The organism is Rhizobium sp. ERR 942, from assembly GCF_007828395.1.
Taxonomy (GTDB): domain Bacteria; phylum Pseudomonadota; class Alphaproteobacteria; order Rhizobiales; family Rhizobiaceae; genus Rhizobium; species Rhizobium dioscoreae.
On sequence record NZ_VIUA01000010.1, the window covers coordinates 1 to 55,763 of the forward strand.

General features: G+C 60.8%; 55 protein-coding genes, 1 tRNA gene and 1 riboswitch (1 of these 57 running past the window's edge). Of the genes, 18 read left to right on the forward strand and 38 right to left on the reverse strand.

From position 1 onward, the window contains the following. Positions 1-17: 17 nt before the first annotated feature. A tRNA-Met gene (locus FBZ97_RS30090) sits at positions 18-94 on the forward strand. Between the two features lie 230 nt (positions 95-324). Here the strand turns inward: FBZ97_RS30090 and FBZ97_RS30095 are convergent. From FBZ97_RS30095 to FBZ97_RS30110, 4 genes are read right to left on the reverse strand one after another with little or no spacing between them, the layout of a single operon-like run. Beyond that, positions 325-1,383: an ABC transporter ATP-binding protein gene (locus tag FBZ97_RS30095; RefSeq protein WP_145323276.1), complete on the reverse strand. Its 1,059-nt coding sequence runs from the start codon at positions 1,381-1,383 to the stop codon at positions 325-327. Positions 1,384-1,389: 6 nt separating this feature from the next. Then, positions 1,390-2,181 carry an ABC transporter permease gene (locus FBZ97_RS30100; protein WP_145323465.1) on the reverse strand — a complete coding sequence of 264 codons (792 nt, stop codon included), beginning with the start codon at positions 2,179-2,181 and terminating at the stop codon, positions 1,390-1,392. Further along, complete coding sequence (locus FBZ97_RS30105) at positions 2,181-3,005, reverse strand: ABC transporter permease (RefSeq protein ID WP_113390774.1); 825 nt, start codon at positions 3,003-3,005, stop codon at positions 2,181-2,183. The genes FBZ97_RS30100 and FBZ97_RS30105 overlap by 1 nt, the downstream gene beginning before the upstream one ends. Positions 3,006-3,050: 45 nt before the next feature. Next, complete coding sequence (locus tag FBZ97_RS30110; RefSeq protein WP_246661911.1) at positions 3,051-4,028, reverse strand: ABC transporter substrate-binding protein; 978 nt, start codon at positions 4,026-4,028, stop codon at positions 3,051-3,053. A gap of 496 nt (positions 4,029-4,524) precedes the next feature. Between FBZ97_RS30110 and FBZ97_RS30115 the strand changes: the two genes are divergently transcribed. From FBZ97_RS30115 to FBZ97_RS30135, 5 genes are all read left to right on the forward strand, one after another. Further along, positions 4,525-6,402 (forward strand): adenine deaminase C-terminal domain-containing protein, encoded by a 1,878-nt coding sequence (locus FBZ97_RS30115; protein ID WP_145323280.1) that lies wholly within the window; start codon positions 4,525-4,527, stop codon positions 6,400-6,402. A 284-nt stretch (positions 6,403-6,686) separates the two neighbouring features. After that, positions 6,687-7,460: a TIM barrel protein gene (locus FBZ97_RS30120; protein ID WP_246661903.1), complete on the forward strand. Its 774-nt coding sequence runs from the start codon at positions 6,687-6,689 to the stop codon at positions 7,458-7,460. Between the two features lie 332 nt (positions 7,461-7,792). Next, complete coding sequence (locus FBZ97_RS30125) at positions 7,793-8,581, forward strand: EAL domain-containing protein (RefSeq protein ID WP_113333559.1); 789 nt, start codon at positions 7,793-7,795, stop codon at positions 8,579-8,581. Between the two features lie 100 nt (positions 8,582-8,681). Continuing rightward, complete coding sequence (locus tag FBZ97_RS30130; protein WP_173004669.1) at positions 8,682-9,269, forward strand: helix-turn-helix domain-containing protein; 588 nt, start codon at positions 8,682-8,684, stop codon at positions 9,267-9,269. A gap of 170 nt (positions 9,270-9,439) precedes the next feature. After that, positions 9,440-9,889 (forward strand): MucR family transcriptional regulator, encoded by a 450-nt coding sequence (locus FBZ97_RS30135; protein WP_113352079.1) that lies wholly within the window; start codon positions 9,440-9,442, stop codon positions 9,887-9,889. Positions 9,890-10,098: 209 nt separating this feature from the next. Here FBZ97_RS30135 and FBZ97_RS30140 read toward each other — a convergent pair whose 3' ends face one another. After that, positions 10,099-11,706, reverse strand: a complete 1,608-nt coding sequence (locus FBZ97_RS30140; protein WP_113352078.1) for an inorganic phosphate transporter — start codon at positions 11,704-11,706, stop codon at positions 10,099-10,101. Between the two features lie 240 nt (positions 11,707-11,946). On the opposite strand from FBZ97_RS30140, the gene FBZ97_RS30145 reads away from it, so the two are divergent. Continuing rightward, a complete protein-coding gene (locus FBZ97_RS30145; RefSeq protein WP_095433542.1) occupies positions 11,947-12,255 on the forward strand; it encodes a hypothetical protein in 309 nt (102 codons plus the stop codon). 72 nt (positions 12,256-12,327) lie between these two features. Here FBZ97_RS30145 and FBZ97_RS30150 read toward each other — a convergent pair whose 3' ends face one another. The 3 genes from FBZ97_RS30150 to FBZ97_RS30160 are packed head-to-tail and all read right to left on the reverse strand — an operon-like array spanning position 12,328 to position 13,951. Beyond that, entirely contained in the window at positions 12,328-12,954 is a 627-nt protein-coding gene (locus FBZ97_RS30150; protein ID WP_113395919.1) for a hypothetical protein, read from the reverse strand. Between the two features lie 34 nt (positions 12,955-12,988). Next, entirely contained in the window at positions 12,989-13,729 is a 741-nt protein-coding gene (locus FBZ97_RS30155; RefSeq protein ID WP_113395918.1) for a CbtA family protein, read from the reverse strand. 12 nt (positions 13,730-13,741) lie between these two features. Then, positions 13,742-13,951, reverse strand: a complete 210-nt coding sequence (locus FBZ97_RS30160; RefSeq protein WP_113352075.1) for a CbtB-domain containing protein — start codon at positions 13,949-13,951, stop codon at positions 13,742-13,744. A 58-nt stretch (positions 13,952-14,009) separates the two neighbouring features. Then, positions 14,010-14,085: riboswitch (cobalamin riboswitch) on the reverse strand. 112 nt (positions 14,086-14,197) lie between these two features. On the opposite strand from FBZ97_RS30160, the gene FBZ97_RS30165 reads away from it, so the two are divergent. Continuing rightward, positions 14,198-14,764 carry a histidine phosphatase family protein gene (locus tag FBZ97_RS30165; RefSeq protein WP_113352074.1) on the forward strand — a complete coding sequence of 189 codons (567 nt, stop codon included), beginning with the start codon at positions 14,198-14,200 and terminating at the stop codon, positions 14,762-14,764. Positions 14,765-14,791: 27 nt separating this feature from the next. Beyond that, the gene (locus FBZ97_RS34630) at positions 14,792-15,070 is read left to right on the forward strand and encodes a hypothetical protein (protein WP_156090774.1); all 279 of its coding nucleotides are present in this window, start codon (positions 14,792-14,794) and stop codon (positions 15,068-15,070) included. A gap of 239 nt (positions 15,071-15,309) precedes the next feature. Here the strand turns inward: FBZ97_RS34630 and FBZ97_RS30170 are convergent, their stop codons facing one another. From FBZ97_RS30170 to cyoA, 5 genes are all read right to left on the reverse strand, one after another. After that, positions 15,310-16,074, reverse strand: a complete 765-nt coding sequence (locus tag FBZ97_RS30170; RefSeq protein ID WP_113352073.1) for an SURF1 family protein — start codon at positions 16,072-16,074, stop codon at positions 15,310-15,312. 185 nt (positions 16,075-16,259) lie between these two features. Continuing rightward, positions 16,260-16,664, reverse strand: a complete 405-nt coding sequence (gene cyoD / locus FBZ97_RS30175; RefSeq protein WP_092714481.1) for a cytochrome o ubiquinol oxidase subunit IV — start codon at positions 16,662-16,664, stop codon at positions 16,260-16,262. Further along, positions 16,661-17,290, reverse strand: coding sequence for a cytochrome o ubiquinol oxidase subunit III (cyoC, locus tag FBZ97_RS30180; RefSeq protein ID WP_095433549.1), 630 nt, complete (start codon positions 17,288-17,290; stop codon positions 16,661-16,663). Before cyoC ends, cyoD begins: the two co-directional genes overlap by 4 nt. Positions 17,291-17,295: 5 nt before the next feature. Further along, complete coding sequence (gene cyoB / locus FBZ97_RS30185; RefSeq protein ID WP_069610896.1) at positions 17,296-19,299, reverse strand: cytochrome o ubiquinol oxidase subunit I; 2,004 nt, start codon at positions 19,297-19,299, stop codon at positions 17,296-17,298. A gap of 47 nt (positions 19,300-19,346) precedes the next feature. After that, positions 19,347-20,465 carry a ubiquinol oxidase subunit II gene (gene cyoA / locus FBZ97_RS30190; protein WP_113395917.1) on the reverse strand — a complete coding sequence of 373 codons (1,119 nt, stop codon included), beginning with the start codon at positions 20,463-20,465 and terminating at the stop codon, positions 19,347-19,349. Between the two features lie 392 nt (positions 20,466-20,857). On the opposite strand from cyoA, the gene FBZ97_RS30195 reads away from it, so the two are divergent. Next, entirely contained in the window at positions 20,858-22,195 is a 1,338-nt protein-coding gene (locus tag FBZ97_RS30195) for an MFS transporter (protein WP_095433551.1), read from the forward strand. Positions 22,196-22,252: 57 nt separating this feature from the next. On the opposite strand, the gene FBZ97_RS30200 is transcribed toward FBZ97_RS30195, so the two are convergent. Both FBZ97_RS30200 and FBZ97_RS30205 read right to left on the reverse strand, forming a co-directional pair. After that, entirely contained in the window at positions 22,253-22,957 is a 705-nt protein-coding gene (locus tag FBZ97_RS30200) for an LrgB family protein (protein ID WP_113395916.1), read from the reverse strand. Then, positions 22,944-23,351, reverse strand: coding sequence for a CidA/LrgA family protein (locus FBZ97_RS30205; protein ID WP_113390784.1), 408 nt, complete (start codon positions 23,349-23,351; stop codon positions 22,944-22,946). Before FBZ97_RS30205 ends, FBZ97_RS30200 begins: the two co-directional genes overlap by 14 nt. Positions 23,352-23,449: 98 nt before the next feature. Between FBZ97_RS30205 and FBZ97_RS30210 the strand changes: the two genes are divergently transcribed. The 5 genes from FBZ97_RS30210 (at position 23,450) to FBZ97_RS30230 (ending at position 29,651) form a co-directional block, all read left to right on the forward strand. Next, the gene (locus tag FBZ97_RS30210; protein ID WP_173002579.1) at positions 23,450-24,334 is read left to right on the forward strand and encodes a LysR family transcriptional regulator; all 885 of its coding nucleotides are present in this window, start codon (positions 23,450-23,452) and stop codon (positions 24,332-24,334) included. A gap of 119 nt (positions 24,335-24,453) precedes the next feature. Further along, the gene (locus FBZ97_RS30215) at positions 24,454-25,470 is read left to right on the forward strand and encodes an iron ABC transporter substrate-binding protein (RefSeq protein ID WP_113333572.1); all 1,017 of its coding nucleotides are present in this window, start codon (positions 24,454-24,456) and stop codon (positions 25,468-25,470) included. A 217-nt stretch (positions 25,471-25,687) separates the two neighbouring features. Continuing rightward, entirely contained in the window at positions 25,688-27,235 is a 1,548-nt protein-coding gene (locus FBZ97_RS30220) for an iron ABC transporter permease (RefSeq protein WP_233790154.1), read from the forward strand. Beyond that, positions 27,232-28,293 (forward strand): ABC transporter ATP-binding protein, encoded by a 1,062-nt coding sequence (locus tag FBZ97_RS30225; RefSeq protein ID WP_113352067.1) that lies wholly within the window; start codon positions 27,232-27,234, stop codon positions 28,291-28,293. The genes FBZ97_RS30220 and FBZ97_RS30225 overlap by 4 nt, the downstream gene beginning before the upstream one ends. A 185-nt stretch (positions 28,294-28,478) precedes the next feature. Further along, a complete protein-coding gene (locus FBZ97_RS30230) occupies positions 28,479-29,651 on the forward strand; it encodes a M20 aminoacylase family protein (RefSeq protein WP_113352066.1) in 1,173 nt (390 codons plus the stop codon). 84 nt (positions 29,652-29,735) lie between these two features. Here FBZ97_RS30230 and FBZ97_RS30235 read toward each other — a convergent pair whose 3' ends face one another. Together FBZ97_RS30235 and FBZ97_RS30240 are read right to left on the reverse strand one after the other, a co-directional pair. Beyond that, on the reverse strand, positions 29,736-30,659 hold the full coding sequence (locus FBZ97_RS30235) for a nucleoside hydrolase (RefSeq protein WP_113390786.1): 924 nt from the start codon (positions 30,657-30,659) through the stop codon (positions 29,736-29,738). 126 nt (positions 30,660-30,785) lie between these two features. Beyond that, positions 30,786-32,174 (reverse strand): M20/M25/M40 family metallo-hydrolase, encoded by a 1,389-nt coding sequence (locus tag FBZ97_RS30240; RefSeq protein ID WP_113395913.1) that lies wholly within the window; start codon positions 32,172-32,174, stop codon positions 30,786-30,788. Between the two features lie 199 nt (positions 32,175-32,373). Between FBZ97_RS30240 and FBZ97_RS30245 the strand changes: the two genes are divergently transcribed. Continuing rightward, positions 32,374-34,716, forward strand: a complete 2,343-nt coding sequence (locus FBZ97_RS30245) for an EAL domain-containing protein (RefSeq protein ID WP_113352063.1) — start codon at positions 32,374-32,376, stop codon at positions 34,714-34,716. 79 nt (positions 34,717-34,795) lie between these two features. Here FBZ97_RS30245 and FBZ97_RS30250 read toward each other — a convergent pair whose 3' ends face one another. Further along, the gene (locus FBZ97_RS30250) at positions 34,796-35,212 is read right to left on the reverse strand and encodes a MarR family transcriptional regulator (protein WP_113333869.1); all 417 of its coding nucleotides are present in this window, start codon (positions 35,210-35,212) and stop codon (positions 34,796-34,798) included. Positions 35,213-35,749: 537 nt separating this feature from the next. On the opposite strand from FBZ97_RS30250, the gene polA reads away from it, so the two are divergent. Continuing rightward, the gene (gene polA, locus FBZ97_RS30255; RefSeq protein ID WP_145323282.1) at positions 35,750-38,752 is read left to right on the forward strand and encodes a DNA polymerase I; all 3,003 of its coding nucleotides are present in this window, start codon (positions 35,750-35,752) and stop codon (positions 38,750-38,752) included. A gap of 322 nt (positions 38,753-39,074) precedes the next feature. Here the strand turns inward: polA and phnN are convergent, their stop codons facing one another. The 15 genes from phnN to phnG form a co-directional block, all read right to left on the reverse strand. Beyond that, positions 39,075-39,680 carry a phosphonate metabolism protein/1,5-bisphosphokinase (PRPP-forming) PhnN gene (gene phnN / locus FBZ97_RS30265; RefSeq protein WP_113351510.1) on the reverse strand — a complete coding sequence of 202 codons (606 nt, stop codon included), beginning with the start codon at positions 39,678-39,680 and terminating at the stop codon, positions 39,075-39,077. Then, positions 39,677-40,816: an alpha-D-ribose 1-methylphosphonate 5-triphosphate diphosphatase gene (locus FBZ97_RS30270; protein WP_113351509.1), complete on the reverse strand. Its 1,140-nt coding sequence runs from the start codon at positions 40,814-40,816 to the stop codon at positions 39,677-39,679. Before FBZ97_RS30270 ends, phnN begins: the two co-directional genes overlap by 4 nt. 15 nt (positions 40,817-40,831) lie before the next feature. Beyond that, the gene (locus FBZ97_RS30275) at positions 40,832-41,518 is read right to left on the reverse strand and encodes a DUF1045 domain-containing protein (protein WP_113351508.1); all 687 of its coding nucleotides are present in this window, start codon (positions 41,516-41,518) and stop codon (positions 40,832-40,834) included. A 189-nt stretch (positions 41,519-41,707) separates the two neighbouring features. Beyond that, on the reverse strand, positions 41,708-43,054 hold the full coding sequence (gene phnE / locus FBZ97_RS30280; RefSeq protein ID WP_113333864.1) for a phosphonate ABC transporter, permease protein PhnE: 1,347 nt from the start codon (positions 43,052-43,054) through the stop codon (positions 41,708-41,710). A gap of 8 nt (positions 43,055-43,062) precedes the next feature. Next, the gene (gene phnE, locus FBZ97_RS30285; RefSeq protein ID WP_113351507.1) at positions 43,063-44,043 is read right to left on the reverse strand and encodes a phosphonate ABC transporter, permease protein PhnE; all 981 of its coding nucleotides are present in this window, start codon (positions 44,041-44,043) and stop codon (positions 43,063-43,065) included. Between the two features lie 82 nt (positions 44,044-44,125). Next, complete coding sequence (gene phnD, locus FBZ97_RS30290; protein ID WP_113333862.1) at positions 44,126-45,037, reverse strand: phosphonate ABC transporter substrate-binding protein; 912 nt, start codon at positions 45,035-45,037, stop codon at positions 44,126-44,128. Between the two features lie 95 nt (positions 45,038-45,132). Further along, complete coding sequence (phnC, locus tag FBZ97_RS30295) at positions 45,133-45,987, reverse strand: phosphonate ABC transporter ATP-binding protein (RefSeq protein ID WP_112722839.1); 855 nt, start codon at positions 45,985-45,987, stop codon at positions 45,133-45,135. A gap of 224 nt (positions 45,988-46,211) precedes the next feature. After that, positions 46,212-46,766, reverse strand: coding sequence for a pyridoxamine 5'-phosphate oxidase family protein (locus FBZ97_RS30300; protein WP_113333861.1), 555 nt, complete (start codon positions 46,764-46,766; stop codon positions 46,212-46,214). A 90-nt stretch (positions 46,767-46,856) separates the two neighbouring features. Continuing rightward, on the reverse strand, positions 46,857-47,474 hold the full coding sequence (locus FBZ97_RS30305) for a DapH/DapD/GlmU-related protein (protein WP_113333860.1): 618 nt from the start codon (positions 47,472-47,474) through the stop codon (positions 46,857-46,859). Beyond that, complete coding sequence (gene phnL, locus FBZ97_RS30310) at positions 47,471-48,178, reverse strand: phosphonate C-P lyase system protein PhnL (protein ID WP_113333859.1); 708 nt, start codon at positions 48,176-48,178, stop codon at positions 47,471-47,473. The genes FBZ97_RS30305 and phnL overlap by 4 nt, the downstream gene beginning before the upstream one ends. A gap of 9 nt (positions 48,179-48,187) precedes the next feature. Next, on the reverse strand, positions 48,188-48,964 hold the full coding sequence (gene phnK, locus FBZ97_RS30315; RefSeq protein WP_015338361.1) for a phosphonate C-P lyase system protein PhnK: 777 nt from the start codon (positions 48,962-48,964) through the stop codon (positions 48,188-48,190). After that, a complete protein-coding gene (locus tag FBZ97_RS30320; protein ID WP_113333858.1) occupies positions 48,961-49,854 on the reverse strand; it encodes an alpha-D-ribose 1-methylphosphonate 5-phosphate C-P-lyase PhnJ in 894 nt (297 codons plus the stop codon). The genes phnK and FBZ97_RS30320 overlap by 4 nt, the downstream gene beginning before the upstream one ends. Next, positions 49,851-50,960 (reverse strand): carbon-phosphorus lyase complex subunit PhnI, encoded by a 1,110-nt coding sequence (locus FBZ97_RS30325; protein ID WP_145323284.1) that lies wholly within the window; start codon positions 50,958-50,960, stop codon positions 49,851-49,853. The genes FBZ97_RS30320 and FBZ97_RS30325 overlap by 4 nt, the downstream gene beginning before the upstream one ends. A 3-nt stretch (positions 50,961-50,963) precedes the next feature. Continuing rightward, positions 50,964-51,590 carry a phosphonate C-P lyase system protein PhnH gene (gene phnH / locus FBZ97_RS30330; RefSeq protein ID WP_113333856.1) on the reverse strand — a complete coding sequence of 209 codons (627 nt, stop codon included), beginning with the start codon at positions 51,588-51,590 and terminating at the stop codon, positions 50,964-50,966. Further along, positions 51,590-52,066, reverse strand: a complete 477-nt coding sequence (gene phnG / locus FBZ97_RS30335; RefSeq protein ID WP_113333855.1) for a phosphonate C-P lyase system protein PhnG — start codon at positions 52,064-52,066, stop codon at positions 51,590-51,592. The genes phnH and phnG overlap by 1 nt, the downstream gene beginning before the upstream one ends. Positions 52,067-52,167: 101 nt before the next feature. Here phnG and phnF point away from each other — a divergent pair, with 101 nt between their 5' ends. Continuing rightward, positions 52,168-52,902 (forward strand): phosphonate metabolism transcriptional regulator PhnF, encoded by a 735-nt coding sequence (gene phnF, locus FBZ97_RS30340; protein ID WP_113333854.1) that lies wholly within the window; start codon positions 52,168-52,170, stop codon positions 52,900-52,902. A gap of 7 nt (positions 52,903-52,909) precedes the next feature. Here the strand turns inward: phnF and FBZ97_RS30345 are convergent, their stop codons facing one another. From FBZ97_RS30345 to FBZ97_RS30365, 5 genes are all read right to left on the reverse strand, one after another. Beyond that, positions 52,910-53,161 carry a type II toxin-antitoxin system RelE/ParE family toxin gene (locus tag FBZ97_RS30345; RefSeq protein WP_113333853.1) on the reverse strand — a complete coding sequence of 84 codons (252 nt, stop codon included), beginning with the start codon at positions 53,159-53,161 and terminating at the stop codon, positions 52,910-52,912. 41 nt (positions 53,162-53,202) lie between these two features. Then, positions 53,203-53,493 (reverse strand): hypothetical protein, encoded by a 291-nt coding sequence (locus tag FBZ97_RS30350; protein WP_113390792.1) that lies wholly within the window; start codon positions 53,491-53,493, stop codon positions 53,203-53,205. 101 nt (positions 53,494-53,594) lie between these two features. Then, a complete protein-coding gene (locus FBZ97_RS30355; RefSeq protein ID WP_113333851.1) occupies positions 53,595-54,230 on the reverse strand; it encodes a 2,3-bisphosphoglycerate-dependent phosphoglycerate mutase in 636 nt (211 codons plus the stop codon). A gap of 121 nt (positions 54,231-54,351) precedes the next feature. After that, on the reverse strand, positions 54,352-55,176 hold the full coding sequence (gene dapB / locus FBZ97_RS30360; RefSeq protein WP_113390793.1) for a 4-hydroxy-tetrahydrodipicolinate reductase: 825 nt from the start codon (positions 55,174-55,176) through the stop codon (positions 54,352-54,354). Positions 55,177-55,190: 14 nt separating this feature from the next. Then, positions 55,191-55,763, reverse strand: the final stretch of a protein-coding gene (locus FBZ97_RS30365) for an ABC transporter ATP-binding protein (protein WP_113390794.1). It continues 1,221 nt past the right edge of the window; 573 of the gene's 1,794 nt are visible here — the last part of the coding sequence; its start codon lies off the right edge, out of view; it ends in the stop codon at positions 55,191-55,193.

Sequence of the window (55,763 nt, forward strand, 5' to 3'; positions counted from 1 at the left end):
GCGGCTTACGCTGGTGACGCGGGGTGGAGCAGCCCGGTAGCTCGTCAGGCTCATAACCTGAAGGCCGCAGGTTCAAATCCTGCCCCCGCAACCAATATTCCCTCTCAAAGGCCCGCCTAACGCCGGCTTTTTGCGTTCTAGCAACGCCTCATGCCTCCAAACCATCAGCAAGCCCTCGCAACAACCCAAACAATGCAAACACGGAACCAAGGCCTGAAGTCCTCGCAGTACCACCTTCCAATGGCCACAATAGCAATGGCGCAGAGGCTACCCGCCGATGGCGATTGCAACCATAGCTCACAAAAAGAGATCGAAGCCTGAATTCTATTGCTCCGGCTGAAGAATGCAGCATTGCTCAGGCACGGGTACAAGCACGACGGCATCTCCGGCCGCCATCGGCTCCGACAAGGCGCCATTGGCGACGATAGCACCGGCCGCTGTTTCGCATTGGTATTGATAGGCGCGGCCGAGATAGGTGCGTGTTCCCAGAATCGCCGGCAGGCCGTTGCCTTCGCGTCGAACCGAAAGCCCGTCCGCGCGGCAGCCGAGGACAAAACTGTCCGGGATCGGCCCGAAATCGTCCTGCGACAGAATGATCCTTGCACCGCCCGCAGCCTCGGCTGTCACCAGTGCACCTGCTCGCTCGACGACCCTCAACGGCAGCAGGTTTTCGAAGCCGACGAAGCGGGCGACAAAGCTGTTGGCGGGCTTGCGGTACAGGGTTTCGGGTGTGCCGAGCTGCATGATGCGGCCGGCATTCATGATGGCGACGCGATCCGAGATCGAGAAGGCTTCTTCCTGATCGTGGGTCACGTAAAGCGAGGTCGTGCCGTTGGCGCGTTGTAACTGGCGTATCTCGACGCGCATATCGACCCTGAGTTTGGCATCGAGATTGGATAGCGGCTCATCGAACATCAGAAGCGGCGGCTCGATGACGAGAGCGCGGGCGAGCGCGACGCGCTGCTTCTGGCCGCCGGAGAGTGCGCCGGGCAGGCGATCGCCGAGGCCGGAAAGGCCGACGCGGTCCAGCATGGCGCCGGCCTTCGTAAGGCGCTCCTTCGTCGGCGTGCGGCGCTGCTTCAAGCCGAAGGCGACGTTTTCGAGTACCGTCAGATGCGGAAACAGCGCGTAGTTCTGGAACACCAAGCCAATATCTCTGGCATGCGCCGGCAGTGTCGTCAGCTCGCGCTCCCCCAGCTTGATCGTGCCGCTGCTCGGCTGCAGGAAGCCGGCGACGAGCCGCAAGGTCGTCGTCTTGCCGCAGCCGCTGGAGCCGAGCAGCGAGACAAGTTCGCCGGCGGCGACGGACAGCGAAAGATCCTGCAGGACGGCCGTCTTGCCGTAATAGGCGCTGATGGAATTAATGGAGAGCGATACGGTCACGGGCGGCTACTTTGTCAGGAAGGTGAGGCCCAGGGTGGCTTCGACGATCGCCATGACGGCGACGGTGACGAGCATCAGCAGCACGGAAACCGAGGCGATGGTCGGATCGAAGAACTGCTCCATATGGGCGAGGATCTGGATCGGAAGGGTGGAGATACCTGGGCCTGTCAGGAAGACCGAGACCGAGACATCGTTGATCGAGGTGATGAAAGCGAGGATGAAGGCGGCAATGACGCCGGCGCGGATATTCGGCAGCACCACGGTCATGAAGGTCTTCAGAGGTGGGCAGCCGAGGCTGATTGCCGCTTCCTCGATCGAGAAATCGAAACTTGCGAGGCTCGCGCTGACGACGCGCACGGAATAGGGCAGCACCAGCAGCGCATGACCGATCAAGAGGCTCGGGAAGATCGGCAGGTCGAGCCCGATCGTGATCGATTTCATCAGCGAGAAGCCGAAGACGATTTCTGGAACGAGGATCGGCAGCACGAAAAGTGTCGAAAGCCAGCGCGGCAGTTCGATCCTGTAGCGACTGATGGCGTAGGCGGCGGGAATGCCGATCAGCAGCGACAGTGCAGTTCCGAGGAAGGCGAGCTCCAGGCTGGTGATCGCCGTCGTGCGGAAGGCCTCAATCTGAAAGATATTCGAGAACCAGTGCAACGTCAGGCCCTGCGGCGGGAAGGTGAGATAGGTTGTGTCGCTGAAGGCGGCACCGATGATGATGACGAGCGGCGCCAGCAGGAAGAGGAAGACGAGGGCGGTGAAAGCGATGAGCGCGGGATGGACCGTTCTTGGCATGATCACACCGCCATCGGGTTCAGCCGTCGCGCGAGCCGGCTCATGATCGCGACAATGCCGATCGTGACCACCACCATGATGGCGGCGATCGTCGAGGCGCCGACCCAGTCGAAGGTGACCATGGCGCGCTGATAGAGGAAGGTGCCCATCATCATCTGCTTTTCGCCGCCAAGCAGCTGCGGCGTCGCGTAGGAGGTGAAGCTGCCGGTGAAGACCAGCACCGCGCCGACGATCAGGCCTGGCGTGGCAAGCGGCAGGATGACCTGTCGGAAGGTTGCGGCCGGCGTGGCACCGAGCGATGTCGCCGCCTGGATGAGATCCTGCGGTATGCCCTCAAGCACGCCGACGAGCGTCAGGATCATCAAGGGCACGAAGAGATAGACCATCGCGACAATGACAGAGCCCTCCGTGTAGAGCATCGAGAGCGGCTCGCTGATGACGCCGATCGACATGAGGATGGTGTTGAGAATGCCGTTCTTGCCGAGAATGATCAGCCAGGCGAAGGAGCGCACCACCACGCCGGTCAGCAGCGGAAAGACAGCGGCGATGATCATCACGCTTTTGGCGCGGCCTGGCATCTGCGCGATTACATAGGCGGCGATGAAGCCGATAAACAGCGAGATCGCCGTCGTGATCAGCGCCACTTCGATCGTCCTGAAGAGTACCGTGCGGCGAAAGCCGCTGGAAAAGAAAGTGACATAGGGGGAGAAAATCCCCTTGAGGTCGCCGAAGGTCGCCGCAATCGTAATGACGACGGGAACGAGCAGGAAGAGCGCTACGGCCAGAATGGCCGGCGTCGCCAATCCCCATTTCATCAAATGCTTCATCAACTACATTCCGTGAGAACGCCGCAGACTATGCGGCATGCCCTGTTACATGCCGAAGATCTCGTTCCAGCGATCGAACCAGTCCGGTTGCGCCTCGATCAGCTTCTGATAGTCGATGCGGCTGAGCTTGGCGATCATTTCGGCGCCGTAGGTCCAGAGCTTGGCCTTTTCCGGCGGCAGCACCACCTTGGTCGAGACCGGCGCATCGACGCCCTGTTCGGCTTCCGCTTGCTGCACGTCCTTCGACAGGATGAAGTTGATGAACTGGTGCGCGAGCTCGACGTTTTCCGAGCCCTTTGGAATATTGACAGTGTTGAGGACAGCGATATCGCCCTCCTTCAGATCGGCCCAGGCCATCGTCGGAACGGCCGATCGTAGGGATGACAGAACAAAATCCTGCGTGATCGCCACCTTGGCCTCACCCGTCGAGATCAGGTTCACCAGTTCGGAGCCGGTATTGTAGTTCTTGACGACGTTCGGCTTCAGCGCCTCGATGGCCTCAAACGCCTTGTCGGCATCGGCATAGGGATCGGCGCCGGCATGCTTGCCGGCTTGGAGCACCGTCAGCGGCCCGCCCGTTGTGGTGATGCCGGGAAGCGAAACGGCGCCCTTCAGGTCGTCGCGCCACAGATCGTTCCAGGAGGAAACCGGTGGGTTCACCTTCGCCGTATCATAGACGATACCGATGCGGCCGATCGTGTAGGCGGGGCCGTAATTGCCTTGCGGTGCCTTGGCGATATCGTAGAGATCGGCAAGGTTGGGGAGCTTGCTGCGGTCGACTTCCTGGAAGAGACCCTGCTGGATGCCGAGCTGCGAATAGCTGTCCGTGAGATAGATGACGTCGACGCCCTTACCCCCTCGCAGCTTCAGCTTGTTGAGGCGGTCGGCATTGTTGCCGGTTTCGAAAACGACATCGCAGCCGCAGATCTTCTTGAAGGGCTCGATGATGTTGGCCTGCATCTTCTCGCCATTATAGCCCCACCAGGAGATAGTCAGCGTTTTTGCCTGGGCGAAGCCCGGCATCGCAGTTACCGCGGCAAGGAGAACAAATCCCGCGACACGGGCAAGGGTGAGGCCGTTCATTCTCTAAATCCTTTTGGTCAATGAAATCGGGCATATGTTTCAAGCTTGCAGGATACTATTTTTCGAGCACCGGCTTTACAAGCCCAACAAATGGGCAGGGTGGCGGTTTTTGCCTTTGATGGGATGAATATGTCGCGTCACGCTAGGACGTCCGGCCATTGCACATCGTTGAGATCCGCGAACTCCTTTCCCTTCTTGGCGAAGGGCTATCGCATATGAGCTGAAGTCGTTGCCACCTCCCCTTCTCCCCGAGGGGAGAAGGAGCTTCCGGTGCTCATCCGCTCCATATGCGATAGCCCTGCTCCTTGGGGGAAGGAGTAGCGCAGCAATACCTTCATTTCACATCCGATTATTCTGCCGGTGGGCCGGGCAGCTTTACATGCGGATTGGTCATCTCTACCCTCAATTGACCGAATATCCTGCAGGCATGCTTCTCATGACATCCCCGAACACAAATCTTCCGGACGATCTGCTCATCAATGCGGCGGACGAAGTGCTGATCCGTCAAGATCTGACGCTGACCGCGCTCGGCCGCCGTCCGGCGGATCGCCTGCTGCGTGTCGGCAGGCTTTTGGATGTGCATAGCCGCAGCTGGCTGGACGACCAGGAAATCGTCATCAAAGGCCGGCGGATCGCCTATGTCGGTCCGGCCGGCAGTTATCAGGGTGAGGTGAGCGAGCGTGTGCACGAGCCGCATCTCGCAGCCGTTCCCGGTTTCGGCGAAGCGCATAAGCATATCGAAAGTTCGCATCTGACGCCGGAATGGGAAGCGGCTCTGGTCATGCCGCATGGTGTCACCTGGACTTGCGAGGCAAGCCACGAGTTTTCCAATGTGAATGGTGCCCGCAATCTGGAATTCTGGCTGGAAGCGCGTCGCCGCGGTTCGCCGATGAAGATATTTCCTCTGCCGGGATCGGCCGTGCCGCCGACGGCTTACGAATGGGGTGGCGGTCACTTCGGCTATGACGAGCAGCAGTCGTTTCTGCGTGAAAGCCTGATGGTGGCCGGCCTTGACGAAGTCATGGACTGGCCGTCGGTGAGCAACCCGGAGAATCCGGCTTACGATCGCCTTTGGGGCATGATCCGGGCCACCTTCGAACAGCGCGGCGTCGTCGAAGGCCATGGTGCGGGCTTGCGTGATCTCGCTTCGATCAATGCCTTTGCCGGCGCAGGTCTTGCCTCCGATCACGAGGGCTGGTTTCTTGACGAGATCTGGGAAAAGCTGACGCATGGCCTGTTCATCGAACTCCGTCCGCATTCCCTGCCCGAGGTCATCAAGGGGTTGATCGATAAAGGCCTGTCCGACTGGTCCCAGATCGCCTTCGTTACCGATGATCGCAGCGCCAGCGATACGCTGAAGATCGGCGCGACAGACTATAATGTCCGGCTGGCAATTGAGAATGGGCTGTCGCCGGAAATTGCCATTCAATGCGTGACGATCAATCCTGCCCGGCATATGCGGCTGACGCCATGGGTCGGCTCGATCGCGCCCGGCCGTTTTGCCGATATCGTGCTGCTGGACGATGTGAAGACGCTGTCGATCGCCAGGGTCTGGGCCGATGGCAAGCCGGTATCCGAAGGCAAGGCCTCCATCGGCGTTCGTCCGGAGATCGACTGGCCGGCATGGGCAACGCAGACGGTTCGCATCGATCGGACCGTCACGGCGGAAGATTTTCGCATTGCCGCTCCATCAGCGTCCGACACGGCCAAGGCCGCACTGCTGCGGCCGTTTCACTGGGCCGATGATTTCATCACGATGGATCTGCCGGTTCGCGATGGCGCCGTTCAGCGCGATCATGATCGTAACGTCACGAAATTCGCGATCGTCGACCGCTTTTCCGGCGAGGCTAAGGTCGCGCGCATGTTCTGGCTGGGCACTGGCCCGCGCACGCCGGATACCGCCCTTGGCGCAACGCTCGGGCACGATAAGCACAATATCTGGGTGGTCGGCTCCTCCGATGAAGCCATGGCCATGGTCGCCAATGCGCTGAAGGATCAGCAGGGCGGCTGGGTGCTGGTTTCGGGCGGAAAGGTCGTCGCCCGCGTCCGCTACGAAGTCGGCGGCCTGATGACGGCGCGCTCGGCCGAGGAGCTGGATGCGGAGATGCAGGCGCTGTATAAGGCCGGGGCCGAGATCGATTGGATGTATGAGCCGACCTTCTCACCGCGCTGGTGGCGGGGCTTTCCCGAGCGGCTTTCCTTCGCGACGCTCACCTGCGCGCCCTGGCGCTGGGTTCTGGTTGCCCCCTCCGAAAGGGCGCCGGAAGGCTTCGTCAATGTCGCGACCGGGGAAACGCATCCGATCGTCTGGTGATGGATACCCGGCTTGCTTATTGTGAATATCCCTCGCCGTGCCGTTGATCGCTAATGAGCTGCCCCACGGGGCGGATTGCGATCGGAGCTTGACGGCCGAAGCCAGCTCCTTAATTATCCGTTTGGTTACTTATGTCGAGCCGCAGACCGCGGATGGGTGGAGCGTATCCATCCGCGCGTTGAGCGGGTGCCAACCGGGCGGAGGAGGCTCTGGTGATCACAGTTGATAGTGACAGGTCGCGGACAATGTTGGCATTTTCCACACTGGGATGTGCGGAATTCGAATTGAGCGAAGCCCTCGGATTGGCAGCGAAGCATGGCATCGGCGCCATCGAAATCCGCGCCCTTGCCGGCACTGTCGATCTGGTTGCCTATTTCACCGAACGGTTCGGTTCTCCGGCCGGCTTGGCCAAAGTGCTGCAGGCCTCTCCCGTTAGCGTCTGTGCCTTCAATACTTCGCTGCGTCTTGTCGGCGCGACAGCGCAGGCGAAGGAGGAGTTCCTGCGCTATCTTCCATGGGCGGAGGCCGTCGGCGTTCGTTCGCTCCGGGTTTTCGACGGCGGCGAAACCGCCGACAAGGGCGAGTTGGCCGAGGCGCTGGCGACGCTGCAATGGTGGCGTGAGACTGCGGAGCGTGAAGGCTTTCATGCCGCTATGGTCGTCGAGACACATGATTTTCTTGCATTGCCGGACGCTATTCCTCGCTTCCTTGAAATAGCGCCCGATTGCGCTCTTATCTGGGATACGCATCATACTTGGCGCAAGGGCGGACAAGATCCCGTCGAAACCTGGAAGCAGGTTCGGCGCAACACGCACCATCTCCACATCAAGGACAGCGTTTCCGTGCCGGGGCCGAGACTGCCCTATAGGTACGTGCTCCCCGGTACCGGCGAGTTCCCGATGGCGGCACTGCGGTCAGCGCTCGATGCCGATGGTTATGCCGGCATCATGAGTCTGGAGTGGGAAAGATTGTGGCACCAGGATCTGCCGCCTCTGGATTTAGCCCTGCAGGCGGCGCGGCAAAGTGGCTGGTGGTCCCAGACGGCAAGTGCTGAATAATTGTTGAAGAGCATTAATATTTTGGTTTAGTTGTGCGGGAGAAGCTGCGCGGAGATTGACTTTTGCAGCGCTAGTTAATTAGTGTATTAGCATTTATTAAATAACTATCTCGTAGGCATATCCGTGCTGGGTTGACTATGGTCTTCGGCGCAATATTTCCAGCTCGATGAAGGGGCCTCAATGATTGAGGTTTGAGGGTGTCTGGAAGATGGAAGAGGCGGATTATAGACACCGGAATCCGATGTTTCGGAGCGAGACGCGCCGTTCATCATCCGCTGTTTCCTGTTCCTGGATGTTCCTCGATCGCCGCGTCGCCCCGAAAGGGAAATCCGATGAACGGTAGTGCAAGCCGTGAGGAGGAGGGGCATGGAGCCCTGATCTTGAAGGCGATCGCTGAAGGTGGCCTGGGTTTTGCGGCGCAATGGATTCATGATGCCGGAAATGTCGGCAAGGTATTCTACGCGGAAAGCCTGGCGCGCGTAACGGACTCGGACGGCACCGTGCACACGGCCGGCACCTTCGTCTCGCTGCTCGAGCGGCAGGATCGCTGGTTCGATCTCGATCTGCGCATTCTGGATATGGTGCTGTCCGATCTGACTGCGGATGAGGCGCTGGTTCTCGGTTTCAATCTTTCCGCCACCAGCCTGTCGCGCCGCGATCGGTTCGCCGATGTATTCGGCCGAATCAGCCGCCGCCCGGAGCTTGCTTCGCGCCTCATCATCGAGGTCACCGAAAGCTATCCAGTGGTTGGCGCATCCATCGAGCGCATGAAGATGATCCGTGACCTCGGCTGTCGTATCGCCATTGACGATTTCGGGTCGGGTTTCGCCACGCCGGCATCGCTGTTGCAGGTGCCCGCCGATATCGTCAAGATCGATGCAGCCTTCGTGTGGGATAACAGGCAAGGGCGCGACGGAAGCGACAGCCTCTCCCATCTCGTCGGTTTTGCCGCCTGCTTTGCTCCCTTTGTCGTCGTCGAGGGTATCGAAACCAGCTCCCAACTCGATGTGGCGCGGGAAGCGGGCGCAACGCATGTACAGGGCTTCCTGCTGTCGAAGCCGGTTTCCTTGGCCCAGCTCCGGCGCTACAAGCGGAAAGCCGTCTTGCGGGGGGTGGAATGATTTTCCCGCCGAATATGACCGCAATCTCCAAACCTTATGCATGGCGTATGTCCGCCGGTCTTTCGCCGAAGCCTGCCATCAGGGCCTTGCAGGTGAGGTCATGATGAAGCAGCCGGCTTTCATATCCGCCTATCAGATCTCGGCGGCCCGGGCTGCGAGCGAGCTCAAGACGAAGACATTGCTGCGCGCTTTTGTGAGCCGGCTTCGCATCGTCTTTTCCGGGAGAGGCGAGCTGGTCGCCACATTCGTCGGCGGAACCGAGCCGCATGTCCTTATCTGCGATCAGGCGGCAGAAGCGATTGGCCGCGTCAGCATAGATGCCGAGACCGGGCTCTACGTCCTGTGCGAGCTCGGCGGTCATGCTGATGATGTCGTTATCGTGACCGCAAGCGAAAATCGATTGATCGAGGAGATCACCCTCCATCTTGGCGATGGCCGTTTGCTGCAGGGAGCGGTCGATACCGCCGTCAGCAGCCTCGTTGGCCAGACGATGGAGGATGTCGAGCGCAAGCTTATTCTCCAGACGCTGCAGCATTGCGGCGGAGATCCCACTCATACGGCGTTCATGCTCGGCATGCCGCTCGTCACTCTTTGCAACAAGCTGGCGGTCTACTTCTCGGACTCCGCCGGCGAACTGCCGCAGACCGCTGCGGATATGGGATACGGAGCGAAAAGCTACCGGCTGTGATTGCGCACGCATTTCATGCGGTCGCATTGTACCCCGGTTACCAAACCGGGATCGCGCTCCTGGAACAGGGCGCAAATCGAAACGGCGCGCTGCCCGGCTGCGGGTATCGCGCATGATGCAATTCGAGCGGGGCGGCGCACGAGGAACCAAATGAGATCCGGGAAAAGATCATGGATTCTTTCAGCGAGAGAAAAGACCCCGTACCCCAGAAGACGCCTGCTTTGTTCGATGGCTGCGTGAAGATCGTTTCAGCCTATGTCAGCCATAATGCCATCCCTGTTCACAGCCTCCCCAGGCTTATCAAGGATATTCACGAGGCGCTGCAAACGTTGGATGGGTCGGCTTCGATCGTCGATCGAAGCAACTTGGTGCCGGCGGTGGATTTGAAGAAATCGGTGACAAACGACTACATCGTCTGCCTCGAAGACGGCAAACGCTTCAAGACCCTGAAGCGCCATTTGCGCGTGCATTATGGCATGACGCCCGAGGAATACAGACAGAAATGGGGACTTGCTCCCAACTATCCGATGGTTGCGCAGAATTACGCCAACCGTCGCTCGGAACTTGCCAAGATTTCCGGCCTCGGTGCGAACGGCAACAAGAGGGAAGGCGTCGGCTGAAGCAATCCGCAAACAGGCGCCTCATGCGCTCCTGACGGCTCGGCTTCGATGCTCCGTGGGAATGCAGGCGGATCTCGCGAACGCTTTCGATGCGTTTTGCGATGCCGGCCGCAGTGCCGCGTCTGCCGGCGGAATGCTGCAAATGAAATGACGCCCCGTCAGGGGCGCCATAGTCTTATCGAAAATGTTCGACGCCTTTATCGCGACGATTAGAAGACCTGGCGCAGCACGACGAACAGCACGAAGGCAAGCGCGATCGAAGCTGGCAGCGTCAGGATCCAGGCCATCAGCATGTTGCGAACGGTCGACCATTGCAGGCCGGAACCGTTGGCGGCCATGGTGCCGGCGACGCCGGAGGACAGGACGTGCGTGGTCGAGACCGGCAGGCCGAGATGGTCGGCAGCACCGATCGTCAGCATGGCGACGACTTCGGCGGCAGCACCCTGGCCGTAAGTCAGATGCGTCTTGCCGATCTTTTCGCCGACGGTGACGACGATGCGCTTCCAGCCAACCATCGTGCCGAGGCCGAGTGCCAGTGCCACGGCGACCTTCACCCAGAGCGGAATGAACTTGGTCGCGTGATCGACGGCGGCGTGATAGTTCGTAACGGCCTTCAGGTCGTCGGCGCTCATCGGCAGCAGCTTTTGCTTGTCGATCAGCTTCAGCGATTCACCGATCAGGTAGATGTCGTTACGAACGTTGCTGACGAGGCCGTTCGGCAGCTTCTCGACGCTCGGATAAGCGGCGATCTCGGCGCTGGTGGCGTGAATGTAGGCCTGAAGTGCCGGCGTGGTCGCATCCGACCAGATCTTGCTCTTGACAGCATCGCTGACCGCAGCCTTCGGATCGGCCGGAGCGGCAACGCCGGGCTTCACATACTTGCCAAGCACGGTCTCGACCTGCGTTGAGGCAGCCTTGTAAGCCTCGAGATAGTTGACATCGGGTGTGCGGTTCAGCGCAAAAGCCGTCGGCACCAGGCCGATGAGGATAAGCATGATGAGGCCCATGCCCTTCTGCCCGTCGTTCGAGCCGTGAGCGAAGCTGACGCCGGTGCAGGTGAAGATCAGCAGGCCGCGGATCCAGATAGGCGGCGGCGTATTGCCCTTCGGCGCTTCATAAAGCTCCTTATTGCGGATCAGCACCTTGGCGACCAGCAGCAATATTGCAGCTGCGGCAAAGCCGATGATCGGCGACAGGAGCAGCGACATGCCGACGCTGCTTGCCTGCGACCAGTCGACACCGCTGGTGGCGGAGCCGGCGGGTGCCAGGAACTGGTTGGCGAGGCCGACCCCGATGATCGAGCCGACGAGCGTATGCGAGCTCGAGGCCGGCAGGCCGAGATACCAGGTGCCGAGGTTCCAGATGATGGCGGCGGTCAATAGGGCGAAGACCATGGCGAGACCGGAGCCGGAGCCGACTTGCAGGATGAGTTCGACCGGCAGCAGCGCCAGGATGCCGAAGGCGACGGCGCCCGACGAAGTGAGAACACCGAGGAAGTTGAAGAAGCCCGACCAGATGACGGCGAATTCCGCCGGCAGCGAGCGCGTATAGATGACAGTGGCGACGGCGTTGGCAGTATCGTGGAAGCCGTTGACGAATTCGAAGCCGAGCGCGATCAGCAGCGCCAGGCCGAGTAGGATCCACGGAACGGCGGCAGCTTCGGCGAGGTCGCTGCCAAGGGCATAGCCGACATAGGCAAGGCCGGCCAGCACGACGACACCGAAGATCGGCAGAAACCATTTTGCCGAACTACCGGCGCCGTGAATTGGATGGTTGGCATTGCCACCCTCCGAAGTGTTTGAAGCGAGGTCGACCATCCCAAACTCCTTTATGGCAATTGATATCGTTGGTGTAAGCCTCCTTCATGAAACTCTCGTGACGCGCGAGTAGGTTGCGGCTGGCCGCAAATACCGGCAACAGGACGCTTTTTGGGCTGCGGTCAGGCGTTTGGTCTGATCTTGATTTCGCCGTCAAATGGCCTTTTTCGGTTCAGCCGGCGTTCATACCTCAAGGGGTTAAATCCCGCATGTAAGGGACTTGGATAGAGGGCCATCAAAATGAGATCGTCCGTGATTGCCATCGCTGCCTTGTTTGGCAGCCTGGTTGTATCTTCGGCAGAGGCAATGCCTATCCCAGCCGTTGGGACAGCGGCCTCAGCGCCGATCGTGAAAGTTGACTATGCCTGCGGTCGTGGCTGGCACCTGACGCGCTGGGGCGAATGCCGCCCCAATCGCTGGGGTCCGCCGCCCCGGCGCTGGGGTTACTACAGGCCGCCACCGCCGCCGCCATGGGGTTGGCACGGCCATCGCCATCATCGCGATGGCTGGCGCGATGACCGTTGGCGCGATCGCCCGCGTTACTGGTAAGATCAGAAACACCGCCGCACTTCGCGGCGGTGTTTTGTTAAGGCCAGCTCGAGGAACAGTGCGCAGCGGTTCCTAAGATTGAGCTTGCGGCCGTAATGCGCGCGCGCCTAGCCATAGCCCTGCAAGTACGAACAGGCTGGCCGATAAGATCGCAGCAAGGCTTTTCGCATGAAGCGCGATATCGGCAAGCTTCGGCCGGATGAGATCGGCCGTATTGAAATTCTCGCCGCTGAATTTGCACAGGATGAGCGAGAGGTTGTTGCGCACGAGTGCCAGATCGATATCGGAGACGAGGTCGTCGACCGGTTCCTTTTCCACTTTCATGGCACGCATCTGCAGCAGCACTGCTTTTGCAGCCGCAAGATAGGCGTGCGAACATTCGTTGAAAGGGCTTTCCTCGTCGCTGACGCTGCCTGGCATCACGCCCCATAGGCAATAGGCACGCTGGATCTGCGCGAAGTTCAGGAGACGGCGGAAGGTTTCGTCGGTATCCGATATGCTCTCGGCAAGCGAAATGATCCGCCCGTAATAGGGAGAGATCACAGCCATCTCGCCATGGGTGAGACTGGGAATCGGAATGCCGGCCTGGCTGCCGGAGGAGCCGCTGCCATGTGCGGCAACCGAAACTGGCCAACCTGCAACGATGAGACAGAAGATTGCAAACAGGACGCCACCTGGATACAGGCGTCTCCCGCGCATGTTGCCATGCGCGGGATGCGATCTATTTACCACACTAAACCCGGCGTAGGGCCGCATTGCCGTAACGTGTCTGCGGCAACTGACGTTCCGCCCAGGCTCCGAAGGCAAGGCCGAGCGTCGTCCAGAGAATGGCGTGCATGCCGAGCGAGGTGACGCGGAAGCGCCAGAGCACGACGGCGGAAAATTGCTCGGGCACTTCGTTGATGGGGGGAAGCAGATATTGGATCAGCGCGATGAAGACGATGTAGCCAATGCCGGCAATGATCGCACCGTTCCAGGAACCATATCGCGCTGCCAGCCTGCGACCGAAGCCCACCGCGACGATCATGCCGACGACGGAGGCAACGATCATGATGAAGAACAGTTCCGTTCTCGCGCCGATCGTATCGGGATTGCCGACGGCCGGTGGGTTTGCCGGATACTTGAGATCGGGCACGAGCGAAATCGTCACGAAAGCGGCGAGCGCGAGCAGCGCTGCCGTGCCGCGCGCACCCAAGGGGCTGATGCGGCCGTAGATGAAGGAGAAAACCAGCGCGAACAATCCGCCGATTGCGGTGGAAAAGATCACGCTGCCGGTGAAGAGGCCGATGCCCGCCTGCGTAGCGCGGCTGACAATCTCTGGTTCAGGAGCTTCGCCGGCCGCCTGCGCGGCCTTTTCTTCAAACCCGATGGCCCAGTCGACCAGCGGTTCGCCGAAGATGTGGGCAAAAGCAAAAACGAAAATACCGGTCAAGGCCCCGACGATCATGCCGCGGAGCAAAAGACGTCCAACCATGTGCTTGACCCCTTAGTGGCAGGGGAAGCCGAGCAGGTGGCGGGCATCATGCACGAATTCGTGCACATACATGCCCGAGAAGAGCGAGGTCGCGCCTTCTTCTGCGCCGATGAAATAGATCGCAAGCAGCATCAGCAGGCCGGCAAAAATAGCCCAGGGCAGGATTTGGCCGAGCGGAATCGGCTGTGGAACTGCGGTTGGGGCGAAAGTGGTGTCGGACATTGTATTTCCCTCTTTAAGAAAAGCGCGTTCCATTTGCGGAAGGGTTCTTGCGGGAAGGGTCTGGCTCTCGGAGGGCGGAACTCGTCCGTCTTCGATTACAGTGGCGCGACCGCGCCGGGATTCCACCGGCTTCCACACCCGCAAGTGCAAGTTTATAGCTATCTGCAAATATAATTGTCAATCAAGCGCCACTGCGATGCTAAATCGCGACAAGAGCGCACCGGGGGATGGAATAGAGGAAGTTTCATGAAAACGCGTTTGAGCTGGATTTGCCATGGGGCAACGCAAGCCAATCGGAATGGCTGCTTTCCGGATGACGAACCCTTGGAGGCGAAGGCGGCTCAGCAGGCTCAATCCTTATCCTTCAGGCTGGGGGCGATCGATCGGGTCTGGGCGAGCCCGGCTCTGCGCGCGCGCCAGACCGCCGCGGTCCTCGGTCTCGACGCTATCCCGGATGTCGCCTTGCGCGAATGCGATTATGGCGACTGGCGGGGGCAATCACTAGCCGAACTGCATGAAAGGGATGCGGAGTCCCTCGCGCTCTGGATGACGGACACGTCGGTCGCGCCGCATGGCGGCGAAGCCCTCTTGTCGGTCATGAAACGTGTCAGCGAATGGATGGGAAATCATATCGAGGATGCCGGCCATATCGTCATCATCACCCATGCGAGCGTCATTCGCTCTGCCGTTCTGCAGGCCTTGCAGGCGCCGCCTGCGGCATTCTGGGCTGTTGATGTCGAGCCGTTCGGGATTGTCGAAATGACGAGCGACGGCCGGCGCTGGCAGCTTCGCTTCCCGAAGATATCGATCTAAGGTCTGTGGGATTCACATTGGCTTGATGTGATTCAAGCCTTTGATGGACCGCTTATTCTGACTGACACCCAATGGGCGAAGATGGCGTCGTATTGTCTGCAACCAACCGATCCGGTACGTAGCGGCAGTGACAAGCTGTGTTCGGCAGGCGCTTACGATTCGCTGGTTTCGTTATTTCTTCTTTCCTTGATCATGATGCCATTTGATGGCGAAGAACATGCCCGTGCCCAACACGAGAACTTTGAACGTAATGAAGACTATAGGGAACCAATCCATTATTTTGAATATTTCCAGGCTATTACTTGACACTATCTATCGTGAGGAGCGCTAACTCAAGACTGCTGCTTCAGCACCTTCATCTTTTGTTCAAACCATCGCCGAATCCAACTTCGATCATAACATTCCCATCCACACGGCATTAATGGTGCTATCACCCATCTCGCCGCAGCCGCCCTTAATTCACGATGAATCTCCACAGACCTTAGAGTAGTTTCAGCAAAAGCGCGGTTTCGCGTCGGAAATTACGTGAAAGCAAAGGGTGGCGATCAACGAGCCACTTTTGCCCGCTGCCGCTCGAAATAGACGAGATAGACTGCCAGCCCTAATGTCATGGCGGCCAGTCCGTACCAGGTGATGGCATAGACGAGATGGCTGTTGTGGAAGGTGATCTGCGTCAGCCCGCCCACGGGCAATCCGCCGGGATTTTTCGCATCGTCGGCATCGATGAAGTAGGGCGCCACGTTCTGCAGCCCCCGGGCCTCGGCGATGGCTGCCACGTCGCGCGAATACCAGCGCTCCTCCGCCGGCACGTTTGAACGCAGCAGCGTGCCTTTGGGCTCGCTGATACGCAATAGGCCGGTAACGGTGGTCTCACCGGAAATCTCGCCTTCGGCGCGCGTCGCCGGATTGCGCTTCTCGGTTGGCACGAAGCCACGGTTGACGATGATGATCGTGCCATCTGCAAGCTTTAGCGGCGTCAGCACCCAATAGCCTGCGCCGAGAGCGGTCGAGGCATAGACCTGCACTTGCTTGTCATTGAGGAAAGTGCCGCTTGCCTGGACATGCTTGTATTCGGAGTTTTCGGCCGTGACGTCCGCCCACTCTGCGGTGCTGGGAGCCGGAACCGCCGGAGCATGCACGCGTGCATCGACCCGGGCGATCAGATCCAGCTTCCAATGCAGCCGCTTCACTTGCCAGGTGCCGAGACCGATGAGGAGGGCCGTCAGAAGCAGAAGCAGCGACACCCAGATGACCAGGGTCAGCGTCGTGCGCGGCTTGCCCTGAGAGGTGTTCGAGGAAATATCGGTCATGGCGCTGATCTCCGGGGAGGCGCTGCCGCATGATTTCGGGAGGTTCAATTCTCTTCGCTGAAGATCATGCGCGGTCGGGAAGATTTGGCTGCGGCTTTCGGCATTTCAAGCATGCAACGCGCAGCACCCGGCGGATTTCACGCCGGAAGAGGGCGGGCCTTCGCCTGAAGGCCCGCCGTTCGAATTTACGGCATGTTGCGCATCATCTCGGGCGACATGGGCATCATGTTCGCGTTGAGGTGATGCATGACCCAGAGCGAGCCGGACAGCGCGATGATGACGATCACGATCGTAAAGATCAGCGCCATCATGTTCCAGCCGCCTTCTGAGCGGGTGTTCATGTGCAGGAAGTAGATCATGTGCACGACGATCTGGATCGCACCGAGGATCATGACGATCGCTCCGGTGACGGCCGGATCGGGGATGACCTTGGCCATGACCAGCCAGAAGGGAATGGCGGTCAGGATGACGGAGAGGATAAACCCCGTCATGTAGCTCTTGAAGGTGCCGTGCGCCGCCTCGTGGCCGCCATGGTGATCGTGGCCGTGGGCGTCGCCGGAATGATGCGAATGGTTAGCGTTCGAGCTCATCCGAGAACTCCCATGAGGTAGACGAGAGAAAACACGCCGATCCAGACGACGTCCAGGAAGTGCCAGAACATCGAAAGGCACATCAGGCGGCGCTTGTTTTCCGGGATCAATCCATAGCGGCCGACCTGCACCATCAGCGTGATCAGCCAGACGATACCGGTGGTGACGTGCAGACCGTGCGTGCCGACCAGCGTGAAGAAGGCGGACAGGAAGGCACTGCGCTGCGGGCCGGCACCGTCGAGGATCAGGTGATAGAACTCATAGAGTTCGAAGAAGATGAAGAGGGCGCCGAAGATGCCCGTAATCGTCAGCCACATCAGCGTGCCCGACTTGTTATCCTTCTCCATTGCCAGCATGGCGAAGCCATAGGTGATGGAGGAGAAGAGCAGCATCGCCGTGTTGAGGGCGACGAGCGGCAGCTCGAAGAGGTCGGCCGGCGACGGGCCGGCCGCATAGCTGTGGCCGAGCACGGCGAAGGTGGCGAAGAGGACTGCGAAGATCAGGCAGTCGCTCATGATGTAGATCCAGAAGCCCAGCATGGTGCTGCCTTCCGGATGATGCTCTTCCGTCATGTAGAAGGCGGGTGTTTCGCCATCCTTGGGAGCGTGTGCGGTTGGGGTCGTCATAAGTCTTACACCTGTCCTGCGAGCTGTTTCGTACGCTCGTTCTCGGTCTTAACGACCTCGTCGGCGGGGATGTGGTAGTCGCGCTTGTAGTTGAAGGTATGGCCGATCGTGATGACGATCATCGCGACGAAGGTGATGGCGGCAAGCCACCACATGTACCAGATCATCCCGAATGCGAAGCCGATGGAGAGAACGCCGAGGATGATGCCCGTGCCGGTGTTCTTCGGCATGTGGATCGGAATGAAGCCTTCGGTCGGCCTGACATAGCCGCGGTTCTTCATGTCCCACCACGCGTCGTGATCGTAGACGATCGGCGTGAAGGCGAAGTTGTAGGCCGGCGGCGGCGACGAGGTGGACCATTCCAGCGTGCGGCCGCCCCAGGGATCGCCGGTATGATCGCGAAGCTCTTCGCGCTTCATGAAGCTGACGGCCAGCTGGATGAGGAAGCAGGCGATGCCGATGGCAATGAGACCGGCGCCGAAAGCGGCGATGATGAACCAGATCTGCAGCGACGGATCGTCGAACTGGCTGACACGGCGGGTGACGCCCATCAGGCCGAGGATATAGAGCGGCATGAAGGCGAACCAGAAGCCGATCTGCCAGAACCAGAAGCTCATCTTGCCCCAGAACGGATCCAGCTTGAAGCCGAAGGCCTTCGGGAACCAGTAGTTGACGCCCGCGAACATGCCGAAGAGCACGCCGCCGATGATCACATTATGGAAGTGGGCGATCAGGAACAGCGAGTTGTGCAGCACGAAGTCGGCCGGCGGAACGGCGAGCATGACGCCGGTCATGCCGCCGATGGTGAAGGTCACCATGAACCCGACGGTCCACAGCATCGGCGGCTCGTAGCGGATGCGGCCGTGATACATCGTGAACAGCCAGTTGAAGAGCTTCGCACCCGTCGGGATCGAGATGATCATCGTCGTGATGCCGAAGAAGGAGTTGACGCTGGCGCCCGAGCCCATCGTGAAGAAGTGGTGCAGCCAGACGAGGTAGGAGAGGATCATGATCACGCAGGTGGCGTAAACCATCGAGGCGTAGCCGAAGAGGCGCTTGCCGCAGAAGGTGGCGACGACTTCCGAGAAGACGCCGAAGGCCGGCAGGATCAGGATGTAGACTTCCGGGTGGCCCCAGATCCAGATGAGGTTGACATACATCATCGGATTGCCGCCGAGGTCGTTCGTGAAGAAGTTCGTGCCGGCGTAGCGGTCGAGGGTCAGCAGAGCGAGCGTGGCGGTCAGGATCGGGAAGGACGCAACGATCAGGATGTTGGTGCAGAGCGACGTCCAGGTGAAGACGGGCATTTTCATGAAGGTCATGCCCGGCGCGCGCATCTTGACGATGGTGGCGATCAGGTTGATGCCCGAAAGCGTCGTTCCGATACCCGCGACCTGCAGGCCCCAGATGTAATAATCGACGCCGACGTCGGGACTATAGGCGATGCCGGAAAGCGGCGGATAAGCCAGCCAGCCGGTTTTCGCGAATTCGCCGATGAAGAGCGAAATCATGATGACAATCGCGCCCGCCGTCGTCATCCAGAACGAGAAGTTGTTGAGGAACGGGAAGGAAACGTCGCGGGCGCCGATCTGCAGCGGCACCACGAGGTTCATCAGGCCGGTGACGAAGGGCATCGCCACGAAGAAGATCATGATGACGCCATGCGCCGTGAAGATCTGGTCGTAGTGATGCGGCGGCAGATAACCTTCGGATCCGTTGAAGGCGATCGCCTGCTGCAGGCGCATCAGCAGCGCGTCGGAGAAACCGCGCAGCAGCATGATCAGCGCCAGCACGACATACATGATGCCGATCTTCTTGTGGTCGATGCTGGTGAACCATTCCTTCCAGAGGTAGCCCCAGAGGCGGAAATAGGTCAGCAGGCCGAGGACGGCGATGCCGCCGATGGCGACGCCGATGAAGGTCACGACGAGGATCGGCTCGTGATACGGGATCGAGTCGAGCGTCAGCCGACCGAAGATGAATTTATAGAGGTCCGGGTTGGAAAACATGGATTGCCTCTGTCCCTTATGAATGTCTTGTTATTGAGCGCACCGGATCAATGACCCTGATGCTGCGCCGAACCGGTCGACGAATCGGAAGAAGAGCCGTTGCCCATATCCATGCCCTGCATGGAGTTGTCGCCATGCTGCATGGTGTGGCTGGCGCTGCCGTCGGCCTTGACCGGCGTAACTTCGGCCGAGGCACCGCCGCGATTGTCATAGATCAGGCGCTCGCGATTTTCGTGGCTTTCCTTGCCGCCGCCGCCCTTGGCGTCGATATGCATCATCTCGCTCATGCACATCTTGCTCGGATCGGCGCACATGTTGAGGATGGCGTTGTAGAGACCATCGTCGACGGCGTTGAAGTAGCGCACCGGCTCGCGTTCGCTGGGCTTGGCAAGCGCCAGGTACTCCTGGCGGCCGAGCGCCGTGCCCTGGCTCTTTGCCTTCTGGACCCACTGGTCGAAACCGGCCTGATCCAAACCGTGGAACTTGAAGCGCATGTTCGAGAAGCCGGCGCCGCTATAGTTGGCCGACAGGCCCTGGAATTCGCCGGGATGATTGATGACGGCGTGGAGCTTCGTCTCCATGCCCGGCATGGCGTAGATCTGGCCTGCCAGCGCCGGGATGAAGAAGGAGTTCATCACCGAGGAGGCTGTGATCTTGAAGTTGATCGGGCGGTCGACGGGAGCCGCCATCTCGTTGACGGTGGCGATGCCGTATTCCGGATAGAAGAAGAGCCATTTCCAGTCGAGCGCGACCACTTCCACCGTCAGCGGCTTGACGTCGGCGCTAAGCGGCTTGTCGGCGGCGATGCGATCGAGCGGGCGGTAGGGGTCGAGCTGATGGGTGCTGATCCAGGTCACCGCGCCGAGCGCGATGATGATGGCAAGCGGAGCGGACCAGATGACCAGCTCCAGACGTGTCGAATGATGCCACTCCGGCTCGTAGGTCGCCTCGTTGTTCGACTGGCGGTATCTCCAAGCGAAGAGCAGCGTCAGGAAGATCACCGGGATGATGATGATCAGCATCAGCACGACCGAGACGATGATGAGGTCTCGCTGCTGCATAGCGATATCGCCGGAGGGAGCCATCACCACCAGATTGCAACCTGAGAGCAGCAAAAACAAAGGGATGACGGATAAACGGCTGAAAATCTTCGATAGTCTTGGCACGTCTTAAAGCTCTTTTTGTTTCGACCCTACCGCGACTAAAGGACGGCGGTCATGAACGATATGAGGTGTTTCGTCGCACCGCAGCAAGCTTGAGTGCATTGCGGTATGGAATGCTGTCCCACGTATCGGGAAAACCCTCAGAAATCCAGAAGGTTTTCTATCAGGCAGTTCGCTTTTGCCGGCGCTAATATACCTGGATCGGAACAAATGGCCATCACCGGCGGTTTTTCTTCGTCCGGAACGCGGCGCCAAAGGCAGATAATGGCTCGACCGATTGCTAATTTGCGAATTATTTCATGCTGGATACTTGATATGTTCGCACGTTTGATCGACATTTTCATTACGCGCGAATTCGTGGAGGAATTCGTGCTCGGAGAGGGAGGCTCCCGCGCATGGTCAGCGTAACGCATGAATCACTGAACCCCACATCTTCAACTCTGGAGAGCGATGCCCGCAGCATGCATGCGGGGGGCTCGGTCGCACCCGGCAATATCGCCATCGGCGTGATCATTGGTCGCACGTCGGAATTCTTCGATTTCTTCGTCTATGCCATTGCATCCGTACTGGTCTTCCCGAAGCTCATCTTCCCCTTCGCCGACCCGCTGCATGGCACGATGCTTTCCTTCCTGGTCTTCGCGCTGGCCTTCATCGCCCGCCCGATCGGTTCGTTCATCTTCATGGCGATCGACCGGCGCTACGGGCGCGGGGTAAAACTCACGATCGCGCTGTTCCTGCTTGGCGGCTCGACGGCTGCGATGAGCTTCCTCCCCGGCTATTCGGAAGTCGGTGTCTACGCAATCATCCTGCTTGCCATTTTCCGCATCGGTCAGGGCCTTGCACTTGGTGGTGCATGGGACGGCTTGGCTTCGCTCCTGGCGCTTAACGCACCGACAAACCATCGTGGCTGGTATGCGATGATCCCTCAGCTCGGCGCCCCGATCGGTTTCATGCTGGCAAGCGCTCTGTTTGCCTATTTCGTCACGAGTCTCACGACGGCGGACTTCCTGGATTGGGGCTGGCGCTATCCCTTCTTCTGCGCCTTCGCCGTCAACGTCGTCGCGCTCTTTGCCCGTCTGCGCCTGGTCGCCACCGAGGAGTTCGGCACGCTCTTGGAGCGTCATGAGCTTGAGCCCGTGAAGATGACGGAGCTGCTGCGCGTGCATGGCCGCGATGTCCTGATCGGCGCCTTCGTGCCGCTGGCAAGCTTTGCGACCTTCCACCTCGTGACCGTCTTCCCGCTCGGCTGGGTGACGCTTTACAGCGAGCAGACTCCCGGTTCGTTCCTGCTGGTAGAGTTCCTCGGCGCGATCTGCGGCATTCTCGCCATCATCTGTTCCGGTATGCTCGCCGACCGGATTGGCCGCCGCAATCAGCTCGCCATCGGCGCGGTGCTGATCGCCTGCTTCGCCTTCGTGGCACCCTGGCTGCTCGATGGCGGCGCGACTGGCCGCCACATCTACGTGGTTCTCGGCTTCACGCTGCTCGGCCTCTCCTTCGGTCAGGCGGCGGGCGCCAGCGCTTCCCGCTTCAGCCAGAACTATCGTTACAGCGGCTCGGCCCTGGTGTCGGATCTCTCCTGGCTGATCGGTGCCGGCTTCGCGCCATTCGTGGCGCTTGCCCTCTCCAGCCAGTTCGGCCTCGTCTACACCAGCCTCTATCTGCTCTCCGGCGTCGTCTGCACGCTGGTCGCCATCTTCTTCAGCAAAACGCTAGAGACGCGCGACAACTAAGTCAGATTCGCGAAATGAAACAAGGCTGCGGCATGAAAGTGCCGCAGCCTTTTTCGTTCAGGCTGAATGCAGGAGCCACGCGATCAGCGGCGCCGCTAGCACGTTCGTCAATCCCACCAGCACCATGACGAGACCGGCGATCGATCCTTCCTCGCGGCCGATCTCATGCGCCTTGGCGACGCCGATGCCATGGGCCCCCATGCCGTAAAGCGCACCACGGGCCATGCCCGACGTCAGTGGCAGCAGCCGTAGCAGTGCCTGGCCGACCATGGCGCCGAACAGGCCGGTGATGACGACGAAGACGGCTGTCAGATTGGGGACGCCGCCGATATCGCCTGAAACCACCATGGCGAACGGCGTGCTGACCGAGCGTGGCATCAGGCTGAGCCGCAGGCTCTCGTCGAGGCCGAGAAGGCTTGCAAGCTCCCAGGCCGAAACCATGGCCGTGGCGCTGCCGACGATTACGCCGAACAGCAGGACCGGCCAATACCGCTTGATGAGGCCCCGCTGCTCGTAGATCGGCACTGCAAAAGCCACTGTCGCCGGTCCGAGCAGCGCGAGCAGCCAGCGGCTGTCATGCATATAATCCTGGTAATTTGCGTGCAGTGCCAGTGCGAGCACGATCAAGATAGCAGGTGCAGCCACCAGCGGTGACAGCCAGAGCGAAGGCCGATGCCGATAGAGCGTCTTGGAAAGATAATAAAGTCCGATCGTCGCCAACGGCCAGAACAGGCCGGCTGCGAGACTTTCAATGCTGGACATGGCTTGAGGCCCCCTGGCGCATCATCAGCCGGTAGCCGAAATCGATCGCTATCGCGGTGACACCCATGACGATGATGGTGCCGGCGAAGATCACCGTAAGCACTTTCAACCCGATGATGCCGATGAATTCGCCATGATCGAGCAAAGCCAGCACCGCCGGCACGAAGAACAAGAGCATTTCGGCGAGAAACCACTCCGCGCCACGCTTCATGCTCGCCAGCTTCACTTTACCGCTCGTAAACAGTACCAGCACCAGCAGCATGCCGGCGATGGCGCCGGGTATTGGCAGATGTGCCAGGCGCACAATGGCTTCGCCCGCTTGCCAGAAGGCAAGCAGCAGCAGGATCTGAGCGAGGCAGCTCAATTTCGGATGATTCTTTGGATTGATACGCATGGAAGGCTCGGGAAACTCTCTTGACCTGACAATAGGCGCTTCCTCTCCATGAAGAAAATGAATTGATTTCATAAAATCAAGTCCTGTAAGGAATACTTATGGAGCTTCGGACACTGAAAGCCTTCGTCGAAGTGGTGCGCCAGGGCGGCTTTTCGGAAGCCGCTAAGATGGTGTTCACCACGCAATCGGCCGTCAGCAAAGCCGTGCGCCAGCTGGAGGACGAGCTTGGCCTGCCGCTGCTCAACCGCATTGGCCATCGCGTGACCCTGACCGATGCTGGTGAGGTGGTCTATCGTCGGGCAATTGCGATCCTTGCCGGGCGCGACGATCTGCTGGCTGAATTGTCGGAGCTTCGTGGGCTCGCGCGCGGCGCCCTGCGGCTTGGCTTGCCGCCGATCGGCAATGATGCCCTCTTCGCTCCGGTGTTCGCCGTCTTCCGCAATCGTTATCCGGGCATAGAGATCAGACTGGTGGAGCAGGGCGCCAAGCGGCTCGAGGAAATGGTACTGGCCGATGAGGTCGATCTCGGCGCCTCGCTGTTGCCGATGCCCGATGTCTTCGAGTGGCAGACCGTGCGCTGCGAGCCGATGCATGTCCTCCTACCGTCGGCGCATCCTCTCGCCGGGCAGCAAACGGTGCCGCTGGCGGCACTCAAGGACAATCCCTTTCTCCTCTTCGAAACCGGCTTCGCGCTGAACGGCATCATTCTCGACGCCTGCCGCGCGGCTGGCTTTGCGCCTGACATTGCCGCGCGCTCGAGCCAGATCAATTTCATTGTCGAACTGGTCGCTGCGGGCCTCGGTGTAGGTTTCCTGCCGCGGCTGATCGCCGAACAGCGCCAGCGTTCGGGCATCGCCCATGCGCTTGTCGTCGAACCGGGCATGGAGTGGAACATGGCCTGGATCTGGCGGCGCGGCGGATATCTGTCACATGCCGGTCGCGCCTGGCTCGACCTCGCTGCTGAGATAGCGGCGAAATCTTGACTCTATTCTCAAACTTTTGTGATAAGCGGGAACGACCGTAAACTTGAAATAAACGGTCAGGAAAAATATAGGCTATTCCATTGCCGCTGCAGGCGGTGGTTTCCAAGCGAGAGGACTTAATGACTTTTTCCTTTTCACATCTCACCAGTGCGCTGGCGCTCGCCGCGGGCCTTGCGGTTGCTCCGATGATGGCGAATGCCGCCGATTCCGAAGGCATCGTCGTCTACAACGCTCAACATGAAGCGCTGACGCAGGCCTGGGCGGATGGCTTCACCAAGGAAACCGGCATCAAGGTCACGATCCGCAACGGTAGCGATATGCAGTTTGCCAACCAGATCGTCCAGGAAGGTGCTGCCTCTCCCGCTGACGTCTATCTGACGGAAAATTCCCCTGGCATGACGCTGGTCGATGCCAACAAGCTCTTCGCTCCCGTCGATGCCGCCACGCTCGCCCAGGTGCCGGAAACCTTCAAGGCTGCCGATGGCAACTGGGTCGGTGTCGCCGCGCGTTCCACCGTTTTCGCCTATGACAAGACCAAGCTGAAGGAAGCCGATCTGCCGAAATCTCTACTCGATCTCGCAGATCCCAAGTGGAAGGGCCGCTGGGGCGCTTCGCCGGCCGGCGCCGATTTCCAGGCGATCGTCAGCGCGCTGCTGGAACTGAAGGGCGAAGACGCGACCCGTGCCTGGCTGAAGGCGATGAAGGAAAATGCGAGCTTCTACAAGGGCAACAGTGTCGCGATGAAGGCTGTCAATGCGGGCGAGATCGAAGGCGCTGTCATCTATCACTATTACTGGTTCGGCGATCAGGCCAAGACCGGCGAAAACAGCAAGAATGTCTCGCTGCACTATTTCAAGAACCAGGATCCGGGTGCATTCGTCAGCATCTCCGGCGGCGGCGTCCTGGCATCCAGCCAGCATCAGAAGGAAGCGCAGGCTTTCCTGAAGTGGATCACCGGCAAGGGCGGTCAGGCCGTTCTGCGCGATGGCGATTCCTATGAATATGCCGTCGGCAACGGCGAAGCTTCCAATCCGAAGCTGGTGCCGATTCCCGACCTGCAGGCTCCAAAGATCGAGCCTTCGAAGCTGAATAGCAAGAAGGTCACCGATCTGATGACGGAAGCTGGTCTCATCTAAGGCGAAAGCCCGTCCCGCAGCGCCTTTCGCGCGCGTTCGGCCGGGCTTTGCTCTTGCATCGCAGTCGCATGCCCTGCTAGGGGCATGGGATGGCCTTTAAGGCCGACCGATCGGGCAATCGCCGTCAACGGCGGTTGCCTTCCTATTTCAGGGCGTGAAAGGCAGCTCGGATTTGCTGCAGAAAAACACATATGCCGGCGAGCCTGCCGCCATGCGAATGCCCCCGTTGACGGCTGCCCCCCGCAGCCGCGTCCGGCATGCCTCCGTTGTCGCCCTTGCTTCCGTCGTCGCGCTTTTGAGCCTCGTGCCCCTCGGCTTCATCGTCTGGATCACGATCGACACTGGCTGGGCCGAAGTCATAGCGCTCATCTTCCGCAATCGCGTCGGCGAGCTGCTCGTCAATACCGTCCTGCTCGAAGTCTGCACCATCCCTCTTTCCATCCTGCTGGCGGTCACGCTCGCCTGGCTGACGGAGCGCACCGATATTCCGGGCGCGCGCCTCTGGTCCTGGCTTGCGGCGGCACCGCTTGCCGTGCCCGCTTTCGTGCACAGCTATGCCTGGGTCAGCCTCGTGCCGAGCATGCGCGGGCTCTGGAGTGGCGTGCTGGTCTCGGTGCTCGCCTATTTTCCCTTCCTCTACCTGCCGGTCGCGGCCGCCCTGCGCCGGCTCGATCCGGCGATCGAGGACGCCGCCGCCTCGCTCGGCCTCGGCCCCTGGCGCGTTTTCTTCCGCGCAATCCTGCCGCAGCTTCGCCTCGCCATCTGCGGCGGCTCGCTGCTGATCGGCCTGCATCTCCTGGCGGAATACGGCCTCTACGTGATGATCCGCTTCGATACCTTCTCGACGGCGATCGTCGACCAGTTTCAGTCCGCCTATAACAGCCCAGCGGCAAACATGCTCGGCGGCGTGCTGGTCTTCTGCTGCCTGCTGCTGCTCGGCATCGAGGTGCTGGTGCGTGGCAACGAGCGCTATGCCCGTATCGGCTCGGGTGCCGCCCGCCCCGCCGATCGCCGTCGGCTCGGCTGGTTCGTCGTTCCCGCGGTCGCGCTGCCCATCGTCACGGCTGCGCTGACCCTCGGCATTCCCTTCGTCACCTTGGCGCGCTGGCTTTATCTTGGCGGTGCCGACGTCTGGCGGATCGATACGGTCGGCTCGGCCTTGCTGCAGACCATTCTTCTCGCGATCGCCGGAGGCCTTCTTGCCACCATTGCAGCAGCCCCCATGGCATGGCTGTCGGTGCGTGCGCCCGGCCGGCTGCAGCGCATTCTCGAAGCATGCCACTATTATGTCGGCTCGCTGCCCGGCGTCGTCGTCGCCCTGGCCCTGGTGTCGATCACCGTCCGGCTGATCCTGCCGCTCTACCAGACCTTTGCGACGCTGCTGCTCGCCTATGTGCTTCTGTTCCTGCCGCGTGCCATGGTCGGCCTGCGCGCCAGCATCGCCCAGGCGCCCGTCGAGCTTGAGCGTGCAGCCATGGCGCTCGGCCGCACGCCAGCGCAGGCGGTGCGGCAGATCACCATGCGGCTTGCCGCGCCCGGCTTTGCCGCGAGCGTCGCGTTGGTCGCGCTTGGCATCACCAACGAGCTGACGGCGACGCTGATGCTCTCTCCCAACGGTACGGAAACGCTGGCGACGAAATTCTGGTCGCTGACCAGCGAGATCGATTATGTTTCCGCAGCACCCTACGCCTTCATGATGGTCGTCCTGTCGCTGCCGCTCACCCTTCTCCTTTACGTGCAATCCAAGCGAACGGCCGGACAATGACCTTTCTGGCAATCAAGAACATCAGCAAACGCTACGGCCCCGTGCATGCGCTCGATAATATCGATCTCACGGTGGCTGCTGGCAGCCGCACCGCGATCGTCGGCCCGTCCGGTTCGGGCAAGACGACGCTGCTGCGGATCATCGCCGGCTTCGAGGTTCCCGATGCGGGCCAAGTGGTGCTGCAGGGCGAGACCCTGGCCGATGGCGAAGCCATCGTGCCGGCGCACCGCCGTGGCATCGGCATCGTCTCGCAGGACGGTGCCCTGTTCCCGCATCTGAGCGTATCGGAGAATATCGGTTTCGGCATGGAGCGCGGCGCGCGCGACCGCGATCAGCGCATCAATGCTCTCATCGATATGGTCGAACTCGACCGCGGCATGCTCGATCGCCGCCCGCATCAGCTCTCCGGCGGCCAGCAGCAGCGCGTCGCGCTTGCCCGTGCGCTCGGCCGCAAGCCGCGATTGATGCTGCTCGACGAGCCTTTTTCCGCTCTCGATACCGGCTTGCGCGAAAACATGCGCAAGGCCGTCGCCCGTGTCCTGCAGATCGCCGGCATCACCGCGGTCCTGGTGACGCATGATCAGGCGGAGGCGCTGTCCTTTGCCGATCAGGTTGCTGTCCTGCGCGAGGGCAGGCTCATACAGGCCGGCACGCCGCAGGCGCTCTATCTCAGCCCCAGGGATCGCGAGACTGCGCTCTTTCTCGGCGATGCCATCGTACTTTCGGCTGATCTCGACAAAGGGTCTGCCAAATGCGTCCTCGGGCAGATTGCGGTCGATGCCGATAATCGCCAGGGACGCACCGACATCATGTTGCGGCCCGAGCAATTGCGCCTCGAGGCCATTGATGAGGCCGGAGCGGGAGCTGCCTGCATCGGCAAGGTCACGGAGATCGAATTCGGCGGTGCCGTCTGCGCCGTTACGGTTGTACTCTCCAATGCCAACGGCTCCGAGACCTTGAATATCAAGAGCTCCGGCGTCGGCCTGCCCGAGGTCGGCAGCATGGTTTCAGTGAGCGTCATCGGAAAGGCACATGTCTTCAACAAGCTCACGGCCTGAGCGTCATTTGGGTTGAAGCAGGCGATGCTTTCGGGAAGATAAAGCATGTCGCGCAAAAGTGTGCAGCGGTTTTGCGACAACGACCTGCGTCAAATCAAGATCCTAAAGCGCAAGAAGCGAATCTGAAAGATCTCGGTGCGCTTTAGGCACGCCATCATCATGCGCCATGCCGAAGGAACCTTACCATGTCTTTTCCCGACGAGATCGAGCCGGATCTTCCTTTCCTCACCTCGCTTCGCCGCAATCTTCATGCCCATCCCGAACTCGGCTTCGAGGAGGAGCGCACCAGCGGCATCGTCGCCACTTTGCTGGAAGAGGCAGGGCTGACGGTGCATCGCGGCCTCGGCAAGACCGGTGTCGTCGGCACGCTGCAGGTCGGCAATGGCACGCGTCGCATCGGCCTTCGCGCCGATATGGATGCACTCGCCATGCCGGAAAAGGCCAATCGCCCGTATAAATCCACCATTCCGGGCAAGATGCATGCCTGCGGGCATGATGGCCATACAACCATGCTGCTCGGTGCCGCTCGTCATCTGGCGGCCACGCGCAGCTTTTCCGGCACGGTGCATTTCATCTTCCAGCCCGCCGAAGAAGGTCGAGGTGGTGCCAAGCGCATGGTGGACGAAGGCCTTTTCGATCTCTTTCCCTGCGATGCCGTTTACGGGTTGCACAATATGCCCGGTCTCGCGGTCGACGAGATGGCCGTTGTCGAAGGGCCGCAGCTTGCCTCGTCGGACAGCTGGCGCATCACCTTCCGCGGTACCGGAACCCACGGCGCCAAGCCGCATCTCGGCAAGGACCCGATCACGGCGGCAGCAACCTTCATTTCCGCGCTGCAAACCATCGTCGGCCGCGTCGTCGATCCGCTGCAGCCAGCCGTCGTCAGCGCTTGCTCGCTACAGGCGGGCGATCCCAAGGCGCTGAATGTGATACCAGATACGGTCGAGATCGGCGGCACGGCGCGCGCCTATACGCCTGAGGTCCGCGATCAGCTGGAAGAGGAGATCGGTCGTCTGGCGCATGGGACTGCAGCCATGTTCAACATTGCCGTCGACTATCAATTCGAGCGCCGCATCCCGCCCGTCGTCAACGATGCCGATGCCACGGCGCGGGCGCTGCAAGCTGCGACGACTGTTTTCGGCGAGAATGTGCTGACCCGCTTTCCGCCATCGACAGCCGGCGACGATTTCGCCTTTTTCGGCCAGAACGCCCCCGGCTGCTATGTCTGGCTCGGCAATGGCCCCGCCGTTGACGGTGCCCTGCATCACAATACCGCCTATGATTTCAACGACGAGGCGATCGCCTCCGGCGTGGCCTTCTGGACGACACTGGTCGAGCAGGAATTGAGAGAGCAGTGAGACGATTCTCAACGTGCCTCACTGCAGTACATCCTGTATCACCGCAGCTTGAGAGTTTGAGATACGATATTTCTCCGTCACTTCTCAGCGGCCGGCTTCCCGCATCAGCGCATCGAAGACGATCCGGCGCGCCCTTTCCGCGTCTATCTCCGCGGCGAAATGCGCATTGAATTGCCCATGCGAGGCCCGCGTTTCGACGACGGTGCGCCCGCGCGTGTGCTGCCCCTGCAGTTCCGCGTCGATCCGAGCATGCCGAAGGGTGGCGATGTCAGGTTCGACGAAAATGGCGGCCGCTGTTGGATCGTAGATCGCCATGGCCGGTCTGCCGCGGCTGACGGCGATGTTGATGTAGCCTTCCAGCAGGTCTGCAAGCAGTTGCGCCTTTTCTCCGGCTATCTTCCGGATATGGGTGACATCTTCCGGCCAAGCCAGCACCTTGCGGCAGATATCGAGATCGACCATACGCAATGGCAGGCCATGCGCAAGGGCGATCCCAAGCGCCTCCGGATCGGCAAAGGCATTGAATTCCGCCGACGCCGTGTGGTTGCCCGAGGTGACGCCGCCACCCATCCAGGTCAACTCGTCGATGCGGGCGGCGAGATCCGGCCGTGCCAGCGCCAGCGCCGCGATGTTCGTAAGCGGTCCGAGCGCCAGGATGCGCTTCGGGCCGTTTCCGTCGGAAAGCCAATTGCTGAGGGCGTCAAAGGCATCGCTCGCCGGAAGCGGGTTGGCCGGCGGCAGGCTTCTGCCCGCAGTGGGAATGCCGGTCTGGCCGAGAATGCCCTGTGCCGTCTCCAGCTTGCAAAGCACGGGCAGCTCACGTCCGGTATGGATCGGAAACGTCCAGTTGAAAACCGCAGCCGCGCTCGCGGCATTAACCTGGACATGAGACAGTGGCGCATTGCCGCTGACAAGCGAAACACCGTCGATGACAAGATCCGAATGCGCCACCACCAGGATGGCGGCGATGTCATCGAATCCCATATCGGTATCGATCCAGATTCCCATGCCTTATCTCATCGACGGTATGAATTGACGCGACGGCCGTCTCGGCCCGTCGCTTCGGATGACGGCATCCCTTGCCATCCGGCGAGATGGACGCGGGGCGCGCAAGGACGCGCACCCGCAGATGGCTTAGCTGGCGAGGGCGTCGAGGATGCGGATCCAGGAGCGGATGCCCTTGTGATAGGAGCGCAGCTCGTATTTCTCGTTCGGCGAATGGATACGGTCGTCGGAGAGGCCGAAACCGACGAGCAGCGATTCCATGCCGAGCATCCTTTGGAAGTCGCCGACGATCGGGATCGAGCCGCCTTCGCCGACAACGATAGCGGGCTTTGGCCACTCGTTGGAAAGTGCCGTCTTTGCCTTGCTCAGCACCGGCGAGTCGTAGGAAAGCTGGATAGCCGGCGAGCCGCCATGCTCATGGAATTCCACCGAGCAATCCCCAGGGATCTTCGAGCGTACATAGGCGCGGAAGCTCTCGCGGATCGCCGCCGGGTTCTGCTGGCCGACCAGGCGGAAGGAGACCTTCGCCGATGCTTTGGCGGCGATCACGGTCTTGAAACCGGCGCCGGTATAGCCGCCGGTGATGCCGTTGACTTCCGCGGTCGGCCGCGCCCAGATCAGCTCCATTACAGAACGGCCCTTCTCCCCCGAGGGAATGGACAGGCCGACTTCGCCGAGGAATCTTTCCGTCGTCATCCCGAGCGTTTCCCAGGAGGCCTTGATATTAGCCGGCGTTTCCTCGACGCCGTCATAGAAGCCGTCGAGCGTTACGCGCCCGGTCTCGTCATGCAGGCCGGCGAGAATATCGGAGAGGATGTGGATCGGATTGGCGGCGGCACCGCCGAACATGCCCGAATGCAGGTCGCGGTCGGCGGCGTTGATAATGATCTCCTCGCCGACAAGGCCGCGCAGGCTGGCCGAGATGGACGGCGTTTCACCATCCCACATGCCGGTATCGCAGACGAGGGCGAAATCCGCCTTCAGCTCGGCGGCATTGGCTTCGAGGAAGGGCTTGAGCGAGGGCGAGCCGGATTCCTCTTCGCCTTCGAAGAGGATGGTGATGCGCACCGGCAGTGCGCCCCTCGTTTCCTTATAGGCGCGCACCGCTTCGACGAAGGTCATCAGCTGCCCCTTGTCGTCGGACGTGCCGCGGCCGGTTAGGACCTTGCGGCCATCGCCCAGGTCCTTGATTTCCGGAGCGAATGGGTCGCTTTCCCAAAGCTCGAGCGGATCGACGGGCTGCACGTCATAGTGGCCGTAGAACAGCACATGCGGTGCATCTGCGCTGCCGGCATCGTGATGGGCGACCACCATCGGATGGCCGGGTGTATCGCGCAGGGAGGCCTTGAAGCCGATCGAGTTCAGGTAGGTGGCGAGCCATTCCGCCGCCTTGCGGCATTCCGCCTTGTAGTCCGGATCGGTCGAGATGGACTTGATGCGCAGCAGTTCGAAGAGATTGTCGAGGCTGGAAGGGAGGTTCTGATCGGCGCGGTCGAGAACGGGCGATAGATCGGTCATATCCGACTCCTTACATGAGATTTGGATGGACGATAGACCAAAGCCCGCCGGGTTTCGAGGCGTTAAAACTGAAAATTTACCGTAGCTTGCGTCTTTCGATCGAGGCACGCTCTTATGTGATTAGTTGCGCATGTAGTTTACAAGTTTTTTAGATTATTAGAAATAACGTCAATCCAGAAGCGTATTCTGGAGACGCGTAATGTTTTCAGTGATTGCATGTATTCGTGACGATCATGACTTCAGGCTTATTATTGTAGCGGCGATCATCTGCCTTATCGGCAGTCTTGCCACCATGCTCCTTTTTTCGCGTGCGCAGGAATGCCAGTCGCATCAGCGCCGCTATTGGATTGTTGCTGCGGCTTTTGCCAGCGGTGTCGGCATCTGGGCAACGCATTTCATCGCCATGCTCGCCTATCAGAGCAGTCTTCCGATCTCCTATGGCGTTTCACTGACGGTGCTTTCGGTGGTCTTTGCCATCGTCGGCTCATGGCTCGCGATTGCCGTTGCCTTCGAATGGGATAATCGCGTTTCCTTTGCGGTCGGCGGCATGCTGATGGCGTTTGGAATAGCCGCCATGCATTTCACGGGAATGCAGGCCGTCGAGGCCTCGGCAGAGCTCTCCTTCGATATACCGCGCGTCGTCGCTTCCATCGCCATTGGTGGCGTCTTCTCCTCACTGGCTTTCCTAGTGTTTCGCAGCTTTCCTGGCTTCAGGCGTATCATGGCTGGCGCTCTTCTTCTGCTGCTTGCGATTTGCTCCCTGCATTTCACCGCGATGAGCGGCGTCACGCTGACGCCCGAAGTGACCCTGCCGGGTGCGGCCCTCGCCATGGATCGAAGCATCCTTGCCGGCATCGTCATGGCTGCCGCGATGGGGCTGATCCTCATCGCTCTCGGCGCCATCTTCATCGATCGTCATTTGACCGACCTCCGGGGTTTCGCCAATGCTTCGCTGGAAGGGCTGCTCATCGTCCGCGACGGTCGGGTGATCGACGCGAACGAGCGGTTCTTCGCCATTTCCGGCTGGTCGGCGCAGCAGGTGATCGGTGTCGCGCCAGATGTCTTTCTGAGCATCGACATGGATATCCATACCGAAGCCGCCATTCCGCTGGAAACAACGCTGTCGGGGTGCGATGGCAAGGCGATCCCCGTCGAGACCGTGCGGCGCTCCATCACCTATCGAGGCCACGAATGCAGCGTGCTTGTCGTGCGCGACCTGACTGAGCGTCGCCAGGCGCAACAGATGATCGAGCACCTGGCCCATCACGATATATTGACCGATCTGCCCAATCGCTCGCTGTTCGATCAGCGCATGCGCCAGGCACTGCAGATGGTAAACCGCAGGGGCGGCGAAGTCGCGATCTTCTGCCTGGACCTCGACCGCTTCAAGGCGATCAATGATGTCTTCGGTCACGCCGAAGGAGACCGTATCCTCTGCAAGGTCGCCGGCATCCTGCAGCGCGCAATCGAGGATGGCGATACGGTGGCAAGGCTCGGGGGCGATGAGTTCGCCATCATCCAGCCGAAGCGCCGGCAGCCCGAAGGAGCAACCCGCCTTGCCGAGCGCATTCTCGCCGAATTCGGCATGGAGATGGATACGGCGCGCGATCCGACGGCTGTCGGCGTCAGCATCGGCATTGCCATCTATCCGCGTGACGGCACGAGCGCAGAGCAGCTTTACGCCAATGCGGATATGGCGCTTTATCGCGCCAAGCATGCGGGCCGTGGCCATGCCTGCTTCTTCGATGCGGAAATGGACAAGGCCGTGCGCACGCGCCGTCAGCTAGAGAACGATCTGCGCCAGGCCATTCTCCGCCGGCAGCTCTTTCTGGAATATCAGCCGATCTACGACGTCGGCAGCGACAGCGTCAGCGGCTATGAGGCGCTATTGCGCTGGGCGCATCCGGATCGCGGCGTGATCGACCCGGAGACGTTTATTCCCATTGCCGAGGAAAGCGGATCGATTGTGGCGATCGGCGAATGGGTGCTGCAGCAGGCATGCCAGGAGGCGACGCGCTGGAGCGAGCCCGCGAATGTCGCGGTCAATCTCTCACCGCTGCAATTCATGGTCCCGACCCTTTACGACCAGATCGAACGGATCCTGCGCAAAACCGGCCTCGATCCGCAGCGCCTCGAACTGGAGATCACAGAGGCTGCCCTGATGCGCGAGCGCACGGCTGTCATCGCGACCCTGCAGCGGCTGCATCGCCTCGGTGTGCGCGTGGTCATGGATGATTTCGGCACCGGCTTTTCCTCGCTCAGCAATCTGCGCGCCTTCCCCTTCGACAAGATCAAGGTCGACCGCAGCTTCACCGGCGCCCTCGAACACGATCCGGCAGCACGCTCGATCGTCCGCGCCATCATCGGCCTCGGCCACAGCCTGAACATGCCTGTCGTTACGGAAGGTGTGGAAACGGAAACCCAGCGTCGCATCGTCATCGAGGAAGGCTGCGCTCAGCTTCAGGGAATATTCTTCGGCAGGCCGGATGTCGGACCCAGCCAACATCAAGCTGCGCTGGATAAGGTGGTCGGACGGGGCTAGGGCTTTTTGCCGCTTTGACGCGTGCAGCCATTTCATGCAATCCTAGGCGGAAAACCGTTAAGTCCTTCCATGGAATGCCCTAGAGCTGCTTGGCATTCTCTAGCACACGCCGGATATATTCCAGCAGCAGTTCGCGCTCGAATTGACGAAAGTCCTTGAGGAGATCCGTGTCCGCGGCCATGGCGGCTTCGATCGCTTCCGCCTGCATGGCTGCGGCCTTGTTCGTCAGGAAGACCAGTTGCGCCCGCTTGTCCGAAGGATGCGGGCGGCGCTCCACCAATCCGTCCCGTTCCATGCGCGACAGCGTATTGGCCATTGTCGCCTGTTCGATGTCGACCCTATCGAGCAGCTGTTTCTGCGTGAGCCCATCCTCGGACCACAGTTCCAGCAGGATTGGAAACTGACCGGGGGAAAAGCCGAGCTTCGCCGCGCGTTGTTGTAGCGAGCGAGCGAATCCCTTTGCCATCTGACTGGCAAGGTAGGCGGCGGAGTCCATCCGATTAAATCCCATGATTGCAAATATGCCGACAATTCAAGGTCAAGACAATCGGCAATTATTCAGGTAGAGACCCCTGAAATCAGCAACTTCAGTCGATTTTTTCACGTTCACTGGTTGTATTTTTTGCATGAAAAAGCCGCCATGGCCTGGAGGGGACGCCATGGCGGCTTTCGAAAGGGGGACAAAGGCCCGGAGAGGGGATAGGCCTTTGTCCAAGTCTGACATGGCGGGGGACAGGCCGGTTGCCAGACCCGCGGCGTATCAATCGCCGGTGAGTATGATTTGAGGTTTCGAATGTGGTTTTTCAAGGGAATGCGCAGATTAGATTGATTAAAAGTTAGTAACGTTTCGGTGAGAGATTTGGCCTTCCCACCAAAGTAATTCCAGGAAAAGTGTATCGCGGTTTTCCGTCCGGAATTGCGTAAAAACAAAAGATAAAGCGTTTGCGCGATTTGAAGAAAAGCGGAAGCGCTCTAGCCTGCAAAACTGAAGTTTATATGGACGTTGGAGGTACGTCACGCTATCCATGCTTCCATGAAAAAAGGTGATCATCTCTTCCTCGTCGACGGCTCCGGTTTCATATTCCGGGCCTTTCACGCCCTGCCGCCGCTGACGCGCAAGTCGGACGGATTGCCCGTCGGCGCCGTCTCGGGTTTCTGCAACATGCTGTGGAAGCTTTTGACTTCGGCGCGCGATACCTCCGTCGGGGTGACGCCGACCCATTTCGCCGTCATCTTCGACTATTCGTCGAAGACCTTCCGCAAGGACATCTTCCCGGAATACAAGGCCAATCGCTCGGCGCCGCCGGAAGAGCTGATCCCGCAATTCGGCCTCATCCGTGAGGCGACCCGCGCCTTCAATCTGCCCTGCATCGAGACTGACGGCTTCGAGGCCGACGACATCATCGCCACCTATGCCCGTCAGGCGGAGGCAGCCGGCGCCGACGTGACGATCATCTCGTCCGACAAGGATCTGATGCAGCTCGTCACACCCATGGTCCACATGTATGACAGCATGAAGGACAAGCAGATCGGCATTCCCGATGTCATCGAAAAATGGGGCGTGCCACCCGACAAGATGATCGACCTGCAGGCCATGACCGGCGACTCCGTCGACAATGTCCCCGGCATCCCCGGCATCGGCCCGAAGACGGCGGCGCAGCTTCTGGAAGAATTCGGCGATCTCGATTCCCTGCTCGCCCGCGCCGGCGAGATCAAGCAGCAGAAGCGCCGCGAAAACATCATCGCCAATGCTGAACTCGCGCGCATTTCGCGGCAGCTGGTGACGCTGAGGACCGACGTGCCGCTGGAACTTGCGCTCGATGCGCTGGTGCTCGATCCGCAGGACGGCCCGAAGCTGATCGGTTTCCTGAAGGCAATGGAATTCACGACCCTGACGCGGCGCGTGGCGGAGGCCTGCGACTGCGATGCGGCGGCAATCGAGCCCTCCATCGTCAAGATCGAATGGGGCGAGGGCGCTCATGGGCCCGATCTCGATGTCGGCGAGAATGTCGATCTCGTCGCCGGCAGCGTTGTCGAAGCCGAAGGGGCATCGGTCCCGGCGCCATCGGCCAAGGCGCGTCTGGCTTTGGATGGCACCACTGCGCCGGAGGATCTCGCCAAGGCGCGCGCCGCAAGTTTCGCGAGCGCGCCGATCGATCATTCGAAATATGTGACCATCCGCGATCTCGCCACGCTCGACCGATGGATCGCGGATGCGCGCGAAACCGGCATCGTCGCCTTCGATACGGAAACGATGTCGCTCGATGCGATGCAGGCCGAAATCGTCGGCTTCTCGCTGGCGATCGCCGATAATCGCGATGATCCGACTGGCGCTTCCATCCGCGCCGCCTATGTTCCGCTCGGTCACAAGACCGGTGTCGGCGATCTGCTCGGCGGCGGCCTGGCGGAAAACCAGATTCCGCTTCGCGATGCACTGCCGCGCCTGAAGGATCTGCTGGAGGATGCCTCCATCCTGAAGATCGCGCAGAACCTGAAATACGACTATCTTCTGATGAAGCGTTACGGCATCGAGATGAAATCGTTCGATGACACGATGCTGCTCTCCTATGTGCTCGACGGCGGCGCCAACGCCACGCATGGCATGGACAGCCTTTCCGAGCGCTGGCTCGGCCACAAGCCGATTGCCTACAAGGATGTGGCCGGCAGCGGCAAGTCCAATGTCACCTTCGACCTCGTCGATATCGACCGCGCCACAGCCTATGCCGCTGAGGATGCCGATGTGACGCTGCGTCTCTGGCTGGTCTTGAAACCACGACTGGCGGCAGAAAAACTCTCAGTCGTCTACGAGCGGTTGGAGCGGCCTCTGGTGCCGGTGCTTGCCCACATGGAAGAGCGCGGCATCACCATCGACCGGCAGATACTCTCGCGCCTTTCCGGCGAGCTGGCGCAGGGTGCTGCCGCTCTCGAGGAGGAGATCTACAATCTTGCTGGCGAGCGCTTCAATATCGGCTCCCCGAAGCAGCTCGGCGATATCCTTTTCGGCAAGATGGGATTGGCTGGCGGCAGCAAGACCAAGACCGGGCAATGGTCCACCTCGGCGCAGGTGCTGGAAGATCTGGCCGCGGCCGGTTTCGAGCTGCCGCGCAAGATCGTCGACTGGCGTCAGCTCACCAAGCTCAAGTCCACCTATACGGATGCGCTGCCGAGCTACGTCCATCCCGAGACGAAGCGCGTTCACACCTCCTATTCGCTGGCCTCCACCACGACAGGGCGCCTGTCGTCCTCCGAGCCGAACCTGCAGAATATTCCGGTGCGCACGGCAGAAGGCCGCAAGATCCGCACAGCCTTCATTTCGACGCCGGGCCATAAGCTCGTCTCCGCCGACTACAGCCAGATCGAACTGCGCGTCCTGGCGCATGTCGCCAACATCCCGCAGCTCAAGCAGGCCTTTGAGGACGGCATCGATATTCACGCCATGACGGCCTCTGAAATGTTCGGCGTGCCTGTGGATGGCATGCCGAGCGAGGTGCGCCGCCGCGCCAAGGCGATCAACTTCGGCATCATCTACGGCATCTCCGCCTTCGGTCTCGCCAACCAGCTGTCGATCGAGCGCTCGGAAGCCGGTGACTACATCAAGAGGTATTTCGAGCGCTTCCCCGGCATCCGCGATTACATGGAAGGCACCAAGCAGGCCGCTCGCGACAAGGGCTATGTCGAGACGATTTTCGGCCGCCGCATCCATTTCCCGGAAATTCGCTCCTCCAACCCCTCCGTCCGCGCCTTTAACGAACGCGCCTCGATCAACGCGCCGATCCAGGGTTCGGCGGCTGATGTCATCCGCCGCGCCATGATCAAGATGGAGCCGGCGCTAGCTTCGGCCGGCTTGGGCGATCGCGTCCGCATGCTCTTGCAGGTGCACGACGAACTGATCTTCGAAGTCGAGGATGCCGATGTCGAGCGCACCACGCCGATCATTGTCTCGGTCATGGAAAACGCTGCCATGCCGGCGGTTGATATGGCCGTGCCGCTGAAGGTCGATGCGCGCGCCGCCCACAATTGGGATGAGGCGCACTGAGCGGAAGCGATCTGGAACCGGTCAAACCGGAATCCGAGCCGGAAGACATGGTGGCCGTCGCCTTATCGACGATAGGCCGCATGCCGATTATGGCGTGCGGCAGGCCATGCCGAAGGGCGGAACCGTCAGCTGGTTCTTCTATTGCGGTGAATATTCCGACGCCGAAGACTTTTACCAGCCTGTTCACACAGCCCACCTAAGCGAGCTGTTGCCTGGCGTAGTCAAATACCTCCGGCTTCCGGTCGGAACGCGGTTCATCATCGACGATCAGGGTTATGAGGATGTGTGGCGGGTCGAATGATCTTCGATTGTCGCCATCAGACTATTTGCGGACCAGCGTTTCCAGGACGGAAATAATGGCGCGTTCGGCCTCTTCGAGCGTGCCGCTATTGTCGATATCGGCGACGTCGTAGCTGCCCTGAACGGTCAGTGCGCTTCTCTCCAGACGCTTCAGCACATCTTCGCGGCTCTCGCGTCCGCGCGCCATCAGTCGTTCGGCCAGCACTTCGCGGGACGCCGTGATGTTGATGACCTTCAGCCGCGGAAATGCGGCCTGGAAGCGGTGAAGCGCCGAGCGCGAGCCATTGGCGATGACCAGATTGCCGCGAGCGAGTTCATCGGTGACTTCAGCCGGAATGCCGTATTTCAGCCCATGCGCCTCCCAGGAAACGGCAAAGGCGCCGGCTTGCTCCATTCCATCGAAGTCAGCTTCGGAAACGCTTCTGTGGTCTTCATTGCCGGCATCGCCGTCCCGCGTGATGACGCGGCGGACGAAATGCACGTCAGACCGGCCGGCAAAATGCCGGGCGGCCAGATTCATCAGTGTATCCTTGCCGGCGCCGCTCGGCCCGACAACGACGGCCAGCGTGCCTGCTGTCGCATCCGTCAGGCCGAGGTTAGCCGGCTTGATCTTGGTTTCCGGGCTCATGCGACCCGCCGCCCTTCTCGCCAGACGGAGCGCGTGACCGGCACGCCGTGATCGCGGCGAACGCGCACGAGATCCGCCCGCAGCCCTTCGGCAATGCGGCCGCGGTCATTGAGACTGACCGTCTTTGCCGGCGTCGCCGTCACCATGGCAATCGCCTGCGGCAGCGAAATGCCCTCAACCTCATCAGCCAAGATGAAGGGTGCATGCAGCAGGCTGAGTGGCACATAGTCGGAAGACAGCACGTCAAGGACGCCGAGTTCGGCCAGATCGCGGGCGGCGATATTGCCCGAATGCGACTTGCCGCGGACGATGTTCGGCGCGCCCATCAGCACGCTCATGCCGGCGCCGTGCGAAGCCTTGGCGGCATCGATACTGGTCGGGAATTCGGCGAGGCGAACGCCGTAGTTGATGGCTTCGTCGACATGGGCAAGCGTCGCGTCGTCATGGCTGGCAACGGTGATGCCGCGATCGGCGCAGACCTTGGAGATCGCGTCGCGATGCGGCGTAGCATACTTGGCCGATTCCTCCTGGCGCTTGGCGACGAACTTGGCAAAGGCCTCGTCGCTGAGCCCGCGCTTCTTCTGATAGTAGAAGATATACTGATCCATGGTCTGGAACTGGCGCTGACCCGGTGCATGGTCCATCAGCGAGACCAGACGCACGTAAGGGTCCTTCTCGAAATCCTGGAAGTGGTCGAGCACGTTGTCGGAGGAGACTTCGCAGCGCAGATGGATCAGGTGATCGGCGCGCAGGCGATCTTCGCTTTGGGCGGCCTGGATGGCATCGGCCATATCACGCATCTCGCCCTTTTCGAAACCGCCGTCCTCGTCCGAGCCCATGCGTAGGCAGTCGAACACGGTCGTGATGCCCGAGGTGACGATCTGGGCATCATGCGCCTGGATCGCCGCCGTCTTATTCCACCGCACGCCCGGGCGCGGAGAATAGTGCGCCTCGAGATGGTCGGTATGCAGCTCGACCAGACCAGGGATCAGAAAATCGCCCTCGAAATCTTCGCCGATATCGGACTTGCCCTCGGAAATGGCGGCAATGCGACCGTCGCGAATCAGCACGGAACCTTCGACGATCTTGTCTTCGAGGACGATGCGGGCGTTGGAAAGGACGGTTTCTTTGGTCATATCGGCTCTTTCATATTAGGCGCCGGCAAGCGGCAGCCAGGAACGGACGGTAAAGGGAGCACTACGCTCTTCTTCGACGAAGACGGCGAGGCCGGAGATATCGAGCGGCTTGCCGGTATGTTCGGCGAAGCGCTCGGCGAGGATTGCCTGCAATTCGGGCTGACGCTCGGAAGGTACGCGTCCCGTCAGCGTCATGTGGAAGCGGAATTCGTCGTTGACGTAAGGATAGCCCCAGCGCAGCAGATTGGCGCGCTGCGGCTCGGTCAGGCCTTCCGGCTTGCGTCGCGCGATATCGTGATCCGACAGCGGCGCGCGGAATGGCTCGAAGGTCTTGACGACGCGCGAGGCGAAATCCTGCAGCGGCTGGTAAACGGAACCGGGAACGAGCGCAAAGAAATGGCCGAGCTGGCCAAGCACCAGCTCCGGAATGGTGAAAGCCTTGGTTTGCGAGGCGAATTCGGCGGCGACTTCGAGGAGATCGCGCTCGGTCACAGAAGCGGCTAGCTCGAACGGCGCCTTCAGCGTGGCATGGAAGCCGTAGCGGCGCGGATCGGCCGTCAGCTCGGCATGACCTTCCGGCAGCGGCGCCATGGCCTTGTCTGAAAAAATCTCATTCGAAAATGCATCGCGGCCCAGCCAGCGGGCAGCGAGAGATGTCAACGGATCGTCTTTGGGCGGCGTGAAATAGAGAGCATAGCGCAAGGCTGCATTCCTTGGAAAAATCGGCTGCGCGAGACACTGTTGGGTGATTTGCGACAAACCGCAAGAGCAGCAAGGCAGCAACGGTTCGAATCCGGCTAAAGCCAGCTTGGCCGCTGCGGTCTTGCCGGCCTGCGCTATCGGATTCCCGTGACAGAATGATGATGCGGAACGATTTTTTCCCGTTCTTTTTTATTTCGTTCGCGTGCCCATCAGCCGAGAGCGCAGGGCGTTGGATGCGGCGTCGAACAGGAAGACAACGATGAGGATCAGCAGCACCATATAGGCGACGTTTTCCCAGTTGGCATTGGTGCGCATTGCTTCCCAAAGTTTGAGGCCGATGCCGCCCGCGCCGACGGCGCCGATGATGGTCGCGCCGCGCACGTTCGATTCCCACTGGTAGAGCGTCTGGCTGACGATGACGGGCACGATCTGCGGCATGATCCCGTAGCGATGCACGAGAATGGTCGGCGAACCGGTGGATTTCACGCCTTCGCGCGGCTTGTTGTCGATGTTCTCGAGGCCCTCGGAATAGAGCTTGCCAAGCGTGCCCGTCTCGGTGAGGAAGATCGCGCCGCTGCCCGCGAGCGGGCCGGGGCCGAAGGCGCGCGTCAGGAACAGCGCCCAGATCAGCATGTCGACCGAACGCAGGAAATCGAAGAAGCGCTTGAGGATCTGGTTGACGAGTCGGCTCGGCGTGATGTTGCGAGCCGCCAGGAAGGCGAGTGGGAAGGCCGCGAGCGAGCCCAGCAGCGTGCCGAGGAAGGCCATGACGATGGTCTGGAACAGCTTGGTCCAGACGTCGCCATGCTGCCATGCGCCATTGTTCCAGATATTGTCGAAGGCCAGCGAGAGATTGGACTGAGCAGGATCGAGCCGCGGCCCCGAAACGATCAGGCTGATGACTTCGCTCGCCGGCTTGTCGAAGAAGGGCGAATGCGTATCGAAGACGAAGTTGGCCCAGCCGATGAACCGCTTGCGGATCTTCACGCGGTCGGTGGAAATGCTGGCGTCGCCTGCAAAGCCGAGATTGACGAGAATATTGTCGTCATAGACGGTCATCCAGCTTGGAACGGGCTCGGAACCGACGATTTTCGGCACATCGCCGGCAATATCGATCGGAATCGTGATGCCATGCGCGGTCACGATGGCCTGCGTCTTGGTGACGGTTACCGTGCGGCTTGTGCCGCTGACAGAAACGGTCATGCTGCCATCGGGATTGGTCTTCACCCAGTCCGGGTTTGGATTATCGCCCAGGGGCGAAAAGCGCGGATATTTGATGCTGATCTTGTCTCCGGAGATGCGGAATTCCGGCTGCACGTCATAGCTCACCCATTCGCTGAGATAGATGCCGACGCGCTCCCAATGCGCTTCCGAAATGACCTTCGGCAGGTCGAAGAACCACACGGCATAGATGCCGTAGAGGATGACGCCGATGAAGATCATCAGCGCGCCGAAGCGCTGGCGGAAGGACCGGTGAAGAACTTCCGGGTAACGCGCTTCGATTTCCTGCATGCGGCCGGCGTCGATGACGGACATGGATAACCTCAATGCTGCAAAAGGAAGGCATGCTCGCCGACGAGGCGGCGGCGGAGCCATGCGGAAAACTGGTCGACGGCGATGATCGTCAGGAAGAGAAGCAGCACCAGCGCCAATGTCTTGGCGCCGAAACCGCGTGAAATCGCAAGTTTGAGCTCCTCGCCGATGCCGCCGCCGCCGACGGCGCCGATGATGGTTGAGGCGCGAACGTTGATCTCCAGACGCAGCAACGCGTAGGACATGAAGTTCGGCAGCACTTGCGGCAGGGCGGCAAAGCGCACGCGCTCGCTCCAGCTCGCGCCGACGGCACGCATGCCTTCGTCAGGCTTCATGTCGATATTCTCGACCACTTCGTAGAAGAGCTTGCCAAGCGCGCCGATCGTATGCAGGCCGACGGCGATGATCGCGGCGATCGGGCCGATCGACAAGATCGCCGAAAACAGGCCGGCGATGACGATTTCCGGAAAGGCGCGCAGAAGTTCCATGATGCGCTTCGTCACCAGCCGGATCGGATGGGACGGCGACATGTTGCGGGCGGCAAAGAAGCTCAAGGGTACGGCAAAGACGAAGCCGATGATGGTCGATACCAGTGCCACGTTGATCGTGATGATCATCAGCTCGAAATATTCGGGGATATAGAAATCGCCCCAGACATAGACGCGACCGAGCGGGAAATTGAATTCCTCGCCGCCGGCGCCATTGGCCCCGTTCGGGCTCGGCAGGTCGAAGAGCGCGCGGTAGACGTCGGCCCAGTCCTTCGGAATGAGCCAGCTCAGGAAATCGAAGAGATGCGGCAGGCGGTCAAAGAAATGCCCGGCGTTGTTTTCGTCGGCGAAGCGCACCGAGCTGACGAAGGCGACGAGCAGGATCACGAGACCGATGCCGGTGTAGAAGCGGCGCTTGGCCACCATCTTGCTCCAGGCGTCGCCGATCTCCTTGGCGCTCTGTGGCGCGCTTTGCATGTTCGGGTGCGTATCGGCGATCGTCATGAAATCCTGCCCTTGTGAATAGCAAAGGGTGTGAATAGCAAAAGGGCGGCCGTTGCCGGCCGCCCAATTATAGGAATGCGGATCAGCCGCCGATGGCAGCCTTACGAACGTCGATGACGGCGTTGTAGAAGTCCGGAGTAACCTTGACGTAGCCCTTGAAGTCGCCGCCTTCGATGGCGTTGAAGCACTTGGCGTCAGCCGTCGGGAGCTTCATGAAGAAGTCCGTCAGCTTCGTCTGCCATTCGGTGCCGAGAGCGTTGCGAACGACGAGCGGGCCGTTCGGGATCAGCGGCGAACGCCAGACTTCGACGAGCTTGTTCGGATCTACGGCGCCCTTGTCGACTTCCTTGCGGAAGGTACCGGAGGTGAAGCCGTCCTTGAAATCGCCAACACCCGAGGAGTCGTCGACAGCAACATCGACCTTGCCGTCGTAAGCGGCGAGCAGGTTGTTCTCATGGCCGCCATTAAACTGGGTCGAGCCGAAGAACTTGTCGTTCGGCACGCCGGTGGTCTTCGGAATCTGCGTCAGCGGAACAAGGTAGCCCGAGGTGGAGTCCGGGTCGGCGTAGCCGAGCTTCTTACCCTTGGCGTCCATGATCGTCTTGATGCCGGAAGACTTGAGGGCGAGGCCGATCGAGTAGTAGCCGGTTGAACCGTCGGTCTGCTGCGTCGTCAGGATCGGGGTAACGGCCTTCGGGTCCTTGATGGCGACGGCTGCGTAGCCGGACGCGCCGAGTTCGGCGAAGTCGAGCGTGCCGCCGAGCAGGCCCTGGATAACGCCGTTATAGTCGGCGGCCGGGAACAGCGAAACCTTCTCGAAACCGAATTCCTTCTTCAGGTGGTCGGAAAGGCAGGCGTAATTGCGCAGGCGATCGGCTTCGTTTTCGCCGCCGAGAATGCCGATGCGCAATTCCTTGAGGTCTGCTGCGTTGGCAGCAGCGCCGACTGCGAGCGCAACAAGCGCCGTAGCGGCAAAGAGTGCTTTCTTCAACATGGGTTCGTCTCCTGATTAACCGGTGTCCCCGGATGTCTTCGGTCTGATAGAAGAAATGCGCCCTTGACGCGGGCCTTCGATCCCGGCCGTCCCTCTCAGAGACCGGCCAGTGCCAGCGGTTGCGGGCCGGCAGATTCAGTCGCCGCGGCTTGCACGGCTGGATCGGCAATGTTGATCGATGTCGACGTCATGGTCTCGTCGATGCCGGCGCCGTCCTTGTCGGTGCCGTAGATTTCCTTGACGGCGGCTGCCGTCAGATCGGCCGGCTTGCCGTCGAAGACGACTTTGCCGGCCGCCATGCCGACGATGCGTTCGCAGTAGTTGCGCGCCGTATCCAGCGTATGCAGATTGGTGATGACGGTGATGCCTTCGCGCTCATTGATATCGCGCAGCGCATCCATGACGATCTTGGCGTTCAGCGGATCGAGCGAGGCGATCGGCTCGTCGGCCAGCATCATCTTCGGCTGCTGCATCAGGGCACGGGCGATGGCAACGCGTTGCTGCTGGCCGCCGGAAAGCGTGCCGGCCATCTGCAGTGCCGTCTGCTCGATGCCGAGGCGCTCCAGCGCCGCAATCGCCTCGATGCGCTCCTCGCGGGTGAAGACCGAAAGGAGACTCAGCATCGTCGAACGATGGTTGAGGCGGCCGAGCATGACGTTGGTGAGCACGTCGAGGCGCGGCACCAGATTGAACTGCTGGAAGATCATGGCGCAATCGCGCTGCCAGCTGCGCAGTGCACGACCGGTCAGCTTGGAGACTTCGGTGCCGGAGAAATGAATGGAGCCGGAACTCGGATCGGCCAGACGGTTGATCATGCGCAGCAGCGTCGACTTGCCGGCGCCGGAACGGCCGATGACGCCGACCATCTGTCCCTGCGGTATGTCCAAAGTCACGGAATCGACGGCGAGCTTGTTACCAAACCGGCGTGAGACATTCCTGAGTTCGAACATAGTGCTTCCCTTTCGCGGCTCCCGGGCTGCAGAAATTTCAGCGGTACCGGTGCTAAGAACGGGCGCGTGCCCCTGTCTCGAAAGGAGTTTCGAGGGGGCTGGCGCCAACCACAAGGCAACCGATTAGTCCCGCTTCATGAAGCTCCAATGTCAGTTTTGTGTAACTGCTGTTACAATTCCCGGCGATTTTGCAAGATTAGCCGGCTGAGAGCTTTCCTTTAAGTTTAGCCGTCAAACATGCCGGTCGGCAGACCGTCTATGCTGAAGCTGTTCTTCTCGCGCCGGTATTCCTCAATGCCGTCGGGACCCTTGGCTTTCGCCCATTGGTCCAGGCTCGGCCGTTCGCCTTCATAGGTGAAAAGCGGCACGCCGAAACCGCAGGACGTTTGTACGAGATCGAAGTCCAGCCACACAATCTGCCGTGCGCCGAGCGGCTCCTGATCCGCATAATGATCGTGTAGCAGTTCCCGATATTCGGGTGTCGATCGATGGATGATCCGCCCGCGGCCATAGAGGCGGAGGATCATCGGCGGCCCTTCGACGGCGCAGAACATGACGGTCAGCCGTCCGTCCGCCTTCATATGCGCTGATGTTTCGTTGCCGCTGCCGGTGCGGTCGAGATAGATGACGGTGTTCGGAGAGATGATGCGCAGGCACAGTGTCTCGCGGGGCGAAACATTGACACGGGAATCCGATGTTGCGGATGCCGTGAAGAAGATGTGTTGCCGCGCGATGAAATCGCGCAGCCGATCGTCGATGCTGGAAAACTGCTTTGCCATGAAAACTCCTCTCGATCCCGCATTGAAAGGACCGGCTAAGCTGGATCGCTTGTCAGCGCCTTGCAAGTCCGATGAGGGTGGAAACCGTTCTCAGGCTTCGTAGCGATCCAGAAATTCCTCCGCCGAAAGGGCGCGGAAATCCGCAAGCGCTGTGCGTAGGCGATCGTGATCCCAATCCCACCATGAAAGCTTGTCCATTCGCGCGCCGACCTCGGACGTGAAACGCTCGCGGATCAGCTTGGCCGGCACACCGCCGACGATGGTGTAGGGCGCAACGTCCTTGGAAACGACGGCGCCGGCTCCGATGACGGCACCATTGCCGACTGTCACGCCGGGCAGCACGGTCGCGCCATGCCCGATCCAGACGTCATGGCCGATCACAACCCGGTTGTCGCGCCGCCAGGTGAAGAACTCCGTCTCCATATCGGCATCCGGCCAGTAGTCGGCGGCGCGATAGGTGAAGTGGTGCAGCGTCGCGCGCCATGTCGGATGGTTGGTGGCATTGATGCGCACGGCGGCGGCGATGTTGACGAACTTGCCGATCGTCGCGCACCAGACCGCACCATCCTGCATGATGTAGGAATAGTCGCCCATCTCGACTTCATCGATGCGGCAGCGGTCGGAGACTTCGGTATAGCGGCCGAGCGTCGAATTGTTGACGCTGGCCGACGGGCTGATGAAGGGCGTCTCGCCCAATTTGCGGCTCATGCGGCGGCCTTCCGCGGCGAGAACTGCGAGACGTCGAGAATGCGGCTGCCGACGGCTTCGCGCACTTCCTCGTCATGGAAGATGCCGAGCAGCGCGACGCCGGCTTCCTTCTTCTGCTCGATCATGTCGACGACGACGGCCCGGTTACGGGCGTCGAGCGACGCGGTGGGCTCGTCGAGCAGCAGGATGGCGTGATCGGTGATGAAGCCGCGGGCGATGTTGACGCGTTGCTGCTCGCCGCCGGAAAAGGTGGCGGGCGGCAGCTGCCAGAGTTCCCTGGGCAGGTTCAGCCGTGCAAGCAGTTCTGCTGCCCTGTCGCGGGCATCGGTCACGCTCACACCGCGGGCGAGCAGCGGCTCGGCGACGACATCGATAGCGGCAACGCGCGGCACCGTGCGCAGGAACTGGCTGACATACCCCATGGTCTGGCGGCGGACGTCGAGCACGGTACGCGGATCGGCTGTCGCAAGATCGACGATCCTGCCCTTGTGCGTGACAAGGATCTGGCCGCTGTCGACGGCATAATTGCCATAGATCATTTTCAAGAGCGAGCTCTTGCCGATACCCGACGGGCCGCCGAGCACGACGCATTCGCCCGAAGCGACGGAAAAGGAGACATCGGCGACAACAGGCAGGCGAATGCCGTCGCGCAGATGCATGGTGAAGCTTTTGAAGACTTCGGAAACGACGAGTGGGGTTGCCATGTTTCTTCCTCAGACCTGCAGGATCGAAGAGACCAGCAGTTGCGTATAGGGTTCGCGCGGATCATCGAGCACGCGGTCGGTGAGACCGTGCTCGATCACCTGGCCGTCCTTCATCACCATCATGCGATGCGACAGGAGACGGGCGACCGCGAGATCGTGGGTTACGATGATGGCGGAGAGGCCGAGATCGTTGACGAGGCCGCGCACCAGATCGAGCAGGCGGGCCTGCACCGAGACGTCAAGACCGCCGGTCGGCTCGTCCATGAAGACGAGGCGCGGGCCGGTCACAAGGTTGCGGGCGATCTGCAGGCGCTGGCGCATGCCGCCGGAGAAGGCGCGGGGCTGGTCGTCGATGCGGTCGGCGTCGATCTCGACCCGCTCGAGCCAGTCGATGGCGGTATTGCGGATGTTGCCATAGTGGCGGTTGCCGATCGCCATCAGCCGCTCGCCGACATTGGCGCCGGCGGACACCGTCATACGCAGGCCATCGGCCGGGTTCTGATGCACGAAGCCCCAGTCGGTGCGCATCAGGAAGCGGCGCTCGGCCTCGTTCATGCGGAAAAGATCGCGATAGGTCTCGTCGCGCATGTGGTATTCGACACTGCCCGTCGTCGGCAGCAGCCGGGTCGAGATGCAGTTGAGCAGCGTCGTCTTGCCGGAGCCGGATTCGCCGACGATAGCCAACACTTCGCCGGGCCAGAGTTCGAAGGACACATCGCGGCAACCGATGCGGCTGCCGTAGAATTTCGAGACGTCCTTGACCTTGAGAAGGGGTGAGTCACTCATTCGGCAGCCTCCTTGGATGCGAGCCCATTTGACGCCAGCATAGGCCCGGCATGGCCGTGGGCGCGGCGATCCTCGCAGAAATCGGTATCGGAGCAGACGAACATGCGGCCGCCCTTGTCGTCGAGGATCACCTCGTCAAGATAGACCTGCTCGGCGCCGCAAAGCGCGCAGGGCTTGTCGAAGCGCTGCACTTCGAAGGGGTGATCCTCGAAATCCAGGCTGACGACTTCGGTGTAGGGCGGCACGGCATAGATGCGTTTTTCGCGGCCGGCGCCGAAGAGCTGCAGCGCATCCGACAGATGCATTTTCGGATTGTCGAACTTCGGCGTCGGCGATGGGTCCATCACGTAGCGGCCGGCGACCTTGACCGGATAGGCGTAGGTCGTGGCTATGCGGCCGTTGCGGGCGATATCCTCATAGAGCTTCACATGCATGAGGCCATATTCCTCAAGCGCATGCATCTTGCGCGTCTCGGTCTCGCGAGGCTCCAGGAAGCGCAACGGCTCCGGGATCGGCACCTGATAGACGAGCACCTGGTTCGGCCCGAGTTTGGCTTCCGGAATGCGGTGGCGCGTCTGGATGATGGTCGCCTCGTCCGTGCGGGTGGTGACGGCGACATTGGCGACCTTCTGGAAGAAGGCGCGGATGGAGACGGCATTGGTCGTGTCGTCGGCACCCTGGTCGATGACCTTCAGCACGTCCTGCGGGCCGATGATCGCCGCCGTCAGCTGCACGCCGCCGGTGCCCCAGCCGTAAGGCATCGGCATTTCGCGGGAGGCGAAAGGTACCTGATAGCCGGGAATGGCGATCGCCTTCAGGATGGCACGGCGGATCATCCGCTTGGTCTGCTCATCGAGATAGGCGAAGTTGTAGGTGGCGAGTTCGGTCATTCGGCTGCCTCCGTCATGGGTTCCATGCCGCGATCGCGAGCGGCCTCGAAGTCGCGGCGCATGCGCCGCACCAGGTCGAGCTCGGCCTGGAAGTCGACATAATGCGGCAGCTTCAGATGTTCGACGAAGCCGGTCGCCTGCACATTGTCGGAGTGGGAAATGACGAATTCCTCGTCCTGAGCTGGCGCAACGATGTCTTCGCCGAGTTCCTCTGCCCGCAGCGCCCGGTCCACCAGCGACATCGCCATCGCCTTGCGCTCGCTTTGGCCAAAGACGAGGCCGTAGCCGCGGGTGAACTGCGGCGGTGCCTTGGCCGAACCTTTAAACTGGTTGACCATCTGGCATTCCGTTACCTGGATGCGGCCGAGCGAAACGGCAAAGCCGAGTTCCGGCACCTCAAATTCGACCTCTACTTCGCCGATGCGGATTTCGCCGGTGAAGGGGTGGGTGCGGCCATAGCCGCGCTGGGTCGAATAGCCGAGTGCCAGCAGGAAGCCTTCGTCGCCGCGGGCGAGCGCCTGCAGGCGAAGGTCCCGGGTCATCGGGAATTCCAACGGCTCGCGCGTCAGGTCGCCGATCTCATGATCGACAGGCATGGTGCCATCGTCTTCGATCAGTCCTTCCTGGCCGAGAATTTCCGAGACGCGCATCACGCGGCCGTCCTCGGCCGGCCGCTGCATCGGCTCATCCACCGGCTCATCTGTCAAAAGGCCGGGGTCGAGCAGGCGGTGCGTGTAGTCGAAGGTTGGGCCGAGAAGCTGACCGCCCGGCAAATCCTTGTAGGTCGCGGAAATGCGGCGCTCGATCTTCATCGCTGAAGTGTCAAGCGGCTGGGAATAACCGAAGCGCGGCAGCGTGGTGCGGTAGGCTCTGAGCAGGAAGATCGCTTCGATCATGTCGCCGCGCGCCTGGCGAACGGCAAGTGCGGCCAGCGTCCGGTCATAAAGCGAGGCTTCGGCCATGACGCGATCGACGGCGAGTGCCAGTTGCGCCACGATCTGGTCGATGCCGACGGCCGGCAGCGAACGGTCGCCGCGGCGACGGTCGGCCAGCAGCCGGTGAGCATTGGCGATGGCGGCTTCGCCGCCCTTAACGGCAACATACATATGTCACAACTCCGTCGCGGTGATCTTGGTGGTGCGCGGCAGGCAGATGAATTGCCGGCCCGCCGTCAGGATGAGATCGACGCCGCGCGGGAAGAGCGCGCGATTGTCGTTCCAGATACGCAGCAGCGCATCCGGCAGCCCGATCGGGGCGATCATGGTCACATCCTTGATGCCAGGGCCTGAAAGCGCCAGTTGTTTGCCGCCCACCAGGCTTTCGATTTCCAGAACGATCGTGGTCGACCGATCGGGATATTCCTGGGTGCCGATGCCGAACTGGCTGAAGGAGGAAAGCGCCATGCCGGCTTCGATGAAGGCGAACTGCGCCTCCAGCCGTTCTGAAATGACGGGCGCTCCGGTGTGGAAGGCCAGCCATTCCGCCAGGCTTGATCTTGCCAGGCTGTTGGAGAGCCAGACAGGCGTGTCGTGATCGCAAAGGGTGAGGCCGATGGCGCCTGCGGCAACACCGAGTGGAGCGGGCGGCGCGACGTCAGCCTCAACGGTCTGCAGGGTGCCTGGACGTGCCATGGCATCCATCGTCATCTTGAAGACGCTTTGCGCGTCGAAGACCGGATCGGTGAAACCGCCGGTCAGGGCCTCGTTGCCGAAGGTCGGAGTGCTGGAAAGGCTCATCAATCTTCTCCGCGAACCATGGTGAAGAAATCGACGCGGGTTGCCGCCGTCTCTTCGGCGCGCTTGCGGTCATATTCGGCGATACGCTCGGTAACCGGCTGCAGAAGAGCCTTTTCGACGAAATCCTTCGTGGCCGATTGCTGCCAGAGTGCATCGAAAATGGCCGAAAGCCGGGCCTTTTCCCGATCCGTGCCGAGCGCGTGCGCGTGGCCGATCGTGTTGGATGCCAACCGGACGGTAGCGCGCGTCACCGTGACTTCGCCGAGGTTGAAGGGGGAGCCGCCGCCGCCGATGCGGCCGCGCACCATGACGAGCCCTGTCTCTGGTCCGCGCACCGGCTGTACCGTCGGCTTGCTCGGCAATGCCTCCCAGGCAGCCTCTAGCTCGTCGCGTTCTGCCTGCGCCAAGAGATCGGCGACGCGCTTCCGTTCCCGACGCTCCTGTGCCGCCGCTTCCTGCCTCTGTGCTGAATTCATCGCGCCTTCCTCTAAATGTCTATTGATATAGACAACCATACAAGATAGTTTTATATTTATTAGTGAGTCGTGACAAGCGTGTGACAGGGCGAGTGGGCGAGATGGCAGGGCAGAAGATACAGAGGCAGACGGGCGTGGCGCTCTGGCGGCAGATTGCCGACCGGATCCGGACCTCGATCAACCACGGCGACTTCGACGAGACGGGCATGGTGCCGCCGGAAACGGTGCTGGCGCTGCAGTTCGGCGTCAACAGGCACACGATCAGGAGTGCGCTCGCAGCACTGGCGCAGGAGGGGATCGTCCGCGCCGTGCAGGGGCGCGGCACGCTGATCGAGCGCAAGGAGCGACTGAGTTTCCCGATTTCAAGGCGCACGCGATTTTCGCAAGGGATCGGCGACCAGGTACGTGAGACCCGCAGCGTGCTGCTTGCATCGGGCGAAGAAGCTGCCAGCGCCGAATTGGCCAAACAGCTCAAGCTCAAGGCAGGTACGCCGTTGATCCGGCTGGAAACGCTGGGCCAGGCGGATCATCGTCCGGTATCGCGCGCAACAAGCTGGTTCCCGGCGGATCGTTTCGGCGATATCGCCGAGATCTATCGGACGACCGGATCGATCACCAAGGCATTCAAGGAGCTTGGTGTGCCCGATTACGTCCGCGTCGTCACCGAGATCACCGCGACGCATGCCGACGAAGGCGACCTCACCGATCTGCAATTATCCCCGGGCGCCATCGTTCTCATCGCCCAGGCGCTCAATGCGGATCTCGATAATGTCCCTGTGCAATATTCGATTTCCCGCTTCGCCGCCGATAGAGTGCGCTTCACCGTTGAGATTTGATGCCGCACTAGGGAATCGGCTGAAAATCGTTTGGCGGCCATTGCTGTGCGGCATGCAGGATGCGGATTATGCGCACCGTCTCGCCTGCGAGATCGTAAATCAGCAAATAGTTTCGATGTACGACAAGCTCTCGTGTCCCGGACACGCGGCCGGGCCGGCCCGTCATTGGATGGGTAATCAGCTGTTTCGGCCGTTTTGCAAAAAGTTCGTCCAGCGCGATTGCCGCGGAGGCGTTCTCGGCCTCGATGTCGGTATATATGGCGCGTCAATCAGCTCTTGCTTCGGGAGTCCACGCAAGTTTCACGAAGAACGCCCGCTGAGTTTGCGGCGTGTTTCTTCTCGCAAGGCGGCAAATTCAGCATCTATATTGTCGTCAGGAATCAGATTGCCGGCGTTGGCGGAAGCAAGACCGGCCTGAACCTGCTGGTGAAACCATATGTCATATTCGGCGGCATCTTGTTGGCGCCGCACATAATCGCGCATGAAAGCCCGGAGCAACTGCGCACCGATTTGATCATGCGCTTTCGCAGCCTCGCTGAAAGCCGCCTTCAACTCTTCTTCAACTCTGAAGGTAAATTTCGCGTCTGCCACTCTCGATCCGTGTGTTGCATGCGCAGTGCAATGTAACACATCGGGGTGGATTCTCCACCCCCGAGCCCATTCTGGCCAGGGGTGGTTTATCTTTTAGCCGCTCAATGCGCGCCGGACATGTCGCCGAGGACTTCCTTCGAGGCGACAGTGGAATCGGCCTTCAGCTTGTAGACCATCGGCACGCCGGTCGCGAGGTTGAGCTCGAGGATCTGCGCCTTGCTCAGGCGATCGAGAACCATGACGAGCGAGCGCAGCGAGTTGCCGTGCGCCGCGACCAGCACATTCTGGCCGGCAAGCACGCGCGGCAGGATTTCCGTGAGATAATAGGGCCAGACGCGGGCGCCGGTGTCGCGCAGGCTTTCGCCGCCGGGCGGCGGAACGTCGTAGGAGCGGCGCCAGATGTGAACCTGCTCCTCGCCCCACTTGGCGCGGGCGTCATCCTTGTTGAGGCCGGAGAGATCGCCGTAGTCGCGCTCGTTCAGCGCCTGATCCTTGATCGTTTCAAGGCCGGGCTGGCCGATTTCATCGAGAATGATCTTCAGCGTGTGCTGCGCGCGCGTCAGCGCCGAGGTGAAGGCGATATCGTACTTGATACCGTAATCGGCCAGAGCCTTGCCACCGGTCTTGGCCTCTTCCATGCCGAGCGCCGTCAGATCGGGATCCTTCCAGCCGGTAAAGAGATTTTTCAAATTCCAGTCGCTCTGCCCGTGGCGAACGAGAACGAGAGTGCCGCTCATAAATTTCTCCTTAATGAAGCAATTCCAGGAAAAGTGTGTAGCGGTTTTCCGTCCGGAATTGCGAGACAACAAAAGGCTGGAGCGGATCGGCAGTTCCAGGCCGATCCGCTCCAGGATCGGATCAACGTGTGGAAAGCCCGAGAACATCGAGCATGGAATAGAAGCCGGGTTTCTTGTCGCGCGCCCAGAGTGCTGCCTGCAGCGCGCCGCGCGCAAACAGCGACCGGTCGCCGGCATTGTGCGACAGCGTCAGCCGTTCGCTTTCGCTGGCGAAGATCACCGAATGATCGCCGACCACGCCGCCGCCGCGCAGGGTCGCAAAGCCGATCGTGCCCGTCGCGCGCGGACCGGTATGCCCGTCGCGCACGCGCACGGAATTGTCATTGAGATCGATGCCGCGGCCCTTCGCCGCCGCCTGGCCAAGCAGGAGTGCCGTGCCCGAGGGCGCATCGACCTTGTGCCGATGATGCATCTCCAGCACCTCGATGTCCCAGTCGTTCGAAGGCAGTGCCCGCGCCGCCTGTTCGACGAGCACGCTCAAAAGATTGATGCCAAGGCCCATATTGCCCGATTTGACGACACGGGCATGGCGTGCGGCAGCCTTGAACTTCGCCTCGTCCTCGTCCGAACATCCGGTCGTGCCGATGATATGGACGATGCGCGCCTGGGCGGCGAGACCGGCGAAGGTGACGCTGGTTGCCGGCGTCGTAAAATCGATGACGCCTTCGGCATGCAGGAAAGCGGCAAGCGGATCGTCGGTGACGGGAACGCCGATCGGCCCCAGTCCGGCGATCTCGCCGGCATCCTTGCCGATGAAGGCGGAGCCGGGGCGGGCGACGGCTGCATGCAGGGTTACGCCGTCGGTGGCGTGAATGATGCGGATGAGAGCCTGTCCCATGCGGCCCGCCGCGCCCACCACCACCAGCTTCATCGCATCGTCGCTCATGTCGTCTCTATCGTCTATTTGCGGGAATTGCTTGAAATCGCCGGTAGCTGCAGGTTGTTGAGCCGAGCGTAGAGGCCATTGTCCGATGTCGCAAGCGTCTCGTGGTTGCCTTCTTCGACAACGCGGCCGTTCTGCATGACGACGATCTTCTCGGCACGGACAACCGTCGACAGGCGATGGGCGATGACGACGACCGTGCGGCCGCTCATCGCTTCTTCCAGCGCCTTCTGCACGGCCGCTTCGGATTCCGTGTCGAGCGCCGAGGTCGCTTCGTCCAGAAGCAGGATCGGCGCATTGCGCACCAGCGCGCGGGCGATCGACAGGCGCTGGCGCTGGCCGCCGGACAGCGTTACGCCGTTTTCGCCGACGGGCGTCTCGTAGCCCATCGGCTGCGCTTCGATGAAATCATGGGCATAGGCAAGGCGCGCCGCATCCTCGATCTCGGCATCCGTCGCGTTCGGACGGCCGTAGCGGATATTGTCGCGGATCGTGCCTTCAAAGAGATAGGGCTGCTGCGAAACATAGGCGAGCTGTTCCCGCAGCGACTGTTTCGTCACATGCGCGATGTCCTGCCCGTCGATGAAGAT

What these genes read in the sequence shown, in the direction of transcription:
- FBZ97_RS30300 (WP_113333861.1), bottom strand. Translation starts at nt 46,766, where the DNA reads ATGGCAAAGCAGTTTTCCAGCATCGACGATCGGCTGCGCGATTTCATC.
- dapB (WP_113390793.1), bottom strand. Translation starts at nt 55,176, where the DNA reads ATGAGCGACGATGCGATGAAGCTGGTGGTGGTGGGCGCGGCGGGCCGC.
- FBZ97_RS30205 (WP_113390784.1), bottom strand. Translation starts at nt 23,351, where the DNA reads ATGCGTATCAATCCAAAGAATCATCCGAAATTGAGCTGCCTCGCTCAG.
- FBZ97_RS30325 (WP_145323284.1), bottom strand. Translation starts at nt 50,960, where the DNA reads ATGTATGTTGCCGTTAAGGGCGGCGAAGCCGCCATCGCCAATGCTCAC.
- FBZ97_RS30355 (WP_113333851.1), bottom strand. Translation starts at nt 54,230, where the DNA reads ATGAGCGGCACTCTCGTTCTCGTTCGCCACGGGCAGAGCGACTGGAAT.
- FBZ97_RS30215 (WP_113333572.1), top strand. Translation starts at nt 24,454, where the DNA reads ATGACTTTTTCCTTTTCACATCTCACCAGTGCGCTGGCGCTCGCCGCG.
- FBZ97_RS30125 (WP_113333559.1), top strand. Translation starts at nt 7,793, where the DNA reads ATGAACGGTAGTGCAAGCCGTGAGGAGGAGGGGCATGGAGCCCTGATC.
- FBZ97_RS30235 (WP_113390786.1), bottom strand. Translation starts at nt 30,659, where the DNA reads ATGGGAATCTGGATCGATACCGATATGGGATTCGATGACATCGCCGCC.
- cyoD (WP_092714481.1), bottom strand. Translation starts at nt 16,664, where the DNA reads ATGAGCTCGAACGCTAACCATTCGCATCATTCCGGCGACGCCCACGGC.
- phnG (WP_113333855.1), bottom strand. Translation starts at nt 52,066, where the DNA reads ATGAATTCAGCACAGAGGCAGGAAGCGGCGGCACAGGAGCGTCGGGAA.
- FBZ97_RS30155 (WP_113395918.1), bottom strand. Translation starts at nt 13,729, where the DNA reads ATGGTTGGACGTCTTTTGCTCCGCGGCATGATCGTCGGGGCCTTGACC.
- FBZ97_RS30200 (WP_113395916.1), bottom strand. Translation starts at nt 22,957, where the DNA reads ATGTCCAGCATTGAAAGTCTCGCAGCCGGCCTGTTCTGGCCGTTGGCG.
- FBZ97_RS30225 (WP_113352067.1), top strand. Translation starts at nt 27,232, where the DNA reads ATGACCTTTCTGGCAATCAAGAACATCAGCAAACGCTACGGCCCCGTG.
- FBZ97_RS30160 (WP_113352075.1), bottom strand. Translation starts at nt 13,951, where the DNA reads ATGTCCGACACCACTTTCGCCCCAACCGCAGTTCCACAGCCGATTCCG.
- phnN (WP_113351510.1), bottom strand. Translation starts at nt 39,680, where the DNA reads ATGAGCCCGGAAACCAAGATCAAGCCGGCTAACCTCGGCCTGACGGAT.
- FBZ97_RS30105 (WP_113390774.1), bottom strand. Translation starts at nt 3,005, where the DNA reads ATGAAGCATTTGATGAAATGGGGATTGGCGACGCCGGCCATTCTGGCC.
- FBZ97_RS30220 (WP_233790154.1), top strand. Translation starts at nt 25,688, where the DNA reads ATGCCCCCGTTGACGGCTGCCCCCCGCAGCCGCGTCCGGCATGCCTCC.
- phnL (WP_113333859.1), bottom strand. Translation starts at nt 48,178, where the DNA reads ATGGCAACCCCACTCGTCGTTTCCGAAGTCTTCAAAAGCTTCACCATG.
- FBZ97_RS30210 (WP_173002579.1), top strand. Translation starts at nt 23,450, where the DNA reads ATGGAGCTTCGGACACTGAAAGCCTTCGTCGAAGTGGTGCGCCAGGGC.
- FBZ97_RS30230 (WP_113352066.1), top strand. Translation starts at nt 28,479, where the DNA reads ATGTCTTTTCCCGACGAGATCGAGCCGGATCTTCCTTTCCTCACCTCG.
- FBZ97_RS30245 (WP_113352063.1), top strand. Translation starts at nt 32,374, where the DNA reads ATGTTTTCAGTGATTGCATGTATTCGTGACGATCATGACTTCAGGCTT.
- phnD (WP_113333862.1), bottom strand. Translation starts at nt 45,037, where the DNA reads ATGTTGAAGAAAGCACTCTTTGCCGCTACGGCGCTTGTTGCGCTCGCA.
- phnH (WP_113333856.1), bottom strand. Translation starts at nt 51,590, where the DNA reads ATGAGCCTTTCCAGCACTCCGACCTTCGGCAACGAGGCCCTGACCGGC.
- FBZ97_RS30140 (WP_113352078.1), bottom strand. Translation starts at nt 11,706, where the DNA reads ATGGTCGACCTCGCTTCAAACACTTCGGAGGGTGGCAATGCCAACCAT.
- FBZ97_RS30170 (WP_113352073.1), bottom strand. Translation starts at nt 16,074, where the DNA reads ATGACCGATATTTCCTCGAACACCTCTCAGGGCAAGCCGCGCACGACG.
- phnE (WP_113333864.1), bottom strand. Translation starts at nt 43,054, where the DNA reads ATGTCCGTCATCGACGCCGGCCGCATGCAGGAAATCGAAGCGCGTTAC.
- FBZ97_RS30270 (WP_113351509.1), bottom strand. Translation starts at nt 40,816, where the DNA reads ATGACCAAAGAAACCGTCCTTTCCAACGCCCGCATCGTCCTCGAAGAC.
- FBZ97_RS30320 (WP_113333858.1), bottom strand. Translation starts at nt 49,854, where the DNA reads ATGACCGAACTCGCCACCTACAACTTCGCCTATCTCGATGAGCAGACC.
- FBZ97_RS30165 (WP_113352074.1), top strand. Translation starts at nt 14,198, where the DNA reads ATGAAAACGCGTTTGAGCTGGATTTGCCATGGGGCAACGCAAGCCAAT.
- FBZ97_RS30145 (WP_095433542.1), top strand. Translation starts at nt 11,947, where the DNA reads ATGAGATCGTCCGTGATTGCCATCGCTGCCTTGTTTGGCAGCCTGGTT.
- cyoB (WP_069610896.1), bottom strand. Translation starts at nt 19,299, where the DNA reads ATGTTTTCCAACCCGGACCTCTATAAATTCATCTTCGGTCGGCTGACG.
- FBZ97_RS30240 (WP_113395913.1), bottom strand. Translation starts at nt 32,174, where the DNA reads ATGACCGATCTATCGCCCGTTCTCGACCGCGCCGATCAGAACCTCCCT.
- FBZ97_RS30150 (WP_113395919.1), bottom strand. Translation starts at nt 12,954, where the DNA reads ATGCGCGGGAGACGCCTGTATCCAGGTGGCGTCCTGTTTGCAATCTTC.
- FBZ97_RS30110 (WP_246661911.1), bottom strand. Translation starts at nt 4,028, where the DNA reads ATGCCGGGCTTCGCCCAGGCAAAAACGCTGACTATCTCCTGGTGGGGC.
- FBZ97_RS30305 (WP_113333860.1), bottom strand. Translation starts at nt 47,474, where the DNA reads ATGAGCCGCAAATTGGGCGAGACGCCCTTCATCAGCCCGTCGGCCAGC.
- FBZ97_RS30115 (WP_145323280.1), top strand. Translation starts at nt 4,525, where the DNA reads ATGACATCCCCGAACACAAATCTTCCGGACGATCTGCTCATCAATGCG.
- FBZ97_RS30135 (WP_113352079.1), top strand. Translation starts at nt 9,440, where the DNA reads ATGGATTCTTTCAGCGAGAGAAAAGACCCCGTACCCCAGAAGACGCCT.
- FBZ97_RS30130 (WP_173004669.1), top strand. Translation starts at nt 8,682, where the DNA reads ATGATGAAGCAGCCGGCTTTCATATCCGCCTATCAGATCTCGGCGGCC.
- phnC (WP_112722839.1), bottom strand. Translation starts at nt 45,987, where the DNA reads ATGTTCGAACTCAGGAATGTCTCACGCCGGTTTGGTAACAAGCTCGCC.
- FBZ97_RS30195 (WP_095433551.1), top strand. Translation starts at nt 20,858, where the DNA reads ATGGTCAGCGTAACGCATGAATCACTGAACCCCACATCTTCAACTCTG.
- phnF (WP_113333854.1), top strand. Translation starts at nt 52,168, where the DNA reads ATGGCAGGGCAGAAGATACAGAGGCAGACGGGCGTGGCGCTCTGGCGG.
- phnE (WP_113351507.1), bottom strand. Translation starts at nt 44,043, where the DNA reads ATGACGATCGCCGATACGCACCCGAACATGCAAAGCGCGCCACAGAGC.
- polA (WP_145323282.1), top strand. Translation starts at nt 35,750, where the DNA reads ATGAAAAAAGGTGATCATCTCTTCCTCGTCGACGGCTCCGGTTTCATA.
- phnK (WP_015338361.1), bottom strand. Translation starts at nt 48,964, where the DNA reads ATGAGTGACTCACCCCTTCTCAAGGTCAAGGACGTCTCGAAATTCTAC.
- FBZ97_RS30250 (WP_113333869.1), bottom strand. Translation starts at nt 35,212, where the DNA reads ATGGACTCCGCCGCCTACCTTGCCAGTCAGATGGCAAAGGGATTCGCT.
- cyoC (WP_095433549.1), bottom strand. Translation starts at nt 17,290, where the DNA reads ATGACGACCCCAACCGCACACGCTCCCAAGGATGGCGAAACACCCGCC.